General features: G+C 36.9%; 62 protein-coding genes, 4 tRNA genes and 1 rRNA gene (2 of these 67 only partly in view). 35 read left to right on the top strand and 32 right to left on the bottom strand.

The window, feature by feature from the left end; all coding sequences use genetic code 11:
- The 11 genes from WC460_02600 to WC460_02550 form a co-directional block, all read left to right on the top strand.
- Positions 1-738, top strand: the 3' portion of a protein-coding gene (locus WC460_02600) for an extracellular solute-binding protein (GenBank protein ID MFA5188227.1). Its footprint begins 639 nt before the window's first position; the window shows 738 of its 1377 coding nt (coding positions 640-1377); its start codon lies off the left edge, out of view; the stop codon is at positions 736-738.
- A 199-nt stretch (positions 739-937) separates the two neighbouring features.
- Positions 938-1180 carry a four helix bundle protein gene (locus tag WC460_02595; protein MFA5188226.1) on the top strand — a complete coding sequence of 81 codons (243 nt, stop codon included), beginning with the start codon at positions 938-940 and terminating at the stop codon, positions 1178-1180.
- A 172-nt stretch (positions 1181-1352) separates the two neighbouring features.
- A complete protein-coding gene (locus tag WC460_02590; protein MFA5188225.1) occupies positions 1353-2282 on the top strand; it encodes a pilin in 930 nt (309 codons plus the stop codon).
- A gap of 113 nt (positions 2283-2395) precedes the next feature.
- On the top strand, positions 2396-4150 hold the full coding sequence (locus tag WC460_02585) for a pilin (protein ID MFA5188224.1): 1755 nt from the start codon (positions 2396-2398) through the stop codon (positions 4148-4150).
- 32 nt (positions 4151-4182) lie between these two features.
- On the top strand, positions 4183-4959 hold the full coding sequence (locus WC460_02580) for a pilin (protein ID MFA5188223.1): 777 nt from the start codon (positions 4183-4185) through the stop codon (positions 4957-4959).
- A gap of 156 nt (positions 4960-5115) precedes the next feature.
- Positions 5116-5475: a hypothetical protein gene (locus WC460_02575; GenBank protein MFA5188222.1), complete on the top strand. Its 360-nt coding sequence runs from the start codon at positions 5116-5118 to the stop codon at positions 5473-5475.
- Positions 5476-5534: 59 nt separating this feature from the next.
- Positions 5535-5873 (top strand): hypothetical protein, encoded by a 339-nt coding sequence (locus WC460_02570; GenBank protein ID MFA5188221.1) that lies wholly within the window; start codon positions 5535-5537, stop codon positions 5871-5873.
- Positions 5874-5893: 20 nt separating this feature from the next.
- On the top strand, positions 5894-6616 hold the full coding sequence (locus tag WC460_02565) for a hypothetical protein (protein MFA5188220.1): 723 nt from the start codon (positions 5894-5896) through the stop codon (positions 6614-6616).
- Positions 6594-7025 carry a pilin gene (locus WC460_02560; protein ID MFA5188219.1) on the top strand — a complete coding sequence of 144 codons (432 nt, stop codon included), beginning with the start codon at positions 6594-6596 and terminating at the stop codon, positions 7023-7025. The genes WC460_02565 and WC460_02560 overlap by 23 nt, the downstream gene beginning before the upstream one ends.
- Positions 7026-7029: 4 nt before the next feature.
- Positions 7030-7614, top strand: a complete 585-nt coding sequence (locus WC460_02555; GenBank protein ID MFA5188218.1) for a pilin — start codon at positions 7030-7032, stop codon at positions 7612-7614.
- Between the two features lie 20 nt (positions 7615-7634).
- Positions 7635-8093, top strand: coding sequence for a hypothetical protein (locus WC460_02550; protein ID MFA5188217.1), 459 nt, complete (start codon positions 7635-7637; stop codon positions 8091-8093).
- 60 nt (positions 8094-8153) lie between these two features.
- On the opposite strand, the gene WC460_02545 is transcribed toward WC460_02550, so the two are convergent.
- Positions 8154-8762, bottom strand: a complete 609-nt coding sequence (locus WC460_02545; protein ID MFA5188216.1) for a hypothetical protein — start codon at positions 8760-8762, stop codon at positions 8154-8156.
- A 286-nt stretch (positions 8763-9048) separates the two neighbouring features.
- Here WC460_02545 and WC460_02540 point away from each other — a divergent pair, with 286 nt between their 5' ends.
- A complete protein-coding gene (locus WC460_02540; GenBank protein ID MFA5188215.1) occupies positions 9049-10926 on the top strand; it encodes a DUF2079 domain-containing protein in 1878 nt (625 codons plus the stop codon).
- 33 nt (positions 10927-10959) lie between these two features.
- Here WC460_02540 and WC460_02535 read toward each other — a convergent pair whose 3' ends face one another.
- The 4 genes from WC460_02535 to WC460_02520 are packed head-to-tail and all read right to left on the bottom strand — an operon-like array spanning position 10960 to position 15485.
- Positions 10960-11685, bottom strand: a complete 726-nt coding sequence (locus tag WC460_02535; protein ID MFA5188214.1) for a glycosyltransferase — start codon at positions 11683-11685, stop codon at positions 10960-10962.
- Position 11686: 1 nt separating this feature from the next.
- Positions 11687-13318, bottom strand: a complete 1632-nt coding sequence (locus tag WC460_02530) for a hypothetical protein (protein ID MFA5188213.1) — start codon at positions 13316-13318, stop codon at positions 11687-11689.
- Positions 13319-13323: 5 nt separating this feature from the next.
- Positions 13324-14958, bottom strand: coding sequence for a hypothetical protein (locus WC460_02525; protein ID MFA5188212.1), 1635 nt, complete (start codon positions 14956-14958; stop codon positions 13324-13326).
- A 35-nt stretch (positions 14959-14993) separates the two neighbouring features.
- A complete protein-coding gene (locus tag WC460_02520) occupies positions 14994-15485 on the bottom strand; it encodes a class I SAM-dependent methyltransferase (protein ID MFA5188211.1) in 492 nt (163 codons plus the stop codon).
- A 438-nt stretch (positions 15486-15923) separates the two neighbouring features.
- On the opposite strand from WC460_02520, the gene WC460_02515 reads away from it, so the two are divergent.
- The 3 genes from WC460_02515 to WC460_02505 all read left to right on the top strand — a co-directional run bounded on the left by WC460_02515 (position 15924) and on the right by WC460_02505 (position 20310).
- Positions 15924-16652, top strand: coding sequence for a YebC/PmpR family DNA-binding transcriptional regulator (locus tag WC460_02515; GenBank protein ID MFA5188210.1), 729 nt, complete (start codon positions 15924-15926; stop codon positions 16650-16652).
- A gap of 1 nt (position 16653) precedes the next feature.
- Entirely contained in the window at positions 16654-17157 is a 504-nt protein-coding gene (ruvC, locus tag WC460_02510) for a crossover junction endodeoxyribonuclease RuvC (GenBank protein MFA5188209.1), read from the top strand.
- A gap of 255 nt (positions 17158-17412) precedes the next feature.
- Positions 17413-20310, top strand: a complete 2898-nt coding sequence (locus WC460_02505) for a transglycosylase domain-containing protein (protein MFA5188208.1) — start codon at positions 17413-17415, stop codon at positions 20308-20310.
- 50 nt (positions 20311-20360) lie between these two features.
- Here WC460_02505 and WC460_02500 read toward each other — a convergent pair whose 3' ends face one another.
- The 5 genes from WC460_02500 to WC460_02480 form a co-directional block, all read right to left on the bottom strand.
- Positions 20361-21512, bottom strand: coding sequence for a glycosyltransferase family 4 protein (locus WC460_02500; GenBank protein MFA5188207.1), 1152 nt, complete (start codon positions 21510-21512; stop codon positions 20361-20363).
- Positions 21513-21514: 2 nt separating this feature from the next.
- Positions 21515-22513, bottom strand: coding sequence for a hypothetical protein (locus WC460_02495; GenBank protein ID MFA5188206.1), 999 nt, complete (start codon positions 22511-22513; stop codon positions 21515-21517).
- 3 nt (positions 22514-22516) lie between these two features.
- Entirely contained in the window at positions 22517-23416 is a 900-nt protein-coding gene (locus tag WC460_02490; GenBank protein MFA5188205.1) for an EamA family transporter, read from the bottom strand.
- A 129-nt stretch (positions 23417-23545) separates the two neighbouring features.
- Positions 23546-24259 carry a ribonuclease H-like domain-containing protein gene (locus WC460_02485; GenBank protein ID MFA5188204.1) on the bottom strand — a complete coding sequence of 238 codons (714 nt, stop codon included), beginning with the start codon at positions 24257-24259 and terminating at the stop codon, positions 23546-23548.
- A gap of 36 nt (positions 24260-24295) precedes the next feature.
- Positions 24296-24487 carry a hypothetical protein gene (locus WC460_02480; protein MFA5188203.1) on the bottom strand — a complete coding sequence of 64 codons (192 nt, stop codon included), beginning with the start codon at positions 24485-24487 and terminating at the stop codon, positions 24296-24298.
- Between the two features lie 167 nt (positions 24488-24654).
- Here WC460_02480 and WC460_02475 point away from each other — a divergent pair, with 167 nt between their 5' ends.
- Positions 24655-24843, top strand: coding sequence for a hypothetical protein (locus WC460_02475; protein MFA5188202.1), 189 nt, complete (start codon positions 24655-24657; stop codon positions 24841-24843).
- A 13-nt stretch (positions 24844-24856) separates the two neighbouring features.
- Complete coding sequence (locus WC460_02470; GenBank protein MFA5188201.1) at positions 24857-25132, top strand: hypothetical protein; 276 nt, start codon at positions 24857-24859, stop codon at positions 25130-25132.
- A gap of 167 nt (positions 25133-25299) precedes the next feature.
- On the opposite strand, the gene WC460_02465 is transcribed toward WC460_02470, so the two are convergent.
- The 7 genes from WC460_02465 to dnaA all read right to left on the bottom strand — a co-directional run bounded on the left by WC460_02465 (position 25300) and on the right by dnaA (position 31923).
- The gene (locus WC460_02465) at positions 25300-25947 is read right to left on the bottom strand and encodes an HD domain-containing protein (protein MFA5188200.1); all 648 of its coding nucleotides are present in this window, start codon (positions 25945-25947) and stop codon (positions 25300-25302) included.
- A gap of 125 nt (positions 25948-26072) precedes the next feature.
- On the bottom strand, positions 26073-26429 hold the full coding sequence (locus WC460_02460) for a hypothetical protein (protein ID MFA5188199.1): 357 nt from the start codon (positions 26427-26429) through the stop codon (positions 26073-26075).
- Positions 26430-26500: 71 nt separating this feature from the next.
- The gene (locus tag WC460_02455) at positions 26501-26977 is read right to left on the bottom strand and encodes a hypothetical protein (GenBank protein ID MFA5188198.1); all 477 of its coding nucleotides are present in this window, start codon (positions 26975-26977) and stop codon (positions 26501-26503) included.
- Positions 26978-27071: 94 nt separating this feature from the next.
- Entirely contained in the window at positions 27072-27812 is a 741-nt protein-coding gene (locus WC460_02450) for an HNH endonuclease (GenBank protein ID MFA5188197.1), read from the bottom strand.
- A gap of 216 nt (positions 27813-28028) precedes the next feature.
- Positions 28029-28793 carry a hypothetical protein gene (locus WC460_02445; GenBank protein MFA5188196.1) on the bottom strand — a complete coding sequence of 255 codons (765 nt, stop codon included), beginning with the start codon at positions 28791-28793 and terminating at the stop codon, positions 28029-28031.
- Between the two features lie 273 nt (positions 28794-29066).
- Entirely contained in the window at positions 29067-30233 is a 1167-nt protein-coding gene (gene dnaN / locus WC460_02440; protein ID MFA5188195.1) for a DNA polymerase III subunit beta, read from the bottom strand.
- Between the two features lie 295 nt (positions 30234-30528).
- A complete protein-coding gene (gene dnaA, locus WC460_02435; protein MFA5188194.1) occupies positions 30529-31923 on the bottom strand; it encodes a chromosomal replication initiator protein DnaA in 1395 nt (464 codons plus the stop codon).
- A gap of 221 nt (positions 31924-32144) precedes the next feature.
- On the opposite strand from dnaA, the gene rpmH reads away from it, so the two are divergent.
- From rpmH to yidD, 3 genes are read left to right on the top strand one after another with little or no spacing between them, the layout of a single operon-like run.
- The gene (rpmH, locus tag WC460_02430) at positions 32145-32306 is read left to right on the top strand and encodes a 50S ribosomal protein L34 (protein ID MFA5188193.1); all 162 of its coding nucleotides are present in this window, start codon (positions 32145-32147) and stop codon (positions 32304-32306) included.
- 59 nt (positions 32307-32365) lie between these two features.
- Positions 32366-32722 (top strand): ribonuclease P protein component, encoded by a 357-nt coding sequence (gene rnpA / locus WC460_02425; protein ID MFA5188192.1) that lies wholly within the window; start codon positions 32366-32368, stop codon positions 32720-32722.
- Positions 32723-32748: 26 nt separating this feature from the next.
- A complete protein-coding gene (gene yidD / locus WC460_02420; protein MFA5188191.1) occupies positions 32749-32982 on the top strand; it encodes a membrane protein insertion efficiency factor YidD in 234 nt (77 codons plus the stop codon).
- A 79-nt stretch (positions 32983-33061) separates the two neighbouring features.
- Here yidD and WC460_02415 read toward each other — a convergent pair whose 3' ends face one another.
- The 6 genes from WC460_02415 to WC460_02390 all read right to left on the bottom strand — a co-directional run bounded on the left by WC460_02415 (position 33062) and on the right by WC460_02390 (position 36667).
- Entirely contained in the window at positions 33062-34132 is a 1071-nt protein-coding gene (locus tag WC460_02415; GenBank protein ID MFA5188190.1) for an HD domain-containing protein, read from the bottom strand.
- 110 nt (positions 34133-34242) lie between these two features.
- Positions 34243-34470: a DUF167 domain-containing protein gene (locus tag WC460_02410; protein ID MFA5188189.1), complete on the bottom strand. Its 228-nt coding sequence runs from the start codon at positions 34468-34470 to the stop codon at positions 34243-34245.
- A 38-nt stretch (positions 34471-34508) separates the two neighbouring features.
- Entirely contained in the window at positions 34509-34793 is a 285-nt protein-coding gene (locus WC460_02405) for a hypothetical protein (protein MFA5188188.1), read from the bottom strand.
- Positions 34790-35392 carry an L-threonylcarbamoyladenylate synthase gene (locus tag WC460_02400; GenBank protein ID MFA5188187.1) on the bottom strand — a complete coding sequence of 201 codons (603 nt, stop codon included), beginning with the start codon at positions 35390-35392 and terminating at the stop codon, positions 34790-34792. The genes WC460_02405 and WC460_02400 overlap by 4 nt, the downstream gene beginning before the upstream one ends.
- A 79-nt stretch (positions 35393-35471) precedes the next feature.
- A complete protein-coding gene (locus tag WC460_02395) occupies positions 35472-36257 on the bottom strand; it encodes an inositol monophosphatase (GenBank protein ID MFA5188186.1) in 786 nt (261 codons plus the stop codon).
- A complete protein-coding gene (locus WC460_02390; GenBank protein MFA5188185.1) occupies positions 36233-36667 on the bottom strand; it encodes an MgtC/SapB family protein in 435 nt (144 codons plus the stop codon). The genes WC460_02395 and WC460_02390 overlap by 25 nt, the downstream gene beginning before the upstream one ends.
- Positions 36668-36788: 121 nt before the next feature.
- Between WC460_02390 and WC460_02385 the strand changes: the two genes are divergently transcribed.
- On the top strand, positions 36789-36998 hold the full coding sequence (locus tag WC460_02385; GenBank protein ID MFA5188184.1) for a hypothetical protein: 210 nt from the start codon (positions 36789-36791) through the stop codon (positions 36996-36998).
- A 553-nt stretch (positions 36999-37551) separates the two neighbouring features.
- Here WC460_02385 and WC460_02380 read toward each other — a convergent pair.
- The 7 genes from WC460_02380 to WC460_02350 form a co-directional block, all read right to left on the bottom strand.
- Positions 37552-38052, bottom strand: a complete 501-nt coding sequence (locus WC460_02380) for a YfcE family phosphodiesterase (protein ID MFA5188183.1) — start codon at positions 38050-38052, stop codon at positions 37552-37554.
- Between the two features lie 2 nt (positions 38053-38054).
- Positions 38055-38798, bottom strand: coding sequence for a hypothetical protein (locus WC460_02375; GenBank protein MFA5188182.1), 744 nt, complete (start codon positions 38796-38798; stop codon positions 38055-38057).
- Between the two features lie 220 nt (positions 38799-39018).
- Positions 39019-39654: a hypothetical protein gene (locus WC460_02370; GenBank protein ID MFA5188181.1), complete on the bottom strand. Its 636-nt coding sequence runs from the start codon at positions 39652-39654 to the stop codon at positions 39019-39021.
- Between the two features lie 248 nt (positions 39655-39902).
- Entirely contained in the window at positions 39903-40406 is a 504-nt protein-coding gene (locus WC460_02365) for a hypothetical protein (GenBank protein MFA5188180.1), read from the bottom strand.
- A gap of 340 nt (positions 40407-40746) precedes the next feature.
- Positions 40747-42069, bottom strand: a complete 1323-nt coding sequence (gene tig / locus WC460_02360; protein MFA5188179.1) for a trigger factor — start codon at positions 42067-42069, stop codon at positions 40747-40749.
- 385 nt (positions 42070-42454) lie between these two features.
- Positions 42455-44347, bottom strand: coding sequence for a hypothetical protein (locus WC460_02355; GenBank protein ID MFA5188178.1), 1893 nt, complete (start codon positions 44345-44347; stop codon positions 42455-42457).
- 34 nt (positions 44348-44381) lie between these two features.
- On the bottom strand, positions 44382-46439 hold the full coding sequence (locus WC460_02350) for a putative glycoside hydrolase (GenBank protein MFA5188177.1): 2058 nt from the start codon (positions 46437-46439) through the stop codon (positions 44382-44384).
- 143 nt (positions 46440-46582) lie between these two features.
- On the opposite strand from WC460_02350, the gene rpsP reads away from it, so the two are divergent.
- The 6 genes from rpsP to WC460_02320 all read left to right on the top strand — a co-directional run bounded on the left by rpsP (position 46583) and on the right by WC460_02320 (position 50036).
- Positions 46583-46975: a 30S ribosomal protein S16 gene (gene rpsP, locus WC460_02345; protein ID MFA5188176.1), complete on the top strand. Its 393-nt coding sequence runs from the start codon at positions 46583-46585 to the stop codon at positions 46973-46975.
- Positions 46976-47149: 174 nt separating this feature from the next.
- Positions 47150-47467, top strand: coding sequence for a KH domain-containing protein (locus WC460_02340; GenBank protein MFA5188175.1), 318 nt, complete (start codon positions 47150-47152; stop codon positions 47465-47467).
- Between the two features lie 132 nt (positions 47468-47599).
- Complete coding sequence (locus WC460_02335; protein ID MFA5188174.1) at positions 47600-48358, top strand: hypothetical protein; 759 nt, start codon at positions 47600-47602, stop codon at positions 48356-48358.
- 88 nt (positions 48359-48446) lie between these two features.
- Positions 48447-48818, top strand: coding sequence for a four helix bundle protein (locus tag WC460_02330; GenBank protein MFA5188173.1), 372 nt, complete (start codon positions 48447-48449; stop codon positions 48816-48818).
- A gap of 34 nt (positions 48819-48852) precedes the next feature.
- Entirely contained in the window at positions 48853-49515 is a 663-nt protein-coding gene (trmD, locus tag WC460_02325; protein MFA5188172.1) for a tRNA (guanosine(37)-N1)-methyltransferase TrmD, read from the top strand.
- A 5-nt stretch (positions 49516-49520) separates the two neighbouring features.
- The gene (locus WC460_02320; GenBank protein ID MFA5188171.1) at positions 49521-50036 is read left to right on the top strand and encodes a transposase; all 516 of its coding nucleotides are present in this window, start codon (positions 49521-49523) and stop codon (positions 50034-50036) included.
- A 255-nt stretch (positions 50037-50291) separates the two neighbouring features.
- On the opposite strand, the gene WC460_02315 is transcribed toward WC460_02320, so the two are convergent.
- On the bottom strand, positions 50292-51395 hold the full coding sequence (locus tag WC460_02315; protein ID MFA5188170.1) for a radical SAM/SPASM domain-containing protein: 1104 nt from the start codon (positions 51393-51395) through the stop codon (positions 50292-50294).
- Between the two features lie 182 nt (positions 51396-51577).
- Here WC460_02315 and WC460_02310 point away from each other — a divergent pair, with 182 nt between their 5' ends.
- Positions 51578-52333 carry a helix-turn-helix domain-containing protein gene (locus tag WC460_02310; GenBank protein MFA5188169.1) on the top strand — a complete coding sequence of 252 codons (756 nt, stop codon included), beginning with the start codon at positions 51578-51580 and terminating at the stop codon, positions 52331-52333.
- 132 nt (positions 52334-52465) lie between these two features.
- Here the strand turns inward: WC460_02310 and WC460_02305 are convergent, their stop codons facing one another.
- Complete coding sequence (locus tag WC460_02305; protein MFA5188168.1) at positions 52466-53329, bottom strand: integrase core domain-containing protein; 864 nt, start codon at positions 53327-53329, stop codon at positions 52466-52468.
- Between the two features lie 498 nt (positions 53330-53827).
- Between WC460_02305 and WC460_02300 the strand changes: the two genes are divergently transcribed.
- From WC460_02300 to WC460_02270, 7 genes are all read left to right on the top strand, one after another.
- Positions 53828-55329, top strand: a 16S ribosomal RNA gene (locus WC460_02300).
- A gap of 305 nt (positions 55330-55634) precedes the next feature.
- Positions 55635-55708, top strand: a tRNA-Ile gene (locus WC460_02295).
- Between the two features lie 27 nt (positions 55709-55735).
- Positions 55736-56002, top strand: a complete 267-nt coding sequence (locus WC460_02290) for a GIY-YIG nuclease family protein (GenBank protein MFA5188167.1) — start codon at positions 55736-55738, stop codon at positions 56000-56002.
- Positions 56003-56183: 181 nt separating this feature from the next.
- Positions 56184-56255: transfer RNA gene (locus WC460_02285), tRNA-Phe, on the top strand.
- Between the two features lie 269 nt (positions 56256-56524).
- Positions 56525-56601 (top strand) — tRNA-Pro (locus WC460_02280).
- A gap of 478 nt (positions 56602-57079) precedes the next feature.
- Positions 57080-57151, top strand: a tRNA-Gly gene (locus WC460_02275).
- 161 nt (positions 57152-57312) lie between these two features.
- Positions 57313-57373, top strand: the beginning of a protein-coding gene (locus tag WC460_02270) for a hypothetical protein (GenBank protein MFA5188166.1). Its footprint extends 206 nt past the window's final position; the window shows 61 of its 267 coding nt (coding positions 1-61); its start codon is at positions 57313-57315; its stop codon lies off the right edge, out of view.

Genomic DNA, 57373 nt, shown 5'->3' with positions numbered 1-57373 from the left:
AGCCGAGGCAATATTATCCAATCAGGCGCCGCGCTTGGTACAGCTAACAATGTTGAGCGTTCTACAGACATTTTGAGCCTGCTAATGATGCAGGCTGGCGCAATAATGACCAATGACCAGGGCGTGGCAACCTTTGCCGGCTCACCGCCCAATTATACTCGTGAAACACCGCCAGCAGCTGAAGCTTTGGATTTTTACACGAGTTTTGCCTCGCCTACAAACCAAATCTATACCTGGAATGACACGCTCCCTAATTCTTTGGCCGCATTTATGGCAGGTAAAACCGCTTTTTTCTTTGGCTATGCCTATCAGATACCGCTAATCAAAGCGCAGGCGCCTAAGCTAAATTTTGAAACGTCAACAATGCCGCAAATCAGTGAACCATCTATAAATTTTGCCAATTACTGGGTTGAAACTGTAGCCAAAAAAAGCCTGCATCCGAATGAAGCTTGGAGCTTTATCAATTTTATAACTACCAATGCTGATAGCAACAAAAAATTCCTGGAAAAATCCCGCCAGCCAGCAGCCTTGCGCAGTTTAATCTCCAGCCAGACTGATGACCAGGAATTATCAGCTTTTGTTAATCAACTTCTTACTGCAAAAAGCTGGTACAAAGGCAGGGATGAAAATGCGATGGAAGATATTTTTAAAACAATGATCAACGACAATCTGGCTGGCTTGCAAAAATCAGTTGAAATTATTAATCTCGGCGCGCAACGAGTAAATCAGACCCTTTAATGAAAGCCAAAGGCTAAATTAGCAATGACAAAAGACCAAATTAAAAAAACAAAAAAATCTAAAAATATAAAATCTAAAAAATAAAAACAAAAGCTATGAAGTACGATCTAGAGGAAAGGACTTTAAAATTTGCTAAAAATTGCATTGATCTATGCAAAAAAGTTGAAAAAATATAATTAATAACGAGCTGATTAAACAGTTGATTAGAGCTGCTTGTTCAGTCGGTGCAAATTATCGAGAAGCAAATGACACTATCACAAAAAAAGATTTTATTCATAAAATTGGCATTTGCAGAAGAGAGGCTAAGGAAAGTAAATATTGGTTAGAATTAGTTTCGCACTCAAATCAGACTTTTAGGAATGAAATAGAGCTTTTGGCTGATGAAGCTCTGCAATTAGCCAGAATTTTTGCCAGCATGAGCCCGATTAAGAAAAAGAATTAAATTGGTTTTGATATTAATCATTTTGATTTTTAATTTATTTTGTCTTTTGCCTTCGCAAACCGTAGTTTGCTACGGCAAACGAAGGTTTGTGTTTTGTCTTTTGAATTTAAACATTTAGCCATTTAACCATTTATATAGTATTATTATAGTATAACCTAGCTCAAATATTATTATGAAAAAAACAATCTTTTTCAGCAGTTTTCTTTTTTTAGCTTTAATCTTGTTGCCCCATCTAGTCCTAGCTCAAGCTAGCCCGATTTTACCTGATTGCGCCTCAACCGGCCGTTGTTCGCTCTGCGATATAATTCAGACCGCTATTAATTTCGGCTATTTTCTTTTTGGCATAGTAGGCGCCTTAGTCCTGCTTTATTTTTTTTATGGCGGCTTTAGAATGCTGATTTCCGCCGGCCGGTCAGATGAAATTAAAAAAGGCAAGGATATTTTAGTTAATTCAGTTGTCGGGCTGATGATTGTTTTTCTGGCCTATTTTGGCGTTAATTTTATTATCAGCGCAGTCACAGGCGGCTGGAACTGGGCTGGCAATTTAAAATGCGCTCCCTTGCCAGAGCCAACTGGCTGGACTGCTCCGCCAGCAGGCCAGGGTTCAGGCGGAGGCCAAACTCAAGGTGGCACCACGCCAGCAGAAACTCCTGCAGTCCCCCCAGTAGCACCATCAGTACCATGTACTAACAAGGCAGGAACTGGAACGACTTGTAAAACCATAGCTGAATGTACAAATGATTGTTTTTGCACAGGAGCTGAATGTGTTAAAAAACGGCCAATTGGCGGTTATCCTTGCACAAAAAATGAACAATGCCTGAATGGTTACTGCAATTATGACCCAAATGTTATGTTCTGCGTGGCGCCGGCTGGCAGCCAGCCAGAAGGTCAGTTTTGTACTGATCTTAATGAATGCCAAACTGGCTTAGTCTGTATAACTGATACAACTGACGCTGTCGCTGCCCAAAAAACTTACTTTGGTAATTGCCAAACGAAGCTAGATCCAGGAGCTAAGTGTGCGGCGCGTGCCTTGCCGCATGCTATTGGAAACGCTTATGAGATCTGTAAAGGCACTTGCAATTCAAACGGTGTTTGCCAATAAAAAGAATAACACTTGTTATCAATCAACCATTTAGCCATTCAACAATTTATCAGTTTAATAATTTGCTTATTCATAGATTCGCATTACATTTGTAAATTAGCATTTATACCTTTATGAAAAAAATTATCTATGTTGCAATTTTTACAGCCATTTTCTGTTCTGGTTTAATATTGGCTAAAGAAGCAAAGGCTTTCACTGCCACGCCTGAAGGTACAATAAAAGATTCCAGCGTTTCATGTTCAGGCGATCTGGGAGGAATTTGCGTAAATTATCTTGAAGATCAAAACACTGGTCTTTCTACCGTACCCTGCCCAAAAGATATGCCCACGGTAGTTGCAGGTACTGCTTGTAAATTGCAAAATGCAGGCTGTTGCGTAAAATCATGCAGTACAGACGGAGGAGTTTGTCAGGGCTGGACAGATTTAATAGTTAAATCCTATATTTGCACCAGTCCCGCAGGTTATACAATCTATTGCACGCCTATTTATCCCCCAGCTGATCAGCCAACCCCGCCAGATTGTGTTGTCTCAACTGGAGGAGCTTGCACCCCTGAAGAATGCAACCTTGCTTTAAGTGCAGGCACCTGTATTCCAATATATAATCTTGAGAATAGCCAATTCACAACCGCAAGCCAAAGTTATGATTATTTACGAGATTGTTATGTTGTTGATTCCCAAGTTAACCAATTAAAAGCCTGCGTAAAACCCATTGGCAGTAGTGGCACGGGGACGTCATTGCCAGGTTCTAGCCAATGTACTGATTTTGCCGGCGCTCATTGTTCTAAAACATGTACTAGCCAAGAAACAGCATATACTTCCAATTCTTCCGGAGGAGATATCGGTTGCACTGATAGTCTTCCAAAATGCTGCATTACAACTTCTGCCACTTGCAAACCCACTGGCCAATGTAAAAGCGACTGCGCAACCGGAGAATCCAGTCTTGGCTCTGATTTTATTGATTGTTATTCTACGGCATCTTCTTCTATCCAAAAATGTTGTGTTAATCCACAGGCGGCAACAAAACCCGCTGGTTCCACAACCACTCCTCGTATTCCCCAGGCTCCCTCAGGGACTGGCGGACTTACTATAGACATTAATCCAATCAAAGGTGTTGGTGATATTAAAGCTGCAGTTTTTATTGGCCGAATTATTCAAACCATCCTAAGCATTATCGGCGCAATTGCCTTATTAATGGTTATTTATGGCGGTATAATCCTTTTAACTTCCAAAGGCGGCGAAGGCGTAAAAAAAGGCAAAGATATATTAACCTGGTCAATCATTGGCATTGGTGTGATTCTGGGCAGTTATGCTTTGGTCAGTTTTATTTTAACTGCCATTGGTACCGGTACAAATACATCTACGACTGGAACTTCTGCCACAACAACGACAACAACTGCCCCCTCAACTCCGTCTGGAACAAGTACCGACATCTGGCTAGTTAACCGACCTGGAGATTGTGTTGGACAAGGTGGTGTATGTTTAAATGTTAATCCAGTAGATAATTCTTGGTGTACTCCAGCCGCAAATACTACAGCGCCATCACAGTCAGAATTAGGCCTTTGTGCCCAGGCAACTGCCTACAATTTACATTATAATTATGATACAAGGACAATAGGTTGTGGAACAAATCAAGTATGTTTTTGGATGCCTGCTCCGCCTACAACAACTACAACTTTGACAAAAGATAGCAATGGTTGTTATTTGCCAAATAACGCTGGCAATTGCACGCCTGGCACATCAGCAAATTTCTGTTGTGATTGCGGAATTGCTCCTGGCACTGAAAATAGAACCTGCAAAGCAGGCAAAGCAGCCAGCGCCCAAAATTCTACAGGGCATTGTGGTAAAGAGGACGTATGGTGCCTGCCTTAAAACTTTTTAAACTAACTTCTTAAAAAAGCCCCATGAAGAAATTTCTAAAAAAACACAAACTCCTCCTATTATTGATCTTTTTTAGCTGCGCCTTATTAATTAGTAATGCTGCTTTAGCAGCCAACGCGCCTGTGAGTTTAACTGATGTCAGTCCTGTGGGAAATTTAACCGGCGCTGCTGGCGTGGCTACTTTGATCGGCCGCATTATCCGAGCCTTTTTAGGCATTATTGGCGCAGTTGCCTTGCTAATGTTTGTGTACGGCGGTTTTCTAATGCTTACTTCTGCAGGAAAATCAGATGCAATCAATAAAGGCAAGACGGTTTTAGTCTGGGCAGTGATCGGCATTGCTGTGATTTTAGGCAGCTACATCTTAACTAATTTTATTTTAACAGGCATCACTCGCGGCATTGTTCCACAAGCCCCAAGTTCAACAGGCGGAACTACGCCTGCCACGACTTTTACCCCGCCTGATCTTTGCGCTAAAACTTTTGGCGCAGAATGGAGCTGTGTTGCAAATCCTGATTCTGCCAAATATTATATTCAAAATCAAACCTATATTAGCTGCCCAAATGCAACTGACAAATGCGCCCGCCTCAAACCGGAAACCAATGAAACTTTATTAGATACTAATTGTTCAACTGTTTGCAATAATTTTTGCGCAAACCACCCAAATTGCACAGCTACTTGCGTCTCAAATGTTTCTGTTTGCAATAACCCTGTCAACCTGTCAGAAACTTGGGATAATATCAAAGAGTGCATTGATAAGCCAGAAGGCGTTCCTATTTGTTGTTGCAGCTCATCAATTTAGCCTGATAAGAGCTAAAAGACTAACAAATTAATTTAATTTGCCTTAAAACCTAAAAAATATTATAATTAAGGTATAGTAATTTAACAATTTATATATAATTAATAATTAATTCTTCAATGCTTAGATTTAATAAGCATTAAGAAAGGGTTTAAAAACATGAAAAAATTCGCTGTAATTTTAGCGCTTTTTAGCCTATTGGTAGTTCCGGTCATGGCATCTGCAGCTACAATTGAGCCAGGCCTGAATACTATCCAGCCTTATATCGGCCTAGGCACACGAGATGTACGCGTGACAGTCGCTCAAATTATAAATGTAGCAATGGGTCTTTTAGGCTTAGTCGCTGTGTTGATCATTCTTTTAGGCGGCTTTAAATGGATGACTTCTATGGGCGATTCTGACAAGACTAAAAAAGCTAAAGAATTGATTGTGGCCGGTCTTATCGGCTTAGTCATTATTTTAGCAGCTTATGCGATTGCCAATTTCGTTATTACATCTATCCTGAACGCAACTACTTAATTTATCATTTAGGCATTTAAGGGGGCGCTTCGCCCCCTTAAATGTTCCTAAAAAATTATATGTTTAAAAAAATTTATATATACATTTTTACTTTTGGCTTGCTTTTGCCTTTTAGCCCGCTTCTTGCCCAATATGGTTTGAATGAAGCTAACACCGTAGCCGGACTGCCCCAAGGCGATGTTCCGACTTTTTTAGGGCGTTTTGCCGGCGCTGCTTTGGCCTTAAGCGGTTCTATTTTTTTATTCTTAATTGTTTATGGCGGAATTATGATGATGACTTCAGCCGGGGGCGAAAATGTGGCCAAAGGCAAAAAAATAATTACCTGGGCCATTATCGGCGCTCTTGTTTTGGGCGCAGCCTATGCCATAACCACTTTAATTTTTCAAATTTTTAAATAAAAAAAGATTGACCTTTCCCCATGCAGTTTAAAAGAATATTTTTACTATTTTTTATAATCATTGGCTGTTTATTTTTAATTAGCAATGCCTGGGCTTACAGCTTTACTGATATTTCTGGCTTTTCCCAAAAAACAGCCACTGAAGCCGGCGTGACCCAGGCTGATTATACTGTAATTATAGCTGGCGTCATCACTGCTGTTTTAGGCGTGGTTGGCGCTATTTTTTTTATTTTATTTATTTATGGCGGTTTTGTTTGGCTGACTTCGGCTGGCAGTGAAGACAAAATCGGCAAAGCCAAAAAAACTTTGAGCTATGCCACTGTTGGCGCATTAATTGTAGTCGGTGCCTATGCCCTTACCACTTTTATCGCATCTTCTATCATGTCAGGCCCTTCTTTTCAGGAAACGCAAAATTCAAATACTACCAACCTCAACCAAAATACTAATCAACCAGGCAGCGGCACCGCCATAGGAATCACCTGTACAGAGCAGCCCGGCGGAGCCCAATGTGCCGCCCTTGATTTTTGCCTCAGGCAATTACAGGGCAAGTCTCTTGGCATTACTACTGATTGCGGCAACCAAATCTGCTGCCTGCCGCTTTATGCTGATGAAAAATGCGATCAATGCGGCCAAGGCGCAACTAATATCTGCAGCCAGTCAGAATGCGAAAAACTAGGCACCCACTGTCATTTTCACTATATCCCTTATAATTACTGCGAATATGATCCGACTTGGCAAAATTAAAAAAAGATACTTAAGCCTGATAATTTTTGTTGTGCTGGCTTTTATTTTTGTGATGCCAATAGTTGCGCAGGCTGCCTTAAATTTTCAAAATGCTAATCAGGGCATTGAAACAAGCGCCCAATCAGCAGGCGTGCAAACTTCTGAAATAAGCATTATTATTGCCAATATAATCAAAGCTCTTTTGAGCCTGGTGGGCATGATATTTTTGATTTTATTTATTTATGGCGGCTTTAAATGGATGACAGCTGGCGGTGCTCCTGACAAAATTGAAAAAGCTAAAAAATTATTAGTTAATGCAGTAATTGGCTTAGCTATAATAACTGCTGCTTATACAATTACTTTCTTTATTAGCCAGGTCTTGGAAGGTTCACAGTCAAATACGACCGAGACGACCCAATCTAACCCCTAGCATTATGAAAAAAAATCTTTCTATTCTCTTTATCATAATTATAACTTTGGGCATATTTTTATATTTTTATCCTGTTTTAGCCCAGTCTAATTTTTTGCAAGGCTTAAATAAAACAGGCTCGCTAGCTTATCCAGGCGATCAGATTTCTCTGGCAGCTTATGCGGCCAATATAATTATGGCTCTTTTTACGCTCTTAGGCATTGTTTTTGTCGCGCTCCTGATGTATGGCGGCTATCTTTATTTAGTCTCTGGCGGCAGTGAAGACAAAATCAAGAAAGGCAAAAACACTTTAACTGCGGCAGTAATCGGTATTATTATTATTTTTTCCGGTTATACAATCACTTATTTTATAACTACGACCTTAGAATCTCCCGGCGCTCAACCAGCAAGCCAGGGAGCTTACAATCCTTTATGCGATAATAGCCAGGATATTAATATGTACACCAGCATTGCCTGCTGCAATGCCCGCTATGATTATTACAAATCTGCTGATGCTATTTGCTGCCGCCAGACTCCTTTTTGCACTGGCCACTGGCAAGCCTGCGGCCTGGCAAGCGTTGATGATTGTTTGCGTCCGCAAACCCCTTAGTTAATAAATAATTTTGCTATATGAAAATAAATAAAATAGCTATAATTCCGCTGATAATCTTCGGATTTTTGTTGACCGCGCAAATAGCTTCCGCCGGCATAATCAGCGGAGGAGTGCAAAACCTGGGTCAAGCAGTTTATGGCGTAGAAACTCCGCAATCACCCCAAATTTTAGCAGCCCTAATTATTCAAACGCTTCTAGGCCTTTTGGGAATAATCTCAGTTGCCATGATTTTGTATGCTGGCTTTTTGTATTTAACTTCCCAAGGCCAGGAACCAGTCCTTAAAAAAGCCAAAGGCATTTTAACAACTGCCATTATTGGCATAGTTATTATTTTGAGCGCCTATGCTATTGCCAGTTTTATTACTTCGCAAATTATTAATTCAATCGGCACAGGATCTTCAACTGGCGGCGAAAATCCGCCAGGGACAGAACCACCGGGTACAAACCCGCCTGGTACCGTAATTATTCAGCCTTAATATTTTCCAATTTAAAAAGAGGGACAGAGTCCCTCTTTAAGTTTGCCGATTTTTCTTTTTTTAGCGTGGCACCGGTGTTTCCACATAGCTTAAGGTCCACGGAAGTGGTTCTCCATTGTCGGGAGAAGTTGCATTTTGGGTAAAGGCGTCAATTATTAAACTGCTTGGAGGAAGCAACAACACTCTTTTACCTTGAGGATTGTTCCACCCTATAGTGTAGTTGTATCTGCCCGGAAAAAGAACAGCGGAAATCGATTGATTGGCCCTGAGATAAAAACTACGTTTAACTCCTGGATTTGTCGCTGACGCAATATCCACAAAAATGTTTTTATTGCTGTCATTATGAATTATTCCGCGATATTTAGCGGCCGCTTCCTGTCCACCTTCCGGAATATAGGTGACTCCGCGATCCGGCGAATAAATCACTGTGGCATTGGGATTTTTCTGAATAGCAGCAGCGATGGCGGGGTTAATACCGCCGCTGAAATCCTGAGTTGCATCTAGAGCGGGCGAGTCTGCTACCAAAGATTGAACCGCTTCTCTGTCGCCATTGACCTCAACGTTAAGCCCATCGCGATGTAGGGTTACAGAAATTGGCTGAGGATGGATGCAGGCCATACCTGACAAAGCCATCACCATTACCACGATTACCAAAAAACTCTTTTTCATTTCACTCCTCCTTTGGCACTTTGTGCCTATATTTTTCAATGTTTCTTGTTTGTTCAATGAACAAATCCAAACAGTTTTGGATTTTTCAGTATATCACAAGATTATCTATTTGTCAATAGAACATGCGCTAACTTTAGCTCTAAAAGATCCCTTTTGTGGCTAAAATAAGATAAAAAACAAGCTCCTAAACTCTAAAATAATCCCCCTTTTACCCTTTTTGCTCCTCTTACCCATCTTACCCTTCTCTTCTTTATCTTTCCCTAAATTTAGCATAAAATTAAGTTATATGTTTTCCTATTTTAAAAATCTCAACTGGCAAAAATTAAATAAGCTACTTTTAATCATGCTGGCTGTTTATATTGTCCTGGCTTTTGGCCTGTGCTTATTTAAGTACTTTACTTTCAGCTACAATGGTCTGGATCTGGCGATTTTTAACCAGGTTTTTTTTAATTCCAGCCAGAGCCATTTTTTTCAATTTACAATCCACCCGACTTCTTATCTGGGCGATCATTTTGAAATTTTAATTTTTTTTCTAATCCCATTTTATTCTTTATTTAAATCACCTTTAAATCTGCTTTTTATCCAAACATTATTTTTAGCCTTCACAGTAATCCCCTTATATCTAATTGCTAAAAAATATTTGAATCCCTGGCAAACATTGTTAATTGTTATTTTATACCTTTTTAATCCAGTAACTCTTAACATCAATACTTTTGAATTCCACATGCTGGCCTTGGCGCCTTTTTTTATTGCCTGGACATTTTATTTTTATGATCAGAATAAATTTTCTTCTTTTTTAGGTTTAGCCCTTTTAACCCTCTTGGTGCGCGAAGATCTGGCTTTTGTTATTTTTATGTTTGGCATAATAGCGATTTTAGATAGAAAAAAACTAAAATGGATTCTAACGCCTCTTTTTGTCTCAACTGCGTATTTTTTTCTGGCTTTGAAAGCGACTGCTTATTTTTCTTCCTCTCAAGATTATAAATTTCTGATTTATTATAATTGGCTGGGCGCAAACCTGCAAGAAATTTTTATAAATTTCTTTGTCAAGTTGCCTTTAGTTTTAAGCCATCTTTTGACTCTGACTAATTTTGAATTTGTGCTCGGATTCTTTATGGTTTTTTTATTTATTCCGCTTTACCGGCCTAAATATCTTTTACTTTCTTTGGGCATGTTTATGCAATTAGTTTTGGGTCCGGCTTCAGGCGAAGCTATTTTAAAAATGCACTATGGCGCCATATTTTTAATTGTCTTTTCCTTGGCTGCCATTTTTTCTCTTAAAAAAATATCTGCCAGGCAAAAAAGCATTCTTATCTGGCAAAAATACAAAGATGTCATTGCCTTAATCGTTATTATCAGTTTAATTTATCTTTTTTTTGTGCTTGGTCCAGTCTTGGCTTTTTCCCAGGCAATCTTTGCCACAGACTACCAGCAGATAACTTTAAAAAATAAATTTTTAAAAGAAATTCCTGCCAATGTTTCAGCTGCAACCAGCTTTGATCTTATTTCTAATCTTTCTTCCAGGCCAAAACTTTACTCTTTAAATTATTTATTTTTAGGCAAACAACAATACTTGGTTAAAGATTTTCCCACACCGGCTGACTTACAATATGTCTTAATTAATTTTACTGATTTAGCTTCTTATCAAACTCTTTATGAGAAAAATTTGCCTGGGATTTTTTATCAAGGTGATGATAACTTGAGAAAATTATTATCTCCAGATTTCCAGCTGATTAAAATTGAACAAAATTTAGCTCTTTGGGAAAAAAATGCGCCAGATACAGGCATTGCCTTGTATAAAATCTATGACAAAGAAATACCAGCGATTACTAAACCAGCGGATTTGAATTTAAACGAACAAATAAATTTCCTCGGGTTTGACACAAGTGATAATTTAACTTCTTTGTACTTCAAACCTCTGACTAAAATTTATAAAAATTATTTTATCCAGCTTGATAAGGAACTTTATCCTCTGGGCTACGGGCTTTACCCGACCAGCGAATGGCAAATAGGTCAGATTATCCAGCTGAACTTTTATAATCTGCCAAAAATAAAAACCGCCCAGATCTTAAATTTATCTGGCGGCTTGGAATTAGACGGCCTCAACAGTAATCAGGTTGTCTGGGATAAAAAAGAAATTATCGGCCAGTTTGAGCTAAATTAACCATGCAAAAAATCCAGTAAATCCCCGAAAAAACTACCTGCCTTTAAAAAATCTTAACTTAATAATTTCCTTTAAATATAGCAAGGAAACTTTTAGAGGATTAACCCTGCTTTTATCGCCCTTGCCTCTTGGTTCAACCCACTTGACCGGGATTTCTTTAATTTTCAAGCCTCTTTTTTCTGACTGATAAATAATTTCACTATCAAAAAACCAAGTTGTGTTTTTTACCAAAGGAATTATTTGTTTTACGACTTTCTGGCTCACTGCTTTAAAGCCAGTTGGAAAATCATTTATTTCGGTATTTAAAAATATTTTTATAAATAAGCGATAAGCATAAGACATAATTTTTCTAAATAAAGAACGCCTGACTTCAGATTCTTTTAAATACCTTGAACCAATCGCCAGGTCATAGCCCTGCTCCAGGGCAGTGACAAGCGGTAAAAATGCTCTCAAATCAGTGGCCAAATCAGCATCCATAAAAGCAAAAAAATCATAATCATTTTGGTATTTTTGCCAGGCAGTTAAAACTGCCACGCCCTTGCCTTTTTGCGGCACAAACAAATATTCTAAATGATTTATTGAAGGCAGCAAATCTTTCACAATCCGCCCTGTTAAATCAGTTGAATTATTATCAGAGACAACTATTTTATAATCATAAGCCTGCAAATTTGCCTGGGCATAATCTGCTAATTTTTCTAAATTTGCTTTAATTATTTTAGCCTCATTATAAGCCGGGATTACAATTAACAATTTTTTCATCTCAATCAATTAATTTGTAAATTTTAACCTCTTTATTAGCGTAAACTTGCTGCAAATAATCGGCTTTATCAAGATCATAATTACCCAATAACTTTTCCCTGGCTGTATAAAATATATATTTAATATTATAATTTTGCAAAAATTGTTTTTTGGCGTCTGCCTGATTATTATCCTGAAAAAACCACTTATCTAAAAGTTCTCTTTTATGTTGAAAATCCAAGGTCTGATGCCCGCTGCCTAAAAAAACAGGTCTGTTGATAAAAGGCGGTAAAATCATGCCATTTTGCGCGCTGGCTAAGACAGCTTCATTGCTTAAGCTCTTTGTTTTAAGCCAGACCGCAGCCTGGTAAAAACTATCAGGCAAATAAAAAATCTGCGGCAGTTTAATATAATCATATATAACCGTAACAACAAAAGACAGATTTGCCAGGCTCATAAACACAAACAATAAAATTACAGTTAATATATTTTGCCATCTTTTTTTATATATTTTTAAAATTTCAGCAACCAGCCAGCTTAAACTATAAGTTGCCAGAATCGCCAGGGCAATGTGTTCGGTGCTAATCAATCTCCTCTGAAAAGAAAGCGGCAAATATGCTAAAACAAACAAGGTCAAAACCCAGACTATTAAAAAATAGACATTTTTGTTGTTTTGCTTTTTTAATAAGCGCAGGCTGAAAATACTAAAAAAAATTAAAAAGCCATAGGCAATTAAATACATCTTAAAAGAAGGCGAGTCTGTAATGTTTTGGCTTATCCAGCCCCACAAAGCCGGCTCTCTTCTTACTATAAAATAAAAATAATAAAAGGCCGGGGCATAGCCCAAACCAATTATAAAAATTTTTAGGATATAATTTTTAAAATTAAAAATTAAGCTTTGTTTTCTAAAAATAAATCCAGTAATCAAATAAGCAAGAGAGACCCCCAAAACAATTAAAATATCATAAGTATGAATAAGTCCCAGAATAAAACTGACACCAAAAAGAAAAAATAAAGTTTTCTTTTGCGTATTGGCTTTTATAAGCCAATAAAATGTGAGAAGAATTAAAAGTTGAGAAATCACAAAGAGAGCTGAATGGGCCAGAGTTAAGAAAGTGTTTGATTCTGGCATAATCAAGTCAACTGAAAAATTTTGCCAGATATATTTGGCGTCAAAAATTATACTTTTTGTCTGAGGCTTAAAAAACAAACCCAAGCCCGAGGAGAAACAAATTAAAAGTAAGGCAATGATTTTATCCCAATATTTTTTAAAAAATAAATCCAGAAAATAATAAAAAATAAAGTATAAAAATAAAAATCCGGCTAAAAACCTGGCTAAATGAAAAATTAAAAGGCTATTTAGGCTAAAAAGTCTGGCCAAGAGCCCCAGCACCAGCCACAGCGGAGTAAAATACATGGCAGTTTGTGTTTCTGAAGTAAATAAATTCAAGACCAATATTTTGCCTTCTTTTGCCTGCTCAATATATGAGCGGTAAACGCTCACATCACCTAAATTCATATGGCTGCCGCCGAGAAAATGATTTTGCCCGCCCCAAAAAAAACCCACCGCATAAGGCAGGCTGGAGAGCAAAAGCGCAGTGCCAATTATTACTAGCACAATTAAATTTTCTCGCTTAGTATAACCCTTAAACATAAACTTTACTTCAATTTATATATTGAACCGTCATTATCTTCATAGACTTTGGTAAAATTACCATCATTTTGCAAATTTTGAACTAGCCAAAAGCGATCTTTATCCACTATAAAATAGCTGGCTTTAAAAGTATTTTTAACTATCTGATACAAATCATCTGCTTTTTTTGTTGTAGTTATATCTGCGAATAAATTATATAACACCGGATCATAATTATACATAAAAGTCGGATCCAGACCAACAATATAATAATCCTTATCATTATAATAAAATAACATCGGCCAATCATCCCAGTCAGTCTGCATTACAATTTGTCCTGGCTGAGAATTTGCCAGCAAATACTTGCTAATGCCGGAGAATCGGCTGAATTCTATCCCGCCCTTAAAGCTCTGCCTGGTCAGATATGCATCCCGCATCATTATTAAGGGAAAAATAATAGCCGCATAAATCAAACAAAAATGTAAGAGCAAGCCGATTATATAATTTTCTTTTTTAAAAATCTGCAAAAATTCTTTGACTTTAACCTCGGCAAGAATATTCCCTAGGGTAAAAGCCACGAAAAAATCTAAAAATGGCACAAAATATTCTATATAACGCTTTGATTTCAGGGTTAAAAATAAAAAAAATAAGGCTGCCAATAAAAAGAAAATGCTTTTGGCGTTTTGCTTTTTAATAAAAATAAAAAATAGGACAAAAGCTACTACCCCAAAGATGAATAAAACTCCTGTATCAGAAATTAATTTTAAAAATTCATATGGATACCACTCTCCGCCCACATTAACCACGCCTTGAAAATTAATAATCCCGATCTGCACCAGCTGCTGCCAATAAAAATTCAGATTTTTGGGAAAATATGGATTTAAAATCAGACCGACAAAAATTCCGCTCAAGGTGGCGGCTATAATTCTTGCACTCTCCCACGAGAGAATATTCTTTAAAAAAACCGCGAAATTCTTAAATACTTTTTTTATTAATGAAACATGCGCCGGCTCTATGAATTTTATTTTATTAATAAAAGTTAAATCAAAAGCACGCGCAAAAACGTAAATTAGGGTGATTACCGCCAGAAGCGGAAACCCTCCATATGACAAAACATACAAATAAGCGCCCAAAAATAAAAGCCAGTATTTCTTATAAAAAATAAAATATATGCCTGCAAATAAGATGATTAAAGAAAACGCGCTGGCTTTGGCCAAAGAAATCCTAAACATAAAGTCAGCTGTAAAAATCATTATCAGCGCATAAATCTCTGCATATTTAAGCTTTTCCTTTTTAAAGAAACAGTAAGACAAAAAGATAAACAGTGTAGCCAAAATTACAGTATACAATTTAAATCCGGCAAAATCTCCAAAAACCTTAATAAAAGGTATGGCTGCAACATGATAGAGAAAATGATGGTCAATGTAATAATCCTTTAGCACTGTAAACTGCAGCCAGGGAAAATCTAAAATCACTCCACGCTCGGCAATAAGCTTGGCCATTTTTAGATGGTAAAATGAATCGGGGTCTAAAAAAGTCGGTGAAGACTGAATCCACAAATAGGCCAAAAAAGCCGTAAAAAAAATCATTAGATACAAAATAAACTGATTTTTTATTATCAGTTCTTTTAACTTTACGCCTAAATGCAGGAGATTCTTCATGCTTGAATTATAACAAATCCCCTCATTTTTTTAAACTATTTCCGGTAGATAAAAACTCTGTTATTTAAGCTTAATTTTTTATTTTCGTTCAGGGCAACTATTTTAATCGGCTCCCAATTCGTGAATTTAAAAGTATTGGAAATAACTAAAGCGCCCGGCTTTAATTCTGCGATCAGCTTCCCCTCTAAACGAGCCATTTCCTTATCAATTAAAAAACAAAAAATGTAATCCGCCTGAGACAAATCAGCCTTAAAAAAATCCTGATAATATATTTTTACATTCCTATTTGCTAATAAACAGTATAAACGGGCAAAAATGTAGGGCATGATAAAATATTCATAACCAATAGCCTGAATATCTTTAGTTTTAGCCAAGCTGCGTAAAAACTTGGCGCTGCCGCAACCTAATTCATAGACCAAAGCTTTTTCCTTAAAATCAACGGCTTCTAAAATTTTATTTATTAATTTTTTGCGGGTCGGCACATAAGGCGCATTGCCCACGAATAAGACTCTATAGCATTCTATCATTACAAAAATTAGGCCTAAGTATAACAGGCAGATTATAATAATACTAAGCGCCAGCGCAACATAATTATAGCCCAAAAACAACAAGATAATGGCGGCCGCAATTAAAAAAATAAATAGAAATATGAAAATTATCATAATATAAAAACCCTGCTGATTATTTTACTAAGCATGGCTGCAAAATAATCAAACAGGGTATTTTAAACATATAGCAATAATTTTATAAAGTTAGAAAACGCCTCCTTTGCTCCTTTATTACTTTTAGTATAACAGCTATTTTATTTTTAGCAAGTGCTTTTGGGGCAATCTGTGGATATCAATTTTTCCAAATCAGAATTATGATAAAAATTTCCTAAACTTGAAATTCCTGCCTAAATTTGCTAAAATTTAAATACTTATTAGTATAATTATCTATAAATCTATAATCTAAAAATCTAACATATGAGCGGGCATTCTAAATGGGCAAATATCAAAAGAACAAAAGGCGCGCAAGATGCTAAACGTGCTAATTTGTTTACCAAACTAACCAAGGCTGTCACAGTGACTGCCCGAGAAAAAGGTGGTGATCCAGACTCCAATTTTTCTTTGCGTCTGGCTATTGAAAAAGCCAGAGCAGCCAATGTGCCCAAAGAAAATATTGAACGCGCGATTAAAAAAGGCACTGGCGAAATCAAAGGAGAAAAAATAGAAGAATTAACTTATGAAGGCTTTGGTCCAGGAGGCACTGCTCTGATAATCAAATGCTTGTCAGATAATAAAAACCGCACTGCTTCTGATATGAAGCATTTATTTTCAGCCAATGGCGGCACTTTAGGCAACCCTAATTCAGTCATGTGGCAATTTGAGCAAAAAGGCGTAATTAGAATAGAGCAAGCGCAATTAAGCAATAAAAATCTAGATGAATTAGAATTGCAAATCATTGATGCTGGCGCGCAAGATATTGCGACCAGTGAAGACGGCCTGACTATTTTTACCAAAGTTGAAGATTTGCAGAAAGTCTTTGGTAAATTAAAAGATCTGGGCTTAAGTAGTGATTATGCTGAAATTGAATTTGTGCCCAGGGAAAAAATTACTGTTTCAGCCGAACTGCAGGAAAAAAATCAAAAATTATTTGAAGCTTTTGATGACAATGATGATGTTGATAATTATTACACAAATTTAAAAGAATAAAATGCCCAATGAAATAATAATTCTAGGTGTTGATCCAGGGGTAGCAACTACTGGGTTTGCTTTTATTAAGGAAACAGGCAAAAATAATCAAATTCTTGATTTTGGCATTATTTCAACCTCGCCCAGACAAAAATTCCCAGAAAGATTAAAATATATTCATCAATCCTTAAATAAATTGATCAAAAAGTACAGGCCAGATGTAATTGCTGTTGAGCAATTATTTTTTTGTAAAAATGTAAAGACTGCCTTGCAAGTTGGCCAAGCGCGTGGAGTAATCCTGCTCACAGCGATATTAAACAAACTCCCCCTCTATGAATTTACGCCCTTGCAGGTTAAACAGTCAGTTTGCGGTTATGGCAAAGCAGACAAACGCCAAGTTCAGGCCATGGTTAAAATTTTGCTAAACTTAAAGCAAATACCTAAGCCAGATGATGCGGCTGATGCTCTGGCTATTGCCCTGACCTATTTGCAGTCAAAAAAACTTCTCAGCCAAATAGACCTCTAATCCTTGAAAAAACTAAAAAAATCAGCTATACTCTATATATTAAATAATTTTGAATTTTGTCCGGCCTGGCCTTGGCCAAGACAGACTTCGGCTCGGATTAAAAAAATAAAAACTCAATAGATTAATACAAAGCCGAGACGAGCATTTTTAATTAAATAATTTCCAATTTTTTTGTTTTTTGCCTTCGCAAACCGTAGTTTGCTACGGCAAACGCAGGTTTGTTATTTGGAATTTGATATTTGTAATTTAATCCATATGCCCATCCCTCAATTAACAAGATCACCGAAAGAATGGCAAAGACATAAAAAACGCCGACTGGTCCATCGCAGCCATGAATTTGCAGCTGCCAATAATAATCAGCCTAAAAAACACAAAGTTTCAGCCAAAAAACTAATTGGCAAACTTATTATTTTAGGCATTATTTTGGTTTTGCTTTTTGGGATCTTTTCTGTGGCTGCCATCGCCTGGTTTTCACATGACTTGCCAAATCCAGATAAATTAATTGACCGGGTTGTCTCTGAATCAACCAAAATCTATGACCGCAAAGGTGAAACCTTGCTTTTTGATATTCATGGTGATGAAAAAAGGACAATTGTAGAGCTGGATCAGATTTCTAATTATGTTAAATGGGCGACTATTTCCGCTGAAGACAAGTACTTTTATGAACATCATGGCATAAATTTCTTTTCAATTATTGAATCAGTTATTATTGATCCTTTAAGAGGGAAAGGGATTCGTGGCGGCTCCACCTTAACTCAGCAATTGGTAAAAAACGCAATTTTAACAAACGAAAGAACGATTCCCAGAAAAATAAAAGAATGGATTTTGTCCTACCAGATTGAAAAAAAATATACCAAGGATCAAATTTTAAAAATGTATTTCAATGAAATCCCTTATGGGTCTGTTAATTATGGGGTTGAGTCAGCTGCCAATTATTTCTTCGGCAAAAAAGCCAAAGACGTAACTTTGGGCGAGGCTGCTATTTTAGCCGCTATTCCCCAAGCGCCGACCAGGCTCTCCCCTTATGGCTCGCATACTGATGATTTATATTGGCGCCAGCATTGGATTTTGGATGAAATGGCAAAAAACGGTTACATCACCAAAGATGAAGCTGGAGATGCCAAAGCAGAAAAATTAGAATTTAAAAAAGAGGCTGTGGCTGGCATTACTGCACCGCATTTTGTTTTTTATGTCAAAGAATTATTAGCGGAAAAATTAGGCGATAAGGCCATTGAACAAGGCGGTTTAAAAGTCATTACTACCTTAGATATGGATAAGCAAAAAATTGCCGAAGACGCAGTCCATAATGCCAAAGATAATAATTTAAAAAAATATAATGCTTCCAATGCTGCTTTAGTTTCAGTTGATGCTAAAACAGGCGAAATTCTAGCCATGGTTGGTTCTCAGGATTTTACTGATGACAAAATCTCAGGACAAGTTAATGTCGCCATTTCACCGCGTCAGCCCGGCTCTTCAATCAAACCTATAGTTTATGCCGCTGCTTTTGAAAAAGGCTTTACCCCTGAAACAATTTTGTATGATGTAAGCACGATCTTCGCCACCTCGCCAATAGTTTATGAGCCGCATGATTATGACTTCAAAGAAAGAGGGCCGATTACGATGAAATCAGCTCTGGCCGGCTCTTTAAATATTCCTGCTGTTAAAACTCTTTATTTGGCCGGCTATGATAATGTCAAAAAGCTTTTGCAAAATCTGGGTTATTCCACAATTACCGACAAAAGTCAATGCGGCCTGGCCTTAGTCTTGGGCGGCTGTGAAGTTAAATTAATTGACCATGTCGGCGCTTATACAGCCCTTGCTCGCGATGGCGAAAGAGCTGAAGTCCAAGCGATCTTGAAAGTTGAAGATAAAAACGGCAATGTGCTGGATGAATTTAAAGAAAAAAAGCACAAAGTTTTGTCAGAAAATGCAGTGCGCCAGGTTAACAATATTTTAACTGACCCAAGCGCTCGCGCTTTTATTTTTGGCGCAGCGCCAAATTTAACTTTATCTGACAGGCCTGTCGCAGCTAAAACAGGCACTACCAATGATAATAATGATGGCTGGACAATTGGCTTTACTCCTTCTATTGTGACTGGAGTCTGGGCTGGCAATAGCGATGGTACGGACATGAAAGGCAACGCAGATGGGGTTAATGTCGCCGCGCCAATTTGGCATGAATATATGCAAAAAACCTTAAACGGCACGCCTGTTGAAGGGTTTAAAGCTCCTGAGCCACTTGCTGAGACCTTGCCTCCGATTTTGCGCGGCCAATCTCCTTCTGATATGGAAGTTGAAATAGACAAAGCCTCAGGCAAATTAGCCACACCTTTAACACCTGAATCTTTCAGGATAAAAAAGAAGTTTAATCAAAATCATGATATTTTATATTACATAAATAAAGATAATCCGACTGGCCCTCCTCCAGAAAATCCAGCTGCTGACCCAATGTTCCAGGCCTGGGAAGATGGCGTTAATAAATGGGTAGAAAAAACAGCTAAGGATTCTGGCATTGAAATAAGCAATGAACAAGCTCCGACTGAATTTGATGATCTGCATGTGCCTCAAAACCAACCAACCTTGACGCTTATTAATCCTCAGGATAAACAAACTTTAGAATCTTATCCGGTTAAATTTCAAGTCCAGGCTAGCGCGTTGCGAGGCATTAGCCGAGTTGTTTATGCAATTGATGATAATATAGTTGGCACAGCCACTTCTTCCCCGTATAATATAGATGTTAATTCCCTTGAAGCTGAAAATGGCTATCACCAGCTGAAAGTCACAGCTTATGATGATATTGATAATTCAACTTCTGTCCAGATCACAGTTAACCTGAAACTGCCGCCTGCTATGCCGCAAATCAACTGGCTAAACCCCAGGGACAATTCCAATTTTTACAAATCAAACTTTCCTTTAAATTTTAATTTTATCCTTACTAAATCAACAGAGGTCTCCGGTCTGACTTTCTTTGCCCGCAGCTTTAATGCGCCGGAACAAAAAATCTCTACCATCATGCAAGTTTCCTCTGAGCAGATGAACTTCACCTGGACAAATACGCCAGCCACGGGTTCTTACGAGATTTATGCGCAAATCTCAACAAAGAGCGGCGCTAATGCCAATTCTAGCAGCTTAAAATTAAATATCTTAGATTAGATTAAAATAAAAAAGCTCCCGGCTTTTGGGCAGGGCGCTTTTTTATTTTCTTAGTGTAATAATTTACGATAAGCTTGGATTAATTCAGCTGTCTGCTTTTCAATACTGAAATTCTCGGCAATCTCTGCTGATTTTTTGGATAACCTCTGATATAATTTTTTGTTATCTAAAATTTGCAATATTCTTTTATTAAATTCCGCCACATTTTGTTTTACTATATATCCATTTACCTTGTCTTCTAAGATTTTAACAAAGGCATCGTCTTTCACTGCGACTATAGGCAAGCCGCTGGCAGCTGCTTCTAATAGAACTAAACCCTGAGTATCAGTTTTAGAAGCAAAAATAAATAAATCTGCTGACTGATTCGCTCTAATTACTTCTGTTTGAGATAAATAACTCGTAAAGATAACGTCTTTACCCAAGCCATGATCTTTAACTAACTTTTGTAAATTCTTTTTAGCAGGGCCGTCGCCGACAAGTATTAATTTAATTTTCTGCTGGCTTTGCTTTAATACAAAAAATGCTTTAAGCAAAAATTCAATATTTTTTTCTTGCCCTAGCCGTCCGACATAAAGCAAAACTTTTTCCTCAGGCTTAATTTTATATTTGCTTCTAAAATTATTTGGCCTGGCTCTTTTACTGAATTTTTCAACCTTAATTCCCGTGGGCAATACTGTAATTGGTTTTTTTACGCCATAACTTTTTAAAAGTTTTTTTATCTTTCCCGAAGGGGCAATATTTAAATCGCATCTGTTAGAAAACATGGCCGTAATTTTTGCAACCATCTTAGGAGTTATTAATCTGCCGTTCCACACATACGATTTTACATATTCAGGATAAAGAGTGTGATAGGTATAGACAAAGGGAACTTTCTTAATATATGAGTAATAATAGCCTAAAAGACCCAGGCTAAATGGCGTGTGAGCATGGACAATATCTAATTCTTTTTCCCAAAAATCCCGCAATAAGTGCCTGGTAAAGGGCAAGGAAACATGGTATTCTGGCTGGAAAACGAATTTTATAGAAGGGAAACGGATTATACTTTTGTCATCTTTTTTATGGTCAGCCCTGGGACAAAAAATATAGACCTGATGGCCTTGTTTTTCTAGCTCCTGGCGAAAACTTTCAATTGAGGTAACAACGCCATTCACCTGAGGCAAATAAGTGTCAGTAAAAAATCCGATTTTTAAAGATTTTTTCATGGTTAACTTTTAAAATATTTGCTTGCCGCTTCCCAAACAGAATTGTCTTTTTCAACTGTTTTCAACCAATACCACCACTCCACTCCCCAAAAGTATGCGCGGTAAAAATTTGTCTGATTGGCATAATCCGCGTTTTTTATTAATTGGTCTGCGTTCATGGTTTTATATTGCTCAGACAATGGACTTCCTTTGGGTCCAGAAGAAAACCATGGTTCAGCTTGTAATTCAGAAATAATTACCGCATCTAAAGGTTTGGAGTAAATTAAAGCCTTCAAGCGATAAAAAGATGCTGGCACAAACCAATAACGCCAATAGCCAATGTATTTATTATAGGTTACTCGATATATACTAGTGCCGAACATATCACCCATTTTTATGCTGGGATACCAAGTGCTGAGCTCTCCTGAATCAGTAATTAAAACCTTGCGTTTATCTAAAGATTTTACTAAATCAATTTCTTCTTGCAGTTCCTTTTTGGACATCTTTGAACATTGGCCAAAAAAATCTAAAAAAGGTTCATTCTCAACCTGCCAAATTTCTACAGCATGGCTGTTTTTATAGCGGGTTACCACTAATTTAATATTATTTAAAATCTTTGCCCTGACTTCAGCGTAAGGCAGCCCTTCCACCCAGGCTGGATCATGGCATTCTGGCCAGCGTGGCTGCCTGCGGCCTAAAACTAAAATTAAATGAGCATCGCGTTTTTCAGCTTCAGCAACCTGCCAATCAATATCAGTAAAATTATAAAGATTTCTTTCAGGCTCAATTTCATCCCAAAAAACAGGGATCCTCAAATATCTGACCTGCAAGTCATCTAAGGTCTCTTTATACACCTCACGCCAATCCAAATCCAGATATTTGGCAAAGCTTTTGGTAAAAGTTACGCCATAAATAATTTTTTTATTGGGGTTATAGCTTTCTTTGGCCCAAAAGATAAGCCCTACAATCAGAATGGCGAAAATAAAAATAATCATAAATAAAATTGGCTTTTTAGATTTCATATATTATTGTGAGGTTAATATATATAAGCCGATAGCCACCAATATAATCGCGATAATTTTTATAATAATTTCCCGCTTGGCTAAATTTTCTTTTAGCTCGGGAATTTTTTTGCCTAAAAAAATTGCCATGATAAAAACCAAGGCATACTGAATAGCCTGCAAGGCATTAACCAACGTTGCGCTGGCTAAATTCAAGGCATAGCTTTGAAAAATTACGCCCAAGCCACCGACCAGCTGAATGCCAAAAACTAAAAGTCCTTTTTGCTTTTTTGGCCTCTGCCAATCTTTTTTAATTATTTTCCTGGTTTTAGCTAAGCCGAAAATAAAGAGAGCCGTTAAAACCCCGCCAATTCTGGTCCAGAAAAAAACAGTCACGAAAGTTTCTTGGTAAAATAAGAATTTGGTCAAAACATAATTAATGGAAAAAAACAATCCTGCTAATAAAGCCCAGATAATTAATTCCCAGTGAATCTTGGTTTTTTTGCCATCTGGCTTATGCTGGGAAAGCAAAATAATTGCCAAAACTAAAATGCCAAATGATATTAATTCTTCATCATTCAATTTTTCCTGCAAAATTCCAGCTGAGAGCAAAAAAGTAAAAATAGGGCTGGAACTGCCCAGTAAAGTAATGGCTCTGCTGGCTTCGCCCTGGGCCAAGGCCTTATACATAAAAAAAGCAGCCATAATAAAGGCTACGCCTGCGAAAAAAGAAATCACCAGCAAATTAAAATTAATCCATTTTACTCCAAAGGGTAATAATATAACAGCAACGACGCCCAAAATTCCGACATAAAAAGCATAAGCAATTGGCGCTGTTTTAAATTTGCTGACAACTAATTTATCTCCGATATTAGCCAGGGCAAAAAGCAAATAAGCTGCAATTGTAATGTAAAGCCACAACATATTTTAAGGCTAGATTCTAAATTTTTAGGGCTAAATCAATTTTAAATTCTTAAATGCTTAAAATCCAACTATTTAAAATTTTTAAATTTAGTCATTGATTAAAAATTTATAATTATAAATTAAAAATTTTCACTTTATGTTAATAAATTGGTTCCAGCGAAGGAAAACTTCACGTGTTGCGCGTAAATCCCAGGAATTATATTTAGCAATTTTTTCATACTCCTTGGCTTTATATAAAGCAGCCACATCATCACCGCTAATTCCTTCAGCCTTTGGGCTTTTAATGCCAAAAGCACGGCAATATAGATGCAAACTGCCTTTCCTTTGCATGGCGCCATAAAACGATAATTGATCCATCAGGTCAATGTGCATGGCATTAAATTTCTGACTGTTTAAATAGCGATTGGACATTAAATCTTTAGTTGGCTTAACCTCATGGACTGCGGAACGAAGCATTAAATATGGCACATCAAAACCACGGCCGTTAAAGCTTACAAATTCAGTGTAATTAATCGCGCCTTGCCAAAATTTTTCTAACATTTCTTTTTCACTGGCCATCTTGAATTTAATCCCGCCTTCTTCTTTCTCTTTAATATCTTGCCCAGGCGCCTGGAAATAAACAACGCCTTTATTCGTTTCAACTTCTAAAACCCCGATGGCTGCAATCTGTCCAGTCAAGGGTGAAAACCCCAGTTCATTTTTTATATTAGCCAAGGCAGTCTTGTAAGCCTCATCTGAATAAGCCTCTCTTTTTAACCAGCGGGTTAAAGCCTTTTGGGTTGTTTCATCCATTAAATCAAAATCTTCGCCAATTGTCTCAATGTCAAAAATTAGTTTTGTCATAGTATATTTATTTATACCCCGCTTTAGCGGGCAATGCTAATTTTTATGATTTTTTAAATAATATGCGATTGAACGATCATATGTTTTTTCTTGTTCTGGAGTGAAATAACAGGCGGGTAGCTCCCTCCTTTTGCGGTGATATCTTAAGCACTCACAACACAACCCTTCTCTAGGACACGCATAAGAGCAATTACATTGTTTTAAATTTTTAGGTTTCTGGCATTCCATCTTGTCTTAATTTTAACACACTTTTACTGAAACAAAAACCGCTCTTTTCTCTGTTTTTTCTGCCAGCTTAATTTTTACTGCCCTATTGACATAATTCTTATTTGGGCGTACCTTTTTATAAAAGGTGCTATTTCTTCAGAAAAAACAAATATACCTAGGAGGTAAAAATGTCAAGAACTCTTGTTGTTATTGTCGAAGAAACAGACGAAGAAGCGGCCACTTTAAAGTATAAAAATGATCCAACCCTGGAGATTAAAACGGCTCGCCTGAATTTTGAAAGCTTCGGGAACATCCCAAATCTTCTGGGAATTCGCCCAACTAATTGGGTGATGGTACTCCAAAAGAAACCTGCTTAAGGAGGGGGTATCGATGGTAAGTATTGGTTTCCAGCATCCTGAACTTCAAGAGGGTGAAGTATATCTGGATCACATTTTTCCTTCAACGTTTAAAAATGTTGGCTGGAAAACAAAGAGGCTTGGCAAAGTTGCCTACAACAAGTTGACTGGTCAAGAGATACCAAAAAGATTCAACCGTCTGCCTCTTTTCGCCCAACGCACTGAAGTTGCTGCCGCCGGAGTAAATCCTGATACAAATCTTGATCTAATGATCAAAACAGCTCTGGAATTGGCTGGCCGAGAAAATTGATGATGTCACCCCAAACACATACAAGGTCTCTTAGATTTTATAATCTAGGAGACTTTTTTCTTTTCTAATCCAAAATGCTCAAAAAGAGATTACCTAATTTCTAATAAAAAAAGAAGCCTTTTAACATGCTTCTTCTTAAAGCCCAAGCAGCGTAAATATGTAATACTTTACTTATTAATTTTTAATTGATTAACAATTTGTAAAATATTCCTTACATCTTTGTCTTTTAACGCCTCAACAACATTATTCCATAACATCAAATTCACTTTAGCCCAATGCAAATATTCTTTCTTAGCGTAAGCAGTATAAAAATAAATGTTTTTTTTCATTAGTGGATTTTGTTCGGCAGTTATTTTGCGGGCAAGTTTTAATAAGTCCACTTTATTTTGGAGCAGATACTTTTGAGCTAAAACTATTGGCGTAATAGGTAGAGCTTTAAACAATGTATCAGCATCGCTTAAAGCCATGCCTTCAGGGGAAATCTTTCTAATGCGTGTTCTGGTATGAGCTTCCAGAATAACCTTTTCAATCATATTTTTCTCTTCAAAAGTAAAACCTGCCTTACTTAATAATTTTTGGCGAAGCTTTTTGCCTATTTCTGGCTCTGAATTGGGTTTAACAATATAATTAATATCATGTGTTAAAGCAGCCGCTTCTACAATTAATTTATTGGCATTAACTGACTTAGAAAAAAACAAGGCTTTGTTTCTAACAAAAAGAATATGGTGCCAGCCATGAAATAAAATTTCTTTGCTGCGCCTCGCGTATAATGGCTTAATTTGCTCAAATAACTTTTTTATTTTAGTTGAAGGCACATTTATTTTCTAAGAATTTTTTCGGCTTTGCATAACGTTTTGGTATAAGCGATGTTTTCTGGCAATATAATTTTGCGCGAAGTGCATTACTGCCAGTAAATATGGACTGAACAAAAATTGGAAAGTTACTTTTTCCTCCCTAAAACAATATAATTTACAATTATTTTGAAAAAAATTATTTGTATAAGATAATGAATTATTAACCAACCTAAAATAGCTATTGGTATTCCGTTTATCCATGCTTCTCGGGCAAATCTTGTACAATCTGCTAGTTGTGCATCAAATGCAGGTTTGTCATCGTAGTAAATGTATAGGCTATTATAACACCAGCCAGAAGACTCTTTGACGTGCCAAAACCAAATTGCGAATGGTGTAATAATGAAGCCAATTACATAAATTACGATTATTGCCCGAAACCACCATTTCTCTGCGAGGAATTTGTGACGATCTTTGTTGTAAAATGGGAAAATAATTTTTTTCATATTTTTAAGTTAGAGTAAGTTTTCAATTTTTGAGTAGCCGCTTATGCCGTGTTAGGCGAAATATCGTTAAATTATACTTTTTCGTAATGTTTTAAAATAGTATCTTTTTTCTTGTTGTTGCCAATGATTTTTTTTATATGTTTTGTGTCAATAATATATGATCCGACCTCGTCTTGTATTAGTACTTTTATTTGATCACATTTTTGTTCTAAATCGCCTGCACTTTCAGGAAGTGTGTCAAATAAATTAACTAAATCCAGCTCGAGTAAATCATGGATTTTTTCAGATAAATAATGCCGATTGGGTAGAGTTAGATTGTAAATCTCCAAAACATATTTTTCATTTTCCATTTTATCGATTAAAAAATTATTGGCAATAACTTCCTGGTCTATTTTTTGCATAAAGGCCATTATTTTATCATAGCAGTCTAATCTCTTCTTAAATAGTTCTAGTCTAATAGCTTCTTTTCGTTGCACTGTAAACAAAAAATAGCCAAAGAAAAATGACACGACTGCTATTATGAAACCTGAAATTATTTGGGTTAACATGTCTATAATTTAACGATATTTCGTCTAACGTTTCGGCATATACGATGTTGCGTTAGCAATATGGGTGGAGCGAAGCGGAACCGTATATGCCGTGTTAAGTGATGTTTTGCCTAATTTCTTCGTTATCACTTTTTCCAAGATTACATTCCGCGCATAATGTTTGTAGATTTTCAATTGAACTTTTGCCACCTTTAGAAAAGGGCTTGATGTGGTCAAGGTGTAGTTTTGTGCCAATATCTGTGGCTGGACTTTTTCCGCAAAAAACACAACGAAAGTTATCTCTATTTAATACTTTCAGTCTCACTGATAAAGATATGTTTCTTGAATTTTCTCTTTTATACACTGGCCGTTGTGTTTTTTTGTCCTCGCGCTCCGGTAGAATAAAATCATCTGCCAAAATTTCGTTGCCCATTTTGTACTCAATAAATTTACTACAAGCAGCTACCCAACTACCAAAACGATGCTTATAAATACCATAAGAAATTTTTGGCTCAGACATTTCCCATTCTGTGCGCGAAGGTCTTTGTCCTCTCAATTTCCAAATTCTTTCCATTTCATCGAATAAATCCTTATCAGAATATTTTCTATTAGGAGCGTGAGGACGCGGTGATAAGTCCAGCCCTTTTTGCGAAAGATGCTGTCTAAGTGCTTCAAGACCTTTTGTCCAATTACCAAAGTGGTTTTTTATTGAACCAGCACTAATATTGGCTACTTTATCGAAATCACGCCAACCAAATTCTACATAGTTAAAGTGCTTGGCAACCTTTTCTAATTCGTCCAACATTTGTTTGTTGCTAAGAGTATCAAGTCTTTTTCTTTTAAATTGAAAATCCATATTTATATCTTATAGAAAATTGGGCAAAATTTCACTTAACGTTTCGGTATATCCGATGTCGCCTTAATTTGGTGACTTGATGGATTTCTTAAAATTTTAATGCGATATCGGATATACCGTGTTAAACGATGTAAAAATAGCTCTTGGGTGAAAACATAAATTTAGCACACACTTAAAACATTTTTTTGTAAAATTCTTTCCTTAATTATTGAAAAACTAATCTTCTTTTTCACTTTCCTTTTTCCTGTTTTCCAGATATGAAATCAGTTCAGCGCCCTCCTTTTCTTTCATTAAATATTTTTTTGCTTCAGAAGAAAGCCATAACCATTTTAATATCTCTTTCTCCAATTTGGGGTTTTCTGAAATAACGTTCTTAATCATTTTTAAATATTTTAAATATACTTCGGGAGTTACTTGATCCATATAATCTTTATTCATATCCAGCATAATATAATTACAACCATCCAGTAATCTATCTTTTAAAATATTCCATGTTCTTTCGTCGGAAAAATTATCTCGCACCTTCATCCAAAACTCAAAAAGGAGAAAGTTAGAAATATAATGAAATTTTTTATCTATTAGGGCAAGCTTGTCTAATGAAGCATCTGGAAAAGCTATTCGATGAATATCCCTCCACGTATCATCAATAGTGTTGTCATGGCGGATTTTTATAATTTTACCGTCTTTTTTTACAAGGTTATCAAAATCGCATTTTTCTAAAACTTGGTCTATAAAATCAGATATTTGTTTATCTGTTTTAATATGCATCTTAACCTCTTTTCCCAAATATTGAATAAGAGAATCAAATTCTTGTCTTAATTTATCTCTTTTGGTCTCATCCTCTTCGGAAGCTCTTTCGCCACTAATAGATCTTGCTAAGCTAAATTTATCAAAAAAATCAGGACTTAGTGCTTCTACGCCTTCTTTTGTAGATTCTTCAGGTTTTTGCATTGGATTTGGTTCTTTTTCTTGGTTTGGCATATTTATAATTAAAGTTAATATTTTGGTTTATTATTTCAATTTTTATAATTCTGTTTTCAGCCAATCCAATCTTTTCTTTACTTCGGTTTTTGATTTGATTTTCTTTGAATTTGAAATTGCATTATTCTATAATATAAAAGTGTGTACTTCAAATCGAGGGTGGAAAAGAGCTATTTTTATTTCGTTTAACTCGTTTCTATGCGAATTTATTTCGTAAATTAACCACAACCTGCATTTTTGACGAATTAGAGGGATAGCGATTCTCTTAACTTTTTACTGCTTTATCGGCATGATAATATAAAGATAATCTTCAGAAGCGATCGCTTCTTTTTTTTCATTCAAACTTTCAGCCGGCCTTAAAACGCAGGGGTTGTTATTATCAGTCATTTCAAAAATTATGTCTGAGGAATCGCTGTTTTGCAAGCCATCCAATAAATAACGAAAATTAACCACGATTTTATTATCCTCGCCTTCTACCTTAGTTTCAATCTTTGTCTGATTCTCGCCTAATTGGCTATTAGTTGAAGAAACAATCAGCTTACCTGCTTTAAACTCCAAATTAATATCATAAATGCCGGTACGGGAAAATAAGGCCGCTGTTTTAGCTGCTTTAATAAATTCGGCAATGCTGACAACTGCCCTGGTTTTATGACTGGCTGGAATTATCTGCTTATAATTCGGGTACTGGCCCTCAATTATTCTGGAAATTAATTCCACGCTGTCAAATTCAAATAAAACTTGGTTGTCTTCAAAGTAAATTTGAAGCTGGTCTGAAGCGGCCGTCTCTTCGCCAGACATTTCCTGGCCAGCAGAATAGCCTGATAAAATCCTGAACAATTCAGCAATTGTTCTGGCTGGTATAATCACTTCTTTGTCAGCCTTAACTTTTTCTTTCAGCCTAATTTTCTTTTCCGCCAAGCGATAGCTGTCAGTAGCAGTCAGGGTTAGAAAATTATCGCTAAAATTAAAATACACGCCTGATATTTCCGGCCTGGTTTCTGACACAGAAACTGCAAATAAAACCTGGGAAAGAGCTTTAAGTAAATCCGAAATCTTGCAAGAAAAAGGGTTTTTCTTTTCAACCTGAGGAATTAGGGGAAATTCTTCAGAGCCATTACCTTTAATTTTCGTATCCTGATCAGCTGATTTTATTTGTAGAAAATCATCTTTTAACTCTATTTCAATCTTTTGATTTGGCAATAAATTTATATAGTCACTAAATAATTTTGAACTTACAGTATAGCTGCCGTCTTGCTCAATTTTTCCCCTGACCAAACAATTAATCCCCATTTCTAAATTTGTGGTAATAAAACTTAAGACGCCTTTTTCAGCTTTTATTAAAACATTGCTTAAAATCGGCAAGGATGTATTTTTACTGGCAATATGAGAAACAATATTTAGACCTTGGTTTAAATTTTCTTGAGTACAGGATATTTTCATATTTATATTATTAAATAATTAATTTATAAAAGTAATAATAGTAATAAGGAAGTGGATAAGTTGAGAAAAGTTCAAAATTTAACGGTTATAAAGGAGTTTTTTTAAAAAAACTGTTTAATAACTTGTTTAGGATGCCAGGTAAGATTTGTGTATGGCTTGTGGAGAAAAAAACAGATAAAATTTAAACTAGTTTTTTATCCACCAAAGGCTTAAAAGTGTGAATAGTTTTTCGCAAGCTTTTAAAGGGTCTGTCCTCAGAAATCCAGTGGTTTATCAACTTGTTTTACACAAAAATTTAAATAGTATAAAGGCGTTGTTTGATCTGCTCTATTTCCCGGCGCGTTTTTTCATCATTATCATAATCATTTTGTATCTTATGAATTGCGTGCATGGCCGTGGTGTGGTCTCGTCCGCCCAATTCCTGGCCAATGGTGGGAAATGAACTTTTAATTTCTTCTCTGAGCAAAAACATGGCAATTTGGCGGGGATTAACGAGCTTTTTTTCTCGGCATTTGCCCAATAGATCTTCTAATTTTACATCATAAAAATTAGAAACAGCTAAAATAATATCTTTGGGTATAAGAGATCGTTTTTGCAGATTGGTGGTAATTCCAACCAGGATTTTTTTTACGCTTTCCAGGGTTGGCGGGATGGCATTTAATTGATGAAAGGCAATAATTCTATTTAAAGCCCCTTCTAATTCCCTGATATTGCTGGAAATATTTGTCGCTAAATAATTAAGAATAGCACGATCAAGAGCATATTTTTTTTCCAGAGCCTTTGTTTCTAAAATTGCCAGCCTAGTTTCATAATCAGGCAGAGAAATATCTGCGATCATGCCCCATTCAAACCGGGTCAATAAACGATTCTCTAAGGCCGGAATAGATTTTGGCGGACGGTCAGCAGACAAAACAATTTGTTTATTGTTTTGATGTAAGGCATTGAAGGTGTGAAAAAATTCCTCCTGGGTGCCTTCTTTGCCAGCTAAAAACTGGATGTCATCAATTAATAAGACATCAACGGAACGATAAAGGTCTTTAAAATTGTAGGCTTTGCCATTAGCCACAGAATTAACAAAATCATTAGTGAATTTTTCACAGGTTAAGTAAAGTATTTTTTTCTTGCTGTAATTTTTGGCTATTTCATGGCCGATCGCCTGTAAAAGATGGGTTTTGCCTAAGCCAGCGCCGCCATAAATAAAAAGAGGATTATAGGTTTCTCCGGGAGTGGCTGCAACTGATTGAGCTGCTGCCCTGGCTAGTTCATTGCCTTTGCCGACAATAAAGGCGGAAAAAGTATATTTGGGATTTAAGCCATAAGCAAGACCCGGCAAATCTTTAGGATTAGCTGAATAGCTTTTTTCTACAGTTAGCCTTTCCGGAGAAAAAGAATTTTGGGTTGGCTTGGTAATTTCGGCCAGTGCCTGGGAGGCTTGGTTTTTTTTAGAGGCGACTTTAAAGGAAATTTCTTTAAAATTAATCTCACTTAATTCGCGCAGAGCTTTAAGAATTTCAGTATTATATTTTTTTTCCAGCCAATTTTTAGTAAAAGCATTTGGTACGCCAATAATAACAGTGAGCTCATCCATTTCTAAGATAAAAGTACCCTTAAACCAGGTAGTAAAATTAGCTTTGCTCAAAGAGAGCTCTAATTCGCCTAAAACAGCTTGCCAAATTTGTTGAGTATTCATAGGGCCCCTGAAGAATTTTTTAGGAGAAGTATGTTATATTGAAATAATAGCATAAAAGAAAATATAGAAAAATATAAGCCAAGACATAAAAGTTTATAAGCTGTTTATATACTGTGGATACAGCTTAATACATATTTTTCCTTTTGACAAATTTTTCCACAGGTGCTAATCTATTAGGTAGAGATAGCCAAAATTTAGCCTTATAAATTTAATTTTAGTTTATGCCAAAAAGAACATACCAGCCTAAGAAAAGAAAAAGAGCCAAGACCCATGGATTTTTAGTAAGAATGAGCTCAAAAAAGGGGAGATTGGTGCTAAAACGACGCCGCAGCAGGGGCAGAAAAAAATTAACAGTCTCTGATGAAAAAAGATTAAGAAAATAGATTATTATTAGACTCTACGAGCATGGCTTGAGAGTCTAATTTTGTATCAGGACAATTTTATGCTAAAAAAAATTTATCGCTTAAGGAAAAAAAATGATTTTGCCAAAGTCAGTCAAGAGGGCCAGACAGCCTATGCCCCTGTTTTTTTAATTAGGTATGTTAAGAATGATTTAAATATGTCGCGTTTTGGCTTAATTGTTTCAACAAAGGTAAGCAAGAAGGCAACTCAAAGGAATTTAATCAGGCGGCGCTTGAGCGAACTCATCCGCTTAAATATCTCCAGCATCAAAAACGGTTATGATATTATCATTATCCTCTCCCCCAAAATTATTAATAAGCAAGGCAAGGTTTTAGAATATAAAAAAATGGGAGAGATTTTATCCCAGACATTATTTAAGGCCAAATTGCTAGTATGAAAATTACTAAATGGTTTAGCTTCCAACTGCGCATAGTAGTTTTAATGGTTATAAGGCTTTATCAAAAAACTTTATCCTTTGATCATGGTTTTATGTCTAAAATTTTTCCTTTTTTAGGCTGTAGATTCTATCCTTCGTGCAGCGAATACACATATCAGGCAATTTCAAAATATGGCATAATTAAAGGCAGCTGGCTGGGCATTAAAAGAATTGTACGTTGCCATCCTCTTTCTCCAGGCGGTCATGATCCAGTGCCTTGAATAGGAATTCAGCAGTTTGTAGCGATAATTAGATAAAAAAATAAACGCCTCCCGCGATACGGGAAGCGTTTTTTTATTTTTACCAATCCAGCTTAGGAGAAGAAAAATCCAGTTTTTTCCCCTTAATCCAGGGAGCAATTTCCTTAATGCCGAAATTCGCCAAATTTTCGCTAGTGGGGATTCTGGCAGTTTTGCAATACTCGCCAAACTGGAAGACCTCGTTGTCTGTTAATAAGGAGAGCAAGACATAAGGATCGCAGTCTTGGTAGTCTTTTTCAGAGCTAAAGAAGTCCAACAGCCTTTCAAAGTAAATGGCCTGTATGTCAAATTTGATTGGCTGGTAGACATTTTTTTGCAGCCATTGCCGCAGAATTTTGAACTCTTTAGCTGTCTGTGATTGAGCAAAGGCAATTTTCCCCTGTTCTGCGCTCTCTTCCACTAAAGCTTCAATGCAGTGATAAGCGCGGAGCCTTTGTCTTTTTCCAAAAAATTCAATGTTTGAGTCGTTTGGCTCTTTGATGGAATTATTTCTTTTTGCATCATTGTAATCTGAGAAAACGTAAGCTATTTTATCCGCCAGCATTATTACATTGAATTCTTCGGGTACGTTTTGGGAAAGTGTCAGATTCGGATCTTGAGTACGCGAATGATGGCAAATGCCTTGCAGTGTTTCTTTGCACAGATTAAGACCGGCTCCTTTTCGTTCTATTCTTTGGGCAATGAGAGCGCCGTTAATTGCGTGTGAAAAAATTTTCCCAGACTTTTGGGTCAAATATTTTTCACCAAAATGGCCGAAAGGCGCATGGCCAATATCATGTCCCAAGGCAATCGCCCTGCACATCGGCACATTTAGACCCAGAATTGTGGCGAGCAATACGGCGGTTGATTCAACCTCTTTTACATGCAATAACCGGGTGCGAATATGCGAATTATTTGGCGTTGGGAAAACCTGCGTTTTATATTGCAGCCGGCGGAAAGCTTTGCTGTTGATTATCTTGTGCGCATCCATTTCAAAAGGATCCAGGACTTCAAAAAAGTGAACGTCATCGTCATAATAGTTTCTGTAGTAATCAATATAGCGCCTGGGTTGGACATTTTCGGTTTGAAAAGCTAATGACGCCAAAGCCTTTTGATATTTTTTAAGGGACATTTTTCCTCCTTTTGGCACCTTGTGCCTTTTTTTTGAGTTTAGTGCTTGCTAAAAAATTTGTCAAATAAAAAAACTCAAGAAATTTGAGTTTTTTAGAGCTGAGAATATAACTAAGAAATCAAAATTTTTTTCTCCCTGGATTTTTCACCTGAAATAATTTTGATTTTACTTTTAGGGATTTTAAGTTCCTGGCTTAGAAAAATTATTAAGGCTTTATTAGCCTTGCCTTCATGCGCTGGAGCAGTTAATTTTATTTTCAAAAAATTTTCTTTTTGTTCAACAATTTTATTAATTTTTGAATTAGGTATGACTTTTACGCTTATAATTTTACTTCCCATAAACTTTAATCTTAAATCATAAATCTTAAATCCCACAATTATTGGGCTAATTCACAGCCTTGGTCAGATTTAAAGCAGGCATAGGGAATGCCTATTTCCGGTTTTTTATAAGTAACCCAGTCCTTGCTCGCATCTTTGCAGATATTATTAGCGCAGCCAAAACAGCCTATTTTACCGGTTTTGCTATTTTGAAGTAAAATGCAATCGCTATATCTGGTTAATTCTTCTTTGGGAGCTAAAAAAGTAGTAAAGGCAATGGCAATAGCAATGGCCAGGACAATAAAGACAATAATTATTAAAATTGTTTTTATTACATTTTTCATAGAGTTAATTTTCCTTTGCCGTTTCTTAAGATAAGGGGGATGTTATTGCTAAGGTCAACGATTGTTGATGGTTCTTGACCCAAGGAGCCGGAATCAATGATTAAATCAATTTTATTTTGCATTTCCTTGCTCAGCTGATTTGGATTAGTCAAAACTTCCTGTCCAGAGATATTTAGGCTAGTAGTTATTATGGGATTGCCAAGCATTTTAACAATTTGTAAGCAGATATTATTAGCTGGGATTCTAATGCCGACTGTTTTATTTTTAGACAAGACTGTTTTGGGAGTTTGGCTTCGCGCTTTTAAAATAAAAGTAAAAGACCCAGGCAAATATTTTTTAAATAGGGCAAAGGCGGAATCCTGGATAATCGCATATTTAGCTGCTTCTTTTATGTCCTGGCAGATTATACTTAAAGGTTTTTTGGTTTCGCGCTTTTTAAACTGGTAAATTTTAGCAATGGCTTTTTTATTGAAAATATCACAGCCCAGGCCGTAAATCGTGTCAGTAGGATAAACAATAAGGCCGCCATTTTTTAAAACTTCAACGACTTGATCAAGTTTTTCAGGTTCAGGATTTTGGGAATTAATTTTGAGGAGCATAAGAGTTAAAGGGTAAGAAGGGTAATAAGAGTAAAAGGGGTCATCCTACGCTAAAGCTTTGGATGACACGTAAAAAGGGTTAAAGTTTTTTTAAAAATTTTAAAATATCTTTATCAATTACACCATTGCTGGCAAAAACGCTTTTGGCGCCAAGACGCCAAGGTTTGCCATGAAAGTCATAAATCTTGCCGCCTGCTTCTTTAACCAAGAGAATGCCGGGCGCAATATCCCAGAGCCTGTGGCCAGGAGAAATATAGCAGTCAGTTCGGCCTTTGGCTACCCAGCCAAATTCCAAGGCGGCTGAGCCTAATTGCCTAATGTCAAAACTGTGCAATTTGAAATGGCCGTAAATTTTAATCGCTCTTTTTAAATCACCCTGGTCATCGCCATGGCAAAAGGTTAAAAGAGCTTTTTTTAGCGGCCGGTTTGAAACACTAATTTTTTTGTTATTTAAATATGCGCCTTTATTTTTGGCCGCGAAATAATATTCTTTTAATGCGGGTGCATAAATCCACGCCAAAATAGGCTCATTTTTGTAAAGCAAAGCTATTTGCACGGCAAATAAAGGATTGCCCATATAAAAATTGGTTGTGCCATCCAGAGGATCAATTGACCACAGATAATCACTGGCCTTTTTATTATCACCTCTTTCCTCTGAAATTATCCGCCAGTTAGGAGTTAAGGCCTTAATCTTTTGTAAAATTATCTTTTCAGACAGAAAATCAGCGCTGGTCACGATTTCATGCTTGCTTTTAAATTTAAGATGGTTTTTTGAACTGTGATGAAATATTTTAAGCAATTCCTGCCCTGCTTTTCTAATTAGCACAGGCAGTTCATTTTTTATTTCTTGTCGAATAGTGTCCATAAGGTATTTTTTTTGTTTTTAGAAAATTCAATTTTTCTGACGATGAAAAGCAAAAGAAAAATCAATAAACTGGCAAATATTGCTACAATATACCAGCCGATCCCAATGGCCATGCCGACTGCGGCAATAGCCCAAAGAGCAGAGGCCGTGGTTAGCCCCTCAATATGCTGTTTATGAAAAATAATCATGCCGGCGCCAATAAAACCAATGCCCACAATAATTTGTCCGGCCATTATGGTTTGATTAAAACCTTGAACCGCCAGGATGGTATAGAAGGCAGAGCCTAAGGCAATCAGAGCATATGTTCTGCTGCCAGCTGGTTTGCCCAGTGTTTCTCTTTCTATGCCGATTATCCAGCCTAGAATTACAGCCAAAAAAAGCTTTGACGCAATTATTAAAATGTCCCACATATGATTAATGTCCGATTACCAATTTTCAATAACCAATTTAATTTAAAATTGATCATTGATTATTGGATATTAATAAATTATACTTATAGTATACCATACTAATTAAGCGAGGAGGATTGAAATGGGAGGTCTAAATTGCCAGCCACTGTTTAGGCACCAGCTCTATTATAAAATTCTGCTGGCCATGCAAAAAAAGGCTTTGACCAAGGAATGCCCATCTTGTAGTGGACGGTTGGGGATTCTTCATTCAATTTGGATTGAATGTAAAAAGTGCCATAAAACATTTGGTTTGGGAGTTGTTATCACTGCTCAAAAAAAAAGAAGTAAATAAAAAATAGCCCCAAAGAGGCTCTTCCAGGATTAAAAACAGTACTTTTCCCCCGCCCGCCACAATTTCACTCATTTAGTCAGAGGACACACCACCCAGTGCCCTCTCTTTTTTTATGGATACTAATTTACGAATACGCTACAAATAATACGAATAATTCTAGTAAGTACACTTTTTTGTGAGTTGTATCTCAAAAAAACACAAAACGTCATGGCCTGGGGAGATTTTTTATATTTGTATAGAGAACTGTAGTTTTGTAGAGTTAACTTTTTTAAATAAATAAATTGGGATTTTTCTATTGACAAATATTAGAGAATTGCTAGAATAAAAGCATCAAGTTCTGACACGATAAAATTCTATCGTGGGGTTCCAATCCCCGCCTCTTAAAGAGGTTATCGTCGTTTGAGGGTACCAAACTGGTACCCTCTTTAATTTTGGCCTACGAAACTACGGATTTGGTTATAAGTGCTAAAAAATATTTTATTGTATTTTAAAGTAAAAAGTATAATTCAAATTTACGTCAGCATTAAAGGAAATTTTTGTATTTTCGTAGGATTTAAATTTTTTCCAGTATGATTAATTGCGCTTTTTTAGTTTCAGTCTCAAAAATGGCAAAAGTAGCTTTTGTAAATAAACCCGCAACAGTTCCCGGATTAATTAAAGTTGTTTTGCCAATTTTTTCCTGCCAGGGTTTGTGCGTATGTCCGTAAAAAACAAAATCATATTTTTGAGAAGCAGCCATCTTTTTTGCAACTAGCGGCATGTGGCAAAATACAATTTTTAGTCCCCCTATTTCTATCTTCCCGGTTTGTCCGTAATACTTTAAATTTTTATGATGGCTGATTTTTTCCTTAAAGCCCTCAATATCACCGTCAACATTGCCTTTGACAAAATGGATTTTGCCTTTAAAAAGTTTGGCCATGGCTTCAAGAGTCAAAGGCGCGCAAATATCGCCGCAATGAATCATGGTGCGGATTTTGTGTTTGTTTAAATAATGAATGGCCTTCTCTATGTTGGGCCAGTTGTCGTGTGTATCGGAGAAAAGGGCAATGAGCATAATTATTTTGTTAATTCTTCAAAAATATCAGCGTCTTTTTCAATGTCTAAAAATTTTTTCTTTTCCCATTCGCTAGCCAATTCATTAGTTTCCCCCCTTTTTTTATTGTTTATTAAAGAAATAATGGCTTTGCGTGCCCAAAGGTGAGCAGCTTCAGAAAGTAAAGGGTTTTTTAAAGGTGGCATTAGCCAATTCAGAATTTTTTGGTTCAATTCCCCTAAATAAAAGGCGATTTCAGATATTTTACTTCGCTTATCTCTTACCATATTAAGCAAATTCAAAGAATCCTCTACCATATCGCTTGACCTATTTATTTCGGGTAAAAAGGGGAACCTATCTTTTTCAAGTATCTTTTCGGCTAATTCAGCAATTTCTTTTTTATTTTTTGATTTTTTTAATTTTTCATAAATTTCTTCAAGCAATTTTTGGCCAGAATTTTCAATTTGATTTTGCTTTAGATAAGTACATGCTATGCCATAAGCCAGTTCATATTTTTTATCATTCATATGCTCCTCAAATTTTTTATAAGCAGTTGAAAGTATTTCTTCGTTTGATTTAGATTTTAGAAAATCCTTATAATTCTGTGCCTTTTCAATAAGATTTAAATGTTCTTGGATAGCCTTATTTTTAATCTCTGGGAATAGACTGCCAATCATAAAGGCGCAATTTTTTTCCTTGCCTTTAGCAATTTTAAAAATTTCTTCATTGGGAGCGGCTTTAATTGGTTGTTCATTTGGATTTAACATAAAAATTAGTTAAATAATAAAGGGCTTTTGCAATATTGAGCCAGTTATCATGGGTGTCGGAAAAAATGGCGACTAACATAATAGTGTAAAGTTTGAAAGTATATAAAGTAGAAAGTTTTTTATGAACTTGATGAACTTTTTACTCCATAACTTAATCTTATCATTTTTTCTTGGGAAAAGAAAAAGGGCTCGTTTTTGAGCCCTTGTCGCTGATTGGTAATTACCAGTCATTATTCGTAATAATCTGATTGAGCGCTTCTATGCTTTCATGAACGCGCATAGCTTCTTTTGCCAGTTCTTCCCTTCTTTTTGCCCAGCCATGTACGGCCACAACTATGCTGTCCCAGACATTAAAGTAAGAACGTTCGCATCGCGCGACTATTTCGGGAAGGTCTGAATCTCTGGCGCAACTTATTTCCAGTGCTTTGTAGCGGCAGGTTTCAAGCCCTTTTGTATGCCCTAAAATGATTTTTTGAACTTTTAGTTCTACAATTGCCCAATTTCCCTTTTTTGTAATTCCCCAAAACGTGCTTGTGCCGATATTTGATTCTTTTGGCAAAACTACATTTGCACAAAAAGAATAATTTTCAGCCCAAAACCCGGGAGTGGATAAAGAAAAATTATTTGGATCGCTAGGAACATCCAAGAGGTCTTTTTTTATTGGTTGGCGATCCTTTGCTCCAAATAAGCTGACATGACCCAAGGGAGTATTCGCAAAGGTTGAAAGATTTGATTTGAGGCAGTTTTTCATCTCCTCCAAAATTGCAATCCAATCGTTATTCACGAAGTTAACTGTTATTCCATCGTTTTTGATTCCCCTTAAAACCGTGTTCAGTAACCTGTTTGGTAGAAGCATGCTTCTCACCTCCGGATTTATTGTTAAAGAGCAGGCCCTTTAACTGATTTAGTTTTATAACATAAGATATTTAAAGTCAAGATTTTGTGTTTTTTTAAAAAAGCGAAAATGTTTTTTATACATCGGGGTTTCGTAGTAGGCGCTAAGTCTAAGTCGGGGAATAAAAGCCAAAACATTTTCGCCCAAAATAAAACGACCCTCTTGGATTTCTCCAAAAGGGTCGTCGGTCATTTTATTAAGCAGGGCTATTAGCAAACTGCTTTAAAGTGTATATATTGAGCGGGGTTTGTGCCGATGATTCTGATATCCTCTGTTGATAACAGTTTATCGGATATTTTGATTTCCAGCGGCGCTTTGGCATTCTTGATTTTGTGGAAGTTGAGCAAAATGTATTTTGCTCCAGAGGAAGTGGTTTTTTCTACCACCTCTACCTTGGCGACGATCATCCTGCCGAAGTCTGTTTCAATAAGCCCAAAGAACAGACGGTTGAGAATCACATTCCCGATTTTCAGGCCATGGCGAAAATGCTCGGGTATTTCAACATCTTTGCCACTGGCAATGAAGCTGTGCGCGCTTTGTTTCACGAAATATGGGCCGTCTTTTTTCGGCACTCTGACGAGCACTGCTTCAACTGTTTCAAGAGTCTTATAATCCGAGCCGCCGGTATTAGGAGTTTCTTTCTTTACGCCACCTTTGGTCGTGTAGACAAGTTTTGAGTTTCCGATTTCTCCACCCATCTGTTGTCCTCTCATTTTTTCTCCTCTCAAATTTTATCCCGCAAAGCAGGATTTTGTTGTTAAAAAACGGTTTAATTCGGATTATTTAATAGTAGCATATATTCTAATAAAAGTCAAGGATTTAGGTGATGATTTTGGCCCTAAAATGGCCCTTTTGGAGCTAATTTTAGGTATTTTTAATGTACAGGGGCATGGATAAGATAAAGCGAAAATGTTTTGGATTATATTATTAATCACGCCGTTGGCGAAACACCGGCGTTTCGTCAACAAATGTGGAAATAAAACATTTTCTCCCATAAAACAGAAGAAGCGATTTGCAAATCGCTTCTTCTGTGTAAAAAGATGTTTTAGAAAATTAATGGTTATGCTCAATTTCTTTATTCTTCTCGCTTCGTTCCACGCAAATGGTTTTGAGAAAATCCATGACTTTATGATTGCCGATCATATTTGTAATATAGTCGCGGTATTCACGAGTTTGTAGATTTTTTAGCATATCTGGATATTGCTGGTACATTTTACCAGTAGCCTCAATTTCCTGATCAATTTCACTTTCAGGAATTTCCATTTTTTCAGCTAAGAAAATCGCGCGAGTTAAAAGTGCGCCTTTGACGCGTTTAATGGCCTGAGGCACAAATTCAAGTTTCATTTGTTCGGTAGTTTTATTTAAATGTTTCAAGTAATCTTCAAACTTTAAACCTTGTCTGGCGATATTCGCTTCCAGTTCCTGAATCATTTTATTAACTTCAGAATTAATCAGGACATCTGGGATTTCGCCAAACTGGGATTTATCAATTAATTTTTCCAGCAACTCAATTTCAACCCTTTCTTCTTCTTTGTGATGTTCTTCATGAAGTACATTATGGCGGATTTGTTCTTTAAGTTTATCTAAAGTTTCAATGCCCAGGCTTTTGGCAAATTCATCATTTAATTCCGGCAATGTTCTTTTATAAACTGCCAGCATTTTAACTTTAAACTTGGCAGGTTTGCCGGCCAGCATGGCATTGTGATATTTTTCAGGAAATTTTATTTCAAATTCTTTGGCCTCATTAGTTTGCAAACCAATTAGCTGTTCTTCAAAGCCCGGGATAAATTGGCCTGAGCCGATAACCAGCGGATATTTTTTTTGCGCGCCGCCCTCAATCGGCACATTATCGCGGAAAATATCAAAATCAATTTCTACCCGGTCCCCTTTTCCTACTGGTTTATTTTCCAAAACTTCAGTGGCTTTTTGGTTTCTGACCTCATTTATAATTTTATCAATTTCTTCGTCAGAAACATTTATTTCCTTTTCTTTTATTTTTACTGATTTATAATCGCCGACTTTAATCTCAGGAATTAAATTAACCGTGGCTTTATAGACAAAGTCATTGTCAGCAGCCAGTTTTTCAAAATCAATTTTTGGCGAACCCAAAGGCTCCAGCTTTTCTTTGGTGGCGATTTCCACATAAGATTTTTCCACTGCCAGTGCTGCCGCTTCTTCCAGGATTTTCATTTCACCGACTTTTTTCTTTAAAATTTCCAAAGGCACTTTGCCAGGACGGAAACCGTCAATTTTTGTTTGTTCAGAAAGCTGCTGGGTGGCTTTTTCAAGAAAAGGCTTTAATTCTTCAAACGAAATAGTAACCAAGATTTCTACTTGGCTTTTGGGGAGTTTTTTGAGGTCGTATTTGTATTGCATAAGTTTAAAATTTATTCCCCACTTTCCTGTCCGCCATAGCGTAGCGACGGCGGAAGTGGGCATTAAGAAACTGGCTAAAGCCAGGTATAAATTTTGATTTTATTTTTTAATTAGTTTATTGAATTTAATATTAGCGCGAAAAGTTGAAGGCGTGCGGTAACGCGTTAACTTTTTATTGGTTTTACGCGAGTAATTTTTCATATGGATACTAATTTACGAATTGACTACTAATCTACTAATAAGTTCAGCGTGAAAATTATTTGTAAACATTTGTAGTTATTCGTAGATTTGTAACGAAAAAAAACAATACTAAAAGGATAATATAATTTTTTGGTTTAGTCAATTAAAAAGAGGCGGGGTAGAAATCCGCCTCTTTACTTATGTTTTATTGGGTAACTTTATTTTGGCTTTGGTCAGTGAAAATGGCAGTGGAAATATTTTTACCAGTAGCTGATAAAAAGGCATTAGAAATAGTATCAGTGGCTGTCGCAGTGATATTGGTAAGCAAAGCAGGGCTTTGTCCAACTTGATTGGTTGTGGGAGTAATAGCCAGCTGGATTCTGGCTTCTGGCGCAGGATTAAAATAACCAGCTAAGGCTGAAATGGAATCAACTGACCATTCTAAAGTCCGGGTAGTGTCATTATAAAAAATTTGGTCGCCATCTGTGACATTATATATATTGGTAAAATCCACTCCGGCCGGCAGTTTGGCAATAACTTTAAGATCTTTTATTTTGTTAGTAGTATTATTAATCTGAATAATCGCCCAGTAGGAAGTATATTCGCCAACTTTAGGCGGTATTGAACCAACGCCGATTTGATCGCCTTGCTGGGTATAAAACAAACCCAATGTTTTTAAGATTAATTGGGAATTAACCTGAGTAAAAATTGGCGCGCTCTCAATATTTATGCGATTATTTTGCATCAGGTCATCATAATCGGCACTGATGCGCGCTTCCAGCTGAAAGCCATTTTCTTTGTAAATAGTAAAATTAATAATGGACTTGGCTTTGGCTCGAACTTCAAATGAGCCTTCAGCGCCTGGATCCATTTTAGCCAATTGAGGATTGGTGTTTTGGTTAAAATTAAGAGGATTAAGGCTGCCTGCATATTCTCCGCTTAAGTCTAAACTAATTTCAACATTGGTTAGAGCGTAAGTTTCATTATTTTTATAATGCAAAGTATAAGTTGTTTCTCCGCCCGGTGAAATATAGCGGTTGTTTTCTTGATTTAAGAAGGTCAGCTCTAATTTGGAAAATGCTAAAGGAGCAGAATTTTGCACTTTGGTTAAAAGATACTCGGTGTGATCAGAAGTAGCATAAATTTCAGCTTCAAATTTTTCTTCCTGGGGCTTTTGGCCAAAAAGCCTGCCAGTAAAATTGTAGCTGGTTTCACTCTTTGCTTTAAATTGTTCTATTTGCCAAAGATCGGCGGATAATGGCGAGCCTAAGTCAGAATTCAGGAATGAAAAATTATCAGGCCAGAGCATTTTTATTTTTAAATTTGTAAAGTCAAGGCTGGAAGTATTTTTTAAATTTATTTTGGCTGTAAATTTGCCGCTGGCAATAATTTTTGGCGGTAAAATAATTTGGGCTTTAACAACCGAGTCAGTCAATGTAAAAGATTGGTTGAAAAATTCTTGCCGGCTTTGCCCATATTTATTTTTGTAAGTTATGGCAGCAATAAATTCATGATTGTCATTATAGTTGCCTAGTAAAAATCCTTTGATATTCAGCTGGCCATGGGCATGGCCAGGCAAATTGCCGATATTCAAAGTGTTTGTTTTTAAATTAAAATCAGGCAGATTATATTGAGGATTTTTTAAGCTGTCGGGAATTTTTAAAACTAGAATTACATCAGATAAATCCGAATTTGTTTTATTGGCATAGTCTATGGTAAATTCAGATGCCTGGCCATTAATTAGATTTGTCGGATTAGCAGTAACTTTAAAATCCATTAGATGGACCTGGGAATTTTTGGAAAATAACCATAGATTAATGAGCGAGCCAAGCAAAACCAAAACAATTACAGCCAAAATTATGTCTATGACCAGGTATAGTTTTTCTTTTTTATAATGAGTGTTATATCTATTTTTTAATGGTTTGGCAATAATATTTAAAGTCAGGCTGCCAATTTTATCAATTCTAAGATTGCTGATTTTTGTTAAGCCAGCTTTTGTCTCTTTTTTTTGAATTTCCACTGGTTTCGCTTCAACTTTTACAATCCTTTTATCTTCATTATCACCAGGTAAATTTTTTATTGGTTGCTCCTCATTCATATAGTAAGTTTAGCAAATAAATGTAAAAAATGCTTTATTTAATAGCTGTGGTAAAAGTATCAGGTGAAGCGGCTAGAATTTCCTGCTTGCCATCACCATCTAAATCATTAAGAAAAACACGCACTCCAGTTTTAGAATTCTTGCCAAAAGCCCAAAAACCAGGGCTTAGCGGCTGGAATTTACTGTTAAAATAACGAACATGAGAACTCCCGCCATAACCAGCGCCAGTAACAATTTCATCAATGCCATTGCCATCAATATCACCGCAGGCAACATTAACTCCGCCGCGAAAATCTTTGCTATAAGCAAAAAAACCGCCAGACAGTATTTTGCCGTTTTTATCAAAAATTCTGACCTGCGGTCCGCCCATATAGCCAGCGCCGGTAACAATTTCTTTTTGGCCATTGCCATTAGTATCTCCGGCTGCTACATTAACGCCGCCTAAATAAGTTTTGGCGTAAGCATAAAAACCTTCACCTTGAGCTTCGCCTTTATAATTAAAAACTTTCACCAGCGGAGCATAACCGCGCATTGTGCCAGTGACTATTTCAAAAAAGCCGTCATTCTCAAAATCTGTAATGGCAAAATTCAGGCCCTTGTTATAAGCTTGGCCATAAGGATAAAAAGAATCAAGTAAAATATTATTAGCATCAAAAATGGAAATTTTTGCCAGGTCAGCAGAGATAGTTTCAAGCCGGCCATCTTTATTGATATCTTTTTTTGCAACCAGAGTATTGCCTTTAAATTGTTTGTCATAAATAAAAAAGCCGTTTCTGACAGAATCGCCCAGTTTGTTAAAGGCGCGTACAAAAGAGCCATTATAATAAGGTGTGTTTTTTATTTCTTCAATACGGCGCAAGAGAATAACACCATCATGAGCTTTGAGCGTCAGGCTTTTAACAATAGAGCCGTTATTAGTAGAAGTATCCTGGGATCCTTTAATTTTTTCATATTCCTCATCAAAATTAATTTTTTGAGCCTGTTCAGTTGAATTAACTATAACTAAGGCATTTTGAAAATCCCTTTGCCAGACTCCGGGTTTGACTTCCTTGGAGTCGGCAGCCAGCAAGTTTTTGGGATCGCTTACGCCTTTGCCCAAAAAGAAATTATATTCATCAAACCACCAGACATTAGTATGGCCTTGGTCTCCATAGTCAAAACTATAATAGCCATTGCCGAGTAAAGTTGAAGTTAAGCCAAAGCGAAAATTGCGGTAATCATCTTTGGATCCGGTATTCTTGGTGTTTGAATTAATAATATAATATTGCGGTTGGTAACCGACCTGGCTGGTTAAATAATTTTTCATGGCGCCAGTCCAATAGCCTTCACTCTGGTTTGGAAAATTTTCTTTCATGCGGCCATTAAGCAAATTATTATAATTGTTAGAATTTGCGTTAATAACAATTATTTTATCAGGCGCCAGTTTTTTTATTGCGGTTAATACTTTAGTTATTCCCTCTTGCCATCTTTGGTCCATTAAGGCAGGAGAATCCGCCAGGCTGTCATTGTTTGTATCAATAGGTTTATTCAGCCATGATACGTTATCCCAAACATTATCAAAAAATACGCCATCCCAATCATTATTTGTTAGGAAATTATTATAAACAAGCTGTGGTAAAAAATCATTCCAGGCCTCTTTCGCATTTGAATTTGTCACATTAATCATCCAGGTTTTAGGCCACCAGGCCACGTGTTGGCCATCTGCAGTCTTAAGCCACCAATTATTTTGGTTGACTTTTTGGTAAATTTGCTGATAAAAGGGCGAGGCATTAATAATCGGCATTTCATTATTAATTTCTTCCATCAAAACATAGACCAAGATTTTTATGCGCGGATTTTTTTGCCTTAATGTCGTTAAAATTTTCGGCTGTCTTTCTACGGCTTGAGGAGTTAAGATTACTAAATCCCATTTGGCTAATTGGCCTATGTCAGCATTGGTCAAATCCCAGCCAGTAAAATAATTTGCTAATTTTGGATAAGTATCATTTTCAGCTGCTTGGCTTTTTTGAGGGAAAAATAAAAAGCCGGCAAATAAAACAGCCACAAAAAGCAAGAAAAATTTCTTTGTAATTGGTTTTTTAGTAAAAAACATAATATTTTGAGCTTCATCAGATTATAGCACAAAATTTTAATATTGTCAATAATTTTAGCCAAAACTCTTGACTTCTGTTTGTTTCTATTATAATATTAAAAGTACAAAATAACTAAAGCTAATTAGTTAATTTTTTTTATATTATGCTAGTCATTAGATTTTCACGCACAGGCAAAACCAAACAGCCAAATTACAGAATAATCATCAATGAAAAAACCAAAGATCCTTGGGGCAGTTATTTGGAAAATCTTGGTGTTTATAATCCTCGCACCAAAGTTGCTGAATTAAAAGCTGATCGGATTAAATATTGGATCAGTAAAGGCGCTCAGCCATCAGAAACTGTCTGGAATTTGCTGGTAACCAAGGGAATTGTTGAAGGCAAAAAGAAAAAAGTCACCAAAATTACCAAAAGACGCGCTGTTAAAATAGCTGAAACAAAGAAAAAAGAAGAACCAACCCCAGCTCCAGCTCCCAAAGCCGAAGTAGCTCCTGAAGCAAAAGCAGAAGAACCAAAGGAAGAGACTCCAAAATCTTAATATTTCCATAAAAAGAACAGGTTAAAAGCCTGTTTTTTTGTTTTTTAAAGCAACTGGGGTTGACTTTTTCTGCCAATATGATATAATGATATTATCCGTATTTTATAACGGATTTTAACAATTAAGCTTTTAATCTGGTTTTACTGATTAAAAGAGTCAAGGATTTTAAAATCTATGGCTGAGAAATTTGCAGACAAGGAATTCGTTGAATTCATTGTTAAATCCATCGTGGGCAACCCTGACGATGTGAAAGTGGAGAGAACTGTTGATGAAATGGGCGTTTTACTGACCCTGCACATCAATCAAAGCGACATGGGTTATGTCATTGGCAAGCAGGGTAATACTGCCCGCTCAATCCGCACCCTTTTAAAAATTGTTGGTGCCAAAAACAATGCTCGTGTCAATTTGAAAATTTTTGAACCAGAGGGTTCAAGACCTCCAAGACGCACTCAGGAAGTTGACACTGATGTTGTTGATGATCTGAAAATATAAATTATAAAGAATTTTATAGGCAAAACCGTCTGCTTTTCGCGGGCGGTTTTGTTTTTGGCAAGCCCTTGCATTAAATTTAGATATTTGCTAAATTTTAAGCAAATTAAGAGTTTAATTATTTAAGCTAAATTTATGCGCAGATTGTTGTTTATCATTACAATTTTATCAATGGTACTTTCTCCTGCAATTGTCCTTGCATCGCCTGGAACTGTTGACCAATATGGCGCTTACATCTGCCAAGAGGATTGTGCAGCCCAAGGCCTGGAAGCCGGACAAACTTATTTTTTTAACATACCCACTGATCCTTCTTTTTTGAGCGGTTATCTTCAAAAGCCAGCCACTAATTTAATTTTTTATAAACCTTTTATTTTGCCTGAAGAAATTACAAATATCCAAGAATCAATTTCAGACAATGCAACTCAACTGAATGGCTTGACCCAAAATTCGGAAATTGACGCGCGTTTTTGCGCAGGGTCTGAAGTTTTTGGCAAAGGCTGGTATGATTCTCTGAATCGCGCCAGAATAAAACCAATTTGCGCAAACAATGAAAGTATTGTGAAGACAAAAACAGAAATAAAAGCAACTGATTATTATGGGGCTTTGTCAATTTCAGATGTTGAAGCTGTTAGCCGAGTTTATCATTATCAAGAGTTTAATAATAAAATTATTTTTACAGACAGGCCTGATATTTCAGAATTGGTTGGGAAAGTGGTTCAAGGCGCAACAGATCAGGCTTTATATTATGTTAATAGGTATGATGCTCCATTGACCTTGAGGCCAATTACTGCAGACAAGGCAGCTTTTTATGCTGGCGCGGATTATCAAAGCAAAATTTTATATTTTGATGATTCAATTGTTTACAGTTATAAGATTGGTAAGCCATTGTACTAAAACGTCTGAATTAAAAACCATAGCTCCGCGTTTTTTAGCGCGGAGTTTGTGTTATAATGAAGGTAATAAGTAATACGTAATATGTAATATGGGAAATGAATATTTAAAGTTAGAAGATTTAGAAGTTTATCAATTGGCCAGAGAATTATCTAGAATTGGTTGGGCTAATTTTGAGCAATTAAATTCAGAGAATCGTTATATATTTGGTCGTCAATATATAACAGCTTTAGATTCAATCGCTGCTAATGTGGCAGAAGGCTATGGCCGATTTCATTATTTAGATAAAGCTAAATTTTATTATAATGCAAGAGCATCTTTATTTGAGGCAAGGCACTGGAATGATTTGTTACTGGAGCGTAAAGTTATCGAAAAATCTAATCACCAAGATTTTTTAGAAAAATTAAATTTATTGAATGCTAAGTTAAATAATTTAATCAAACAGACAAAGGATAAAAAATGAAATACCAATCCTTATTACCTATTACATATTTCATATGACTTTCAACATCATCACCATCTTCCCCCAAATTTTTGACAGCTATTTCAACACAGCCATGGTTAAGCGCGCGCAAATGAAAAAAATAATTTATATTAAAATCACTGACTTACGCCAGTATGCGGGCAATAAATACAAATCAGTTGATGACACGCCCTATGGCGGAGGCGCGGGCATGCTTTTAAAAATTGAACCGATTTATAAGGCGCTCAAGTCAATAAAGAAGAAAAAGAAAGTTCGGGTAATTTTGTTTTCTGCTCGGGGCAAAACTTTAACCCAAAAGGAATTGAGACGTTTGAAAAAATATGACCAGTTAATAATGATTTGCGGCCGTTACGAAGGAGTTGATAATCGCGTGGCTGAACATTTGGCTGATGAAGAAATTTCTATTGGCAATTATGTCTTAACCGGCGGTGAAATTCCAGCCATGGTTTTGGTTGATGGGATTACCAGATTATTGCCTGGTGTTTTAGGTAATCTAGAATCGCCAAAAGATGAATCATTTTCCAAAGAAACCCCAATGGGGCAAGCCGAATTAGAATATCCGCAATATACTAAGCCGGAAAAGTTTAAGAGCTGGAAAGTTCCAGGGGTTTTACTTTCGGGGAATCACGGCAAGATTAAGGAGTGGAGAGAAAGACAGAAGAAAAGTCATTTTTAGTATTTATGCGAAAAATAATTTTCAATAATAACGAATATTACCATATCTATAATCGCGGTGTTGATAAACGCGATGTTTTTTTAGACGAAGGCGATTATTTAAGATTCTTAAAAAGCATGACAGAATTCAATACTAACAAAGTTGATGGTGGGTTTTATCGGAAGTTTTTGAGGGAAAGAGCGATAAATGAAATAGTTAAGGTAGGCGACCAAGGCGATCAAGGTTCGGCCTCCAATTTGGAGGCCGAACCTTTGAGCGACCCCCTGGTAGAATTTATCTGTTACTGTTTAAATCCCAATCATTATCATTTTATAGTAAGGCAATTAGCAGAAAACGGTATTATAAAATTCATGCAGCGTTTAGGGACATCTTATACTATGTATTTCAATACTAAAAATAATCGAAACGGAGTGTTATTCCAAGGTAAATTTAAAGCGACTCAAATAACTTCTTTTGACCATTTGCTTTGGCTTTCCGTCTATGTAAAACACCAATGCCCAGATTCACGGAATAACCGATAATGCCGCTGATTACCCATGGTGCAGTTACCCCGCTTATTTAGGGATAAAAGAAAATAATCTTTGCAGTAAACAAATTATATTAGACGAAGTTCGGGATTATAAAAAAATAGCAGAAGAAACCGCTTTATTTATGAAAAAGAAAAAAGAAATGGAGAAATATTTAATAGAGTAGTTAAAATGCATTAGGACTTAAAATAATTATATTAAAAAAGCCCCGAACATTGTTCAGGGCTTTTGTTTTTGCAAGAAAGTTTTTTAGTTTGAATTAGGTAGGCGAGAAAACAATTCTGCGATTGTATCCTGGGCAATATTTCCCAGTGGAGCTTCGTCTAAGTTGAGATAATGTCCACAACCTGCGTATGCCCTACCATCAAATTCAATCCTTAAAAGATTGAGATTTGTGGGTAGAATTAAGATTTTGTCTTTAATCAGGTAAGATTCAATACCCGTTTGAGAACAAAATTTTTGGCTTACCTGATCAATATTGAATTGTTGGACAAGGTCAGGCAGGTAAGACATATAATGGCCAGGCAGAGCAATTTGGATATTGGGCCATGGATGATTGTCCGCGATTGAAATTGCTTCCAGGAATTGCTTTTTGTTGAGAAGTAAAGGATCATCTGCTTGCCCAATGTAAAACCAGATTGTGGCCGAGACATTATCATCATTGCCGAATTCTTTGGCAAAAAGATTAAGCAGCTCGGGCAATCGCTTGTAAGTATCGGGCATAAGCGTCACGATAATTCCGACTTTTTTGAATTGCTTGTTTTTGACCGCGTACTTGATGTGTTGCCAGGCAGAAGTTTCTTTGCCATTAGCAAAAGCCGGTTTAATTACATTCCCAATGCCATCCAAGGATGGATCCAGATAGTCAATCAGCCCAGTAAGCTGATGCTGAAGTTCCGGAGTCAGCTTGTAGGCATGAGTCATCAAGATTGTTTTTGTTTCTGGAAATTGTCTGACTGCTTCTGCCAGCCAAACCAGTTTTTCAGGAGTCTCGGTCGGCTCTTTGCCGGCAAAGCTGATGAAATCAGGTGGCGTGCCAGGACAGCCCATTTCTTTCAAGCGTTCACGGAGCCGTTGGTTTAAAACCAATTCATTTTCAGGTTGGGTTGCGAAATTTTTTACAATACAGTGCGGACAGCCGAGATTGCAGATGTCATTGATTGCCAAAGAAATAATTGTCTTGGGCTTTTTAGCTTTTTCCGCACAAAGATTCCTGTTTAGCCAGGAAAATGAGCCACCAAAAGGTGCATTATTACTTTGCATCACTTTCCTGTCAAGAAATGCGAATGAGCCCGCAAAGGGACCCACTACCTCTAAATGTTTGCTACTAGTATGGCAAAGTTCCTTTTTCATTTTTTTACCTCCTTTTAATTTTAAAGGTTCAGAACTTTCTTTTTGCTTTAATATATCAGCATCTTAATTTATTGCAAATTTTATTGACAAAAATATTGGTAATAATTAATATTTTAGCTAATTATAGCCAATTTAATTTATAATAATTTGACGAAATATGCGTCATTTGTTATAATAAAATTATGGAAAAACAAATTGAGCAATTAAAAATGGTCTTCAACCTTCATACTTATGAGGCCAGAATCTATTTGGCGGCTTTGAATTTTGAGTCAGCTAATTTATCTGATTTAGCCAAAACAGCCAAATTACCCCGAACAGCCGCTTACCAGCCGATTCAGAATTTAGTAAGCCAGGGATTTCTTTCAATAATAAAAATTGGCAAACGTAAATATTACCAGGCGCTTAGTCCCAAAGATTTACATTATATTTTAGACAGAAAAAATATTACTTTGGATGAAATAATTTCTGATTTATCCAAAAATATCAGCGCGCCAGAAAAAAAGCTGGATATCAGATATTATTCAGGAATTGAAGGTGTCCAAATTGCCGCTGATATTTGGTTGGAAAATGCTAAGACAAAGCTCGGAAAAACATTTGAAAACGTTGAAACTACTATGGCTCAACATGGCAAAGCGCAGATGTCAGCTTATATTAATAAACGAGTGCAAAAAAATATTAAAGGAAGAATGGTTGTTGCCGGTAATCCCGATTCCCCAACGATGAAAGAAGTATTAAAAAAAGATGCAGAAGAATTAAGAAAATCTATTGTGGTTTCACCCAATATTTATCCAATAAAAGCTTCTTTTGCAGTGCTTGATGATATGGTTATGATCTACACGACCAGAGAAAATCCTTTTGCGGTTTTGATTAAAAATAAGGAAGTTGCTGAAAGTTTAAATTCAATTCATGATATGGTTTGGGATAGATTTAATCCTTAAAAAAAGCCATTAGCCATTAGGCATTGGCCAAGTGGATTTTGAATTATAAATGTTTAAATTTAATAATCCCTTCTTACCCCTCTTTCCCTTTTTGCCCATTTTACCCTTTCCCAAAAAACCCCTGTTTTCTGGTCAATAGCTTCGCACCACTTCAAGGGGTGTTTTCATGTTAATCCCCATGTGTGGACGCTCGGTATTGTAATAATTAATAAATTCAGGAATAGCTTTTTGCCAAGCTTTAAAACTTCTAGGATTTCGGGCTAAACACTCTTGCTGTATGGTCCGAATAAATCTTTCAACGTGCCCGTTGTCCGTCGGTCTTCTTACCCGAGAATGGCGATGTTCAATTCCCGAAGCCAACAGTTGTTTGTTAAACCACTTGGCGAATTCACTTCCATTGTCTGATTGGATCATACGGAAAGTAAATAATGCTTTATCCTTAGCCTCTAGAAAGAACTTGGCGCTTTGCCAGGAATTAACTATTTTTACCGGCTTGGCAAATCCCCAGCGAGAACAGGTATCAATTAAGGCATAGAGGTGTAAATGTTCTGCAGGCAAACCTTCCTGCATTGAGTCAATTTCAACTAAAACCCCAGGTTTTTCAGCTATTGGACGAGGCGGATAAACATGCCACTTTTTCCATTTGCTCGGGTAAATTAGGCCATAACGTTTTAGCGTTCTTTTAACAGAAGACAAACTTACAACAATACCGTCTTTGTTTAATTGATAATGGATAACTTCAGCACACCGATGATACTTGTCCCGATGCCCTAAAATTGCACTGACAATTTTGTGTGAAATGGCTAAGGGATGATGATTAGGGCGTGAACTTTCAGTGGGAATAATCCGTTTGTTACTTAACCTTGCTTTCTTAACCCAACGGACAATAGTGCTGTGGTCAAATCCTGTATATCTGGCAGCTTGTCGCGTACTCCAACCTTGTTTTAATACGAGCTTCGCAGTCTGCATGCGCAGACGCGGTAATTTTGGATTCATAGTGTATGGCATATACCCAAGCTTACCACAGGGTGGTGCAAAGGTATTGAACCATAACAACCCCTTGACAACTTTTTTAAAATAGATTAAACTAGTAATATCTTAAAAATAACCTTTAAAATTTTCAATTACTCTTAATAAAATTTATTTTTTCGATGATATCCTTGGTCGCAAGAATATTGGCAAGGGCTTTGCCCTGAGCGAGCGGAGCGAGTCGAAGGGAGGAGAAAAAAACAGGCAAATTCAATCTATTAAAAATCCCGCGGAGCGGGATAATTTAAAAAGACAATGGATTTCCCTGTTTTTTTCTTTCTTTAAAAAAAGAAGGAATGGATCCCTCGTCCCGCGTAGCGGGACTCGGGACTTCGCTCGAGATTTACAAAAATCAAGAATTAGAAATTCAAGGCGAAGCTTTGACAACTAAAAAGTGATAGAATCGTCAAATCATTTGAAGTTTAAAACTTCTACAATAAGTCCGTGATATACTTTAATATCACATTTTTTGAGAGTTTGATCCTAGCTCAGGATGAACGCTGGCGGCGTGTTTAAGGCATGCAAGTCGTGCGCTCAACTTTTTCGCAAGATTAGGTTGGGAGCGGCAAACGGGTGAGTAACACATTGGTAATCTACCTCGAAGTCGTGAATAACCTGTCGAAAGATGGACTAATACACGATAAGAATGGGGGGACATATGTCATTCCCATTTAAAGTTCCGACGCTTCGAGAGGAGCCTATGGCCTATCAGCTAGTTGGTGAGGTAAAAGCCCACCAAGGCTATGACGGGTAGCGGGTGTGAGAGCACGACCCGCCTCACTGGGACTGAGACACTGCCCAGACTCCTACGGGAGGCTGCAGTCGAGAATATTTCGCAATGGCCGAAAGGCTGACGGAGCGACGCCGCGTGACTGATGAAGCCCTTCGGGGTGTAAAGGTCTTTTACCAGGGAAGAACAAATGACTGTACCTGATGAATAAGAGGTTGCTAACTCTGTGCCAGCAGCAGCGGTAATACAGAGACCTCAAGCGTTATCCGGATTTATTGGGCGTAAAGCGTGCGCAGGTGGTTTGTTAAGTTAATGGTTAAAGCCGAGAGCTTAACTCTGGGACTGCCATTAAAACTAATAAACTAGAGGTTGGGAGAGGCAAGCGGAATTGCCGGTGGAGGGGTAAAATCCGTTGATATCGGCAAGAACACCAAATGCAAAGGCAGCTTGCTAGAACATACCTGACACTGAAGCACGAAAGCGTGGGGAGCAAAGAGGATTAGATACCCTCGTAGTCCACGCCGTAAACTTTGGACACTAGGCATTGGAAGTTTCGACCCTTTCAGTGTCGTTGCATCTAAGCTAACGCGTTAAGTGTCCCGCCTGGGTAGTACGGCCGCAAGGCTAAAACTCAAAGGAATTGACGGGAACCCGCACAAGCGGTGGAGCATGTGGTTCAATTCGACGATAAGCGAGAAACCTCACCAGGGCTTGACATCCCCGGAATCCCGGGTAATGCTGGGAGTGCCGCAAGGAACCGGGAGACAGGTGCTGCATGGTTGTCGTCAGCTCGTGTCGTGAGATGTACGGTTAAGTCCGGAAACGAGCGCAACCCTTATCCTATGTTATATATGTCATGGGAGACTGCCAGCTTTAAGCTGGAGGAAGGCGAGGATGACGTCAAATCAGCATGGCTCTTACGCCCTGGGCCACACACGTGCTACAATGGCCAGTACAATGGGCCGCTAAGCCGAAAGGTGGAGCTAATCCCATCAAAACTGGTCTCAGTTCGGATTGAGGTCTGCAACTCGACCTCATGAAGCTGGAATCGCTAGTAACCGCGTATCAGCTATGGCGCGGTGAATACGTTCTCGGGTTTTGTACACACCGCCCGTCACACCAGGGAAGTCGGCAGTACCCGAATATCGCTGTAGGGCGATAGAAGGTAAGGTCGGTAACAAGGGTGAAGTCGTAACAAGGCATCCGTAGCGGAAGCTGTGGATGGACCATCTCCTTTCTAGGGAGTATTTGAGTAAAATGACCGTAAAGGCCCTTTACTCTATCGGTCGAGCCTCAACCTTGAGGCAGACGACGATTCTATCACTTTTTAGGCGTTAAGGCTCAATTTAAAAAGACTGGCTTAGTTAATATCAACTTTTAGATCTTGATTGAGCCAGTCTTTTTTGATAAAATTGGTTTATCAAGCTAAAAATTTTTTTAGGACGTGTCCCGATAAAAGTTTATGTAAAATTTAGAAAAAATGTAGTTTGTTTATTGTAGATAAAGTCCGCATATAATGATAAAATACGCAGACTTTTATCGGGACGTATAGCTCAGTTGGTTAGAGCGCGTCACTGATAATGACGAGGTCGATGGTTCAAGTCCATCTACGTCCACACAAAAATTAAAATAAAAATAAAATTATGTATTTTGTTTATGTCTATTTAAGCAAAAAAGATTTAAATTTTTATACCGGGTATACTTCGGATTTAAAAAAGCGACACAAGGAACATTTGGCAGGAAAAGTACCTTCAACTAGAAATAGATTGCCAATTTGTTTAATTTATTATGAATGTTGTGTAAATAAATATGATGCAATAAAACGTGAGAAGTTTTTAAAAAGCGGTCAGGGGAAAAGATATCTCAAAAAAAGATTAAAGAATTTTTTGCAAAATATTATAAAAAAGTAGAGGCTAAATATAATATAAAGGCCTCTGGCCCGATAAAAGTTTAGGTATTATTTGGTTCAACATTTTAAATTGATCAGCGGTTAAATAATTGTTTATCCATTAAATACGCAGACTTTTATCGGGCCTGGGTAGCTCAGTGGTAGAGCGAAGGACCCTGCACTAAAAAATATTATACAAATGAGCCGAAGTAGCTCAGTGGTAGAGCGAAGGACTGAAAATCCTTGCGTTGGCAGTTCGATTCTGCCCTTCGGCAATAGTAAATTTTTAGTGCAGGGCAGGCTGAAAAATTTACCATGCACCCGAACGAAGTGAGTGGTTCGTAGCCTTGCGCCTGCCTGCCGGCAGGCAGGTTGGCAGTTCGATTCTGCCCCCAGGCACAATTAGAATTTTCAATGCTCAATTTTCAATTTATAATTTTTGAAAATTAATTATTGAAGATTAGTAATTAATAATAACGGGCCGTAGAGAAGTTTCAGCCAAAGGCTGACCAGTCTCTGGCGGAGGCTATCTTAAAATAATTTACGGGCTGTAGCGAAGTTGGCTATCGCGTCTGGTTTGGGACCAGAAGATCGTGGGTTCAAGTCCCACCAGCCCGACCATAAACCATGCGGTTTATGGCGGGTCTTGAGTCCGTCATTACTGTAAGGTAAATGGTTTATGGTCGTGCACCGCCTGGTGCATGGCCTTAACCCCAGAATATGTTTTACTATACATACATTTTGTTATCTCAAAAAGATAAAAATTTTTATATTGGATTTACCGCTAACATCACGGAAAGAACAAAAAGACATCATGATGGTGATGTCCCTCAACTAAATATAGGCGGCCGTTAGATTTGATTTTTTACGAAGCATATTTAAATAAATCAGATGCCTTGAGACGAGAAAAGTATTTTAAGACAACCAAGGGTAAAACGACTTTGAGGACAATGCTTTCCGAATATTTAAATAAATCGGGAAAAGAAAATAAAATAACTGCGTGCCCAGATAAAAGTTTATGGATGATTCGTTTAAACCATTTTTTCTCTAGCTGAGATAAAAGAAGGTTGAAGCTTTAAATGCACAAACTTTTATCTGGGCGGGTGTAGTACAATGGTTAGTATGCGACCCTTCCAAGGTCGAGATGCCGGTTCGATTCCGGTCACCCGCTTTGTGCGGGTTTAAAAACAACCTTAAATTTCCTATGCCGTTTTTTTATTTAGGCTGGAGTGGCCACAATAAATTTACAAAATTATAGATTAATATTATATTCATAAAGCCTTTAGTCTTCATTTTTATAAACTCTTATTCCCTAGCAAAAGGAGGAAAGGGATGGAACAGTTTGGACATAATCTCTTTATATTGGTTTACAGCTGGAGCTGTACTCTGCTGG

The organism is Patescibacteria group bacterium (genome assembly GCA_041651155.1).
Classification (GTDB): domain Bacteria; phylum Patescibacteriota; class Patescibacteriia; order CAIXNZ01; family CAIXNZ01; genus JAPLYF01.
The sequence above is the reverse complement of the archived record's forward strand: the minus strand, read 5'-3'. Positions and strand labels throughout refer to the sequence as shown.

Coding starts and splice junctions, on each gene's coding strand:
- WC460_02590 (MFA5188225.1), top strand. CDS start 1,353: ATGAAAAAAACAATCTTTTTCAGCAGTTTTCTTTTTTTAGCTTTAATC.
- WC460_02585 (MFA5188224.1), top strand. CDS start 2,396: ATGAAAAAAATTATCTATGTTGCAATTTTTACAGCCATTTTCTGTTCT.
- WC460_02580 (MFA5188223.1), top strand. CDS start 4,183: ATGAAGAAATTTCTAAAAAAACACAAACTCCTCCTATTATTGATCTTT.
- WC460_02575 (MFA5188222.1), top strand. CDS start 5,116: ATGAAAAAATTCGCTGTAATTTTAGCGCTTTTTAGCCTATTGGTAGTT.
- WC460_02570 (MFA5188221.1), top strand. CDS start 5,535: ATGTTTAAAAAAATTTATATATACATTTTTACTTTTGGCTTGCTTTTG.
- WC460_02565 (MFA5188220.1), top strand. CDS start 5,894: ATGCAGTTTAAAAGAATATTTTTACTATTTTTTATAATCATTGGCTGT.
- WC460_02560 (MFA5188219.1), top strand. CDS start 6,594: ATGATCCGACTTGGCAAAATTAAAAAAAGATACTTAAGCCTGATAATT.
- WC460_02555 (MFA5188218.1), top strand. CDS start 7,030: ATGAAAAAAAATCTTTCTATTCTCTTTATCATAATTATAACTTTGGGC.
- WC460_02550 (MFA5188217.1), top strand. CDS start 7,635: ATGAAAATAAATAAAATAGCTATAATTCCGCTGATAATCTTCGGATTT.
- WC460_02545 (MFA5188216.1), bottom strand. CDS start 8,762: ATGAAAAAGAGTTTTTTGGTAATCGTGGTAATGGTGATGGCTTTGTCA.
- WC460_02540 (MFA5188215.1), top strand. CDS start 9,049: ATGTTTTCCTATTTTAAAAATCTCAACTGGCAAAAATTAAATAAGCTA.
- WC460_02535 (MFA5188214.1), bottom strand. CDS start 11,685: ATGAAAAAATTGTTAATTGTAATCCCGGCTTATAATGAGGCTAAAATA.
- WC460_02530 (MFA5188213.1), bottom strand. CDS start 13,318: ATGTTTAAGGGTTATACTAAGCGAGAAAATTTAATTGTGCTAGTAATA.
- WC460_02525 (MFA5188212.1), bottom strand. CDS start 14,958: ATGAAGAATCTCCTGCATTTAGGCGTAAAGTTAAAAGAACTGATAATA.
- WC460_02520 (MFA5188211.1), bottom strand. CDS start 15,485: ATGATAGAATGCTATAGAGTCTTATTCGTGGGCAATGCGCCTTATGTG.
- WC460_02515 (MFA5188210.1), top strand. CDS start 15,924: ATGAGCGGGCATTCTAAATGGGCAAATATCAAAAGAACAAAAGGCGCG.
- ruvC (MFA5188209.1), top strand. CDS start 16,654: ATGCCCAATGAAATAATAATTCTAGGTGTTGATCCAGGGGTAGCAACT.
- WC460_02505 (MFA5188208.1), top strand. CDS start 17,413: ATGCCCATCCCTCAATTAACAAGATCACCGAAAGAATGGCAAAGACAT.
- WC460_02500 (MFA5188207.1), bottom strand. CDS start 21,512: ATGAAAAAATCTTTAAAAATCGGATTTTTTACTGACACTTATTTGCCT.
- WC460_02495 (MFA5188206.1), bottom strand. CDS start 22,513: ATGAAATCTAAAAAGCCAATTTTATTTATGATTATTTTTATTTTCGCC.
- WC460_02490 (MFA5188205.1), bottom strand. CDS start 23,416: ATGTTGTGGCTTTACATTACAATTGCAGCTTATTTGCTTTTTGCCCTG.
- WC460_02485 (MFA5188204.1), bottom strand. CDS start 24,259: ATGACAAAACTAATTTTTGACATTGAGACAATTGGCGAAGATTTTGAT.
- WC460_02480 (MFA5188203.1), bottom strand. CDS start 24,487: ATGGAATGCCAGAAACCTAAAAATTTAAAACAATGTAATTGCTCTTAT.
- WC460_02475 (MFA5188202.1), top strand. CDS start 24,655: ATGTCAAGAACTCTTGTTGTTATTGTCGAAGAAACAGACGAAGAAGCG.
- WC460_02470 (MFA5188201.1), top strand. CDS start 24,857: ATGGTAAGTATTGGTTTCCAGCATCCTGAACTTCAAGAGGGTGAAGTA.
- WC460_02460 (MFA5188199.1), bottom strand. CDS start 26,429: ATGAAAAAAATTATTTTCCCATTTTACAACAAAGATCGTCACAAATTC.
- WC460_02455 (MFA5188198.1), bottom strand. CDS start 26,977: ATGTTAACCCAAATAATTTCAGGTTTCATAATAGCAGTCGTGTCATTT.
- WC460_02450 (MFA5188197.1), bottom strand. CDS start 27,812: ATGGATTTTCAATTTAAAAGAAAAAGACTTGATACTCTTAGCAACAAA.
- WC460_02445 (MFA5188196.1), bottom strand. CDS start 28,793: ATGCCAAACCAAGAAAAAGAACCAAATCCAATGCAAAAACCTGAAGAA.
- dnaN (MFA5188195.1), bottom strand. CDS start 30,233: ATGAAAATATCCTGTACTCAAGAAAATTTAAACCAAGGTCTAAATATT.
- dnaA (MFA5188194.1), bottom strand. CDS start 31,923: ATGAATACTCAACAAATTTGGCAAGCTGTTTTAGGCGAATTAGAGCTC.
- rpmH (MFA5188193.1), top strand. CDS start 32,145: ATGCCAAAAAGAACATACCAGCCTAAGAAAAGAAAAAGAGCCAAGACC.
- rnpA (MFA5188192.1), top strand. CDS start 32,366: ATGCTAAAAAAAATTTATCGCTTAAGGAAAAAAAATGATTTTGCCAAA.
- WC460_02415 (MFA5188190.1), bottom strand. CDS start 34,132: ATGTCCCTTAAAAAATATCAAAAGGCTTTGGCGTCATTAGCTTTTCAA.
- WC460_02410 (MFA5188189.1), bottom strand. CDS start 34,470: ATGGGAAGTAAAATTATAAGCGTAAAAGTCATACCTAATTCAAAAATT.
- WC460_02405 (MFA5188188.1), bottom strand. CDS start 34,793: ATGAAAAATGTAATAAAAACAATTTTAATAATTATTGTCTTTATTGTC.
- WC460_02400 (MFA5188187.1), bottom strand. CDS start 35,392: ATGCTCCTCAAAATTAATTCCCAAAATCCTGAACCTGAAAAACTTGAT.
- WC460_02395 (MFA5188186.1), bottom strand. CDS start 36,257: ATGGACACTATTCGACAAGAAATAAAAAATGAACTGCCTGTGCTAATT.
- WC460_02390 (MFA5188185.1), bottom strand. CDS start 36,667: ATGTGGGACATTTTAATAATTGCGTCAAAGCTTTTTTTGGCTGTAATT.
- WC460_02385 (MFA5188184.1), top strand. CDS start 36,789: ATGGGAGGTCTAAATTGCCAGCCACTGTTTAGGCACCAGCTCTATTAT.
- WC460_02380 (MFA5188183.1), bottom strand. CDS start 38,052: ATGCTCATTGCCCTTTTCTCCGATACACACGACAACTGGCCCAACATA.
- WC460_02375 (MFA5188182.1), bottom strand. CDS start 38,798: ATGTTAAATCCAAATGAACAACCAATTAAAGCCGCTCCCAATGAAGAA.
- WC460_02370 (MFA5188181.1), bottom strand. CDS start 39,654: ATGCTTCTACCAAACAGGTTACTGAACACGGTTTTAAGGGGAATCAAA.
- WC460_02365 (MFA5188180.1), bottom strand. CDS start 40,406: ATGAGAGGACAACAGATGGGTGGAGAAATCGGAAACTCAAAACTTGTC.
- tig (MFA5188179.1), bottom strand. CDS start 42,069: ATGCAATACAAATACGACCTCAAAAAACTCCCCAAAAGCCAAGTAGAA.
- WC460_02355 (MFA5188178.1), bottom strand. CDS start 44,347: ATGAATGAGGAGCAACCAATAAAAAATTTACCTGGTGATAATGAAGAT.
- WC460_02350 (MFA5188177.1), bottom strand. CDS start 46,439: ATGTTTTTTACTAAAAAACCAATTACAAAGAAATTTTTCTTGCTTTTT.
- rpsP (MFA5188176.1), top strand. CDS start 46,583: ATGCTAGTCATTAGATTTTCACGCACAGGCAAAACCAAACAGCCAAAT.
- WC460_02340 (MFA5188175.1), top strand. CDS start 47,150: ATGGCTGAGAAATTTGCAGACAAGGAATTCGTTGAATTCATTGTTAAA.
- WC460_02335 (MFA5188174.1), top strand. CDS start 47,600: ATGCGCAGATTGTTGTTTATCATTACAATTTTATCAATGGTACTTTCT.
- WC460_02330 (MFA5188173.1), top strand. CDS start 48,447: ATGGGAAATGAATATTTAAAGTTAGAAGATTTAGAAGTTTATCAATTG.
- trmD (MFA5188172.1), top strand. CDS start 48,853: ATGACTTTCAACATCATCACCATCTTCCCCCAAATTTTTGACAGCTAT.
- WC460_02320 (MFA5188171.1), top strand. CDS start 49,521: ATGCGAAAAATAATTTTCAATAATAACGAATATTACCATATCTATAAT.
- WC460_02315 (MFA5188170.1), bottom strand. CDS start 51,395: ATGAAAAAGGAACTTTGCCATACTAGTAGCAAACATTTAGAGGTAGTG.
- WC460_02310 (MFA5188169.1), top strand. CDS start 51,578: ATGGAAAAACAAATTGAGCAATTAAAAATGGTCTTCAACCTTCATACT.
- WC460_02305 (MFA5188168.1), bottom strand. CDS start 53,329: ATGAATCCAAAATTACCGCGTCTGCGCATGCAGACTGCGAAGCTCGTA.
- WC460_02290 (MFA5188167.1), top strand. CDS start 55,736: ATGTATTTTGTTTATGTCTATTTAAGCAAAAAAGATTTAAATTTTTAT.